This is a genomic window from Roseovarius pelagicus (genome assembly GCF_025639885.1).
GTDB classification, from domain to species: domain Bacteria; phylum Pseudomonadota; class Alphaproteobacteria; order Rhodobacterales; family Rhodobacteraceae; genus Roseovarius; species Roseovarius pelagicus.
In genome coordinates, this window is record NZ_CP106738.1 from 1,767,356 (window position 1) to 1,824,411 (window position 57,056).

53 protein-coding genes, 1 tRNA gene and 1 pseudogene (1 of these 55 cut by a window edge) are annotated in these 57,056 nt (G+C 59.4%); 16 read left to right on the top strand and 39 right to left on the bottom strand.

Annotation, left to right across the window (positions count from 1 at the left end; translation table 11 throughout):
- From N7U68_RS09895 to N7U68_RS09930, 8 genes are all read right to left on the bottom strand, one after another.
- Positions 1-233, bottom strand: partial view of a dimethyl sulfoxide reductase anchor subunit family protein gene (locus N7U68_RS09895; RefSeq protein ID WP_263049000.1) — the start only. Its footprint begins 649 nt before the window's first position; 233 of the gene's 882 nt are visible here — the first part of the coding sequence; it begins with the start codon at positions 231-233; its stop codon lies beyond the left edge, outside the window.
- Complete coding sequence (locus N7U68_RS09900; protein WP_263049001.1) at positions 233-997, bottom strand: 4Fe-4S dicluster domain-containing protein; 765 nt, start codon at positions 995-997, stop codon at positions 233-235. The genes N7U68_RS09895 and N7U68_RS09900 overlap by 1 nt, the downstream gene beginning before the upstream one ends.
- Before the next feature lie 106 nt (positions 998-1,103).
- Positions 1,104-3,932 (bottom strand): molybdopterin oxidoreductase family protein, encoded by a 2,829-nt coding sequence (locus tag N7U68_RS09905; protein ID WP_263049002.1) that lies wholly within the window; start codon positions 3,930-3,932, stop codon positions 1,104-1,106.
- Positions 3,933-4,064: 132 nt separating this feature from the next.
- Entirely contained in the window at positions 4,065-5,189 is a 1,125-nt protein-coding gene (locus N7U68_RS09910) for an acetate/propionate family kinase (protein ID WP_263049003.1), read from the bottom strand.
- Positions 5,190-5,217: 28 nt separating this feature from the next.
- Entirely contained in the window at positions 5,218-6,993 is a 1,776-nt protein-coding gene (gene xsc, locus N7U68_RS09915; protein ID WP_165197934.1) for a sulfoacetaldehyde acetyltransferase, read from the bottom strand.
- Between the two features lie 155 nt (positions 6,994-7,148).
- The gene (gene pdxR, locus N7U68_RS09920) at positions 7,149-8,612 is read right to left on the bottom strand and encodes a MocR-like pyridoxine biosynthesis transcription factor PdxR (RefSeq protein WP_263049004.1); all 1,464 of its coding nucleotides are present in this window, start codon (positions 8,610-8,612) and stop codon (positions 7,149-7,151) included.
- A gap of 77 nt (positions 8,613-8,689) precedes the next feature.
- The gene (locus N7U68_RS09925) at positions 8,690-9,271 is read right to left on the bottom strand and encodes a DUF1523 family protein (protein ID WP_165195932.1); all 582 of its coding nucleotides are present in this window, start codon (positions 9,269-9,271) and stop codon (positions 8,690-8,692) included.
- 10 nt (positions 9,272-9,281) lie between these two features.
- Positions 9,282-9,548 (bottom strand): hypothetical protein, encoded by a 267-nt coding sequence (locus N7U68_RS09930; RefSeq protein WP_165195930.1) that lies wholly within the window; start codon positions 9,546-9,548, stop codon positions 9,282-9,284.
- Positions 9,549-9,743: 195 nt separating this feature from the next.
- Between N7U68_RS09930 and N7U68_RS09935 the strand changes: the two genes are divergently transcribed.
- A complete protein-coding gene (locus N7U68_RS09935) occupies positions 9,744-10,559 on the top strand; it encodes a cyclase family protein (protein WP_263049005.1) in 816 nt (271 codons plus the stop codon).
- An 84-nt stretch (positions 10,560-10,643) separates the two neighbouring features.
- On the opposite strand, the gene N7U68_RS09940 is transcribed toward N7U68_RS09935, so the two are convergent.
- Positions 10,644-11,852, bottom strand: coding sequence for an aminopeptidase P family protein (locus N7U68_RS09940; protein WP_263049006.1), 1,209 nt, complete (start codon positions 11,850-11,852; stop codon positions 10,644-10,646).
- 165 nt (positions 11,853-12,017) lie between these two features.
- Here N7U68_RS09940 and N7U68_RS09945 point away from each other — a divergent pair, with 165 nt between their 5' ends.
- Entirely contained in the window at positions 12,018-13,013 is a 996-nt protein-coding gene (locus N7U68_RS09945) for a P1 family peptidase (protein WP_263049007.1), read from the top strand.
- A gap of 15 nt (positions 13,014-13,028) precedes the next feature.
- On the opposite strand, the gene N7U68_RS09950 is transcribed toward N7U68_RS09945, so the two are convergent.
- On the bottom strand, positions 13,029-13,829 hold the full coding sequence (locus N7U68_RS09950) for a hormone-sensitive lipase (RefSeq protein WP_263049008.1): 801 nt from the start codon (positions 13,827-13,829) through the stop codon (positions 13,029-13,031).
- A gap of 106 nt (positions 13,830-13,935) precedes the next feature.
- Between N7U68_RS09950 and N7U68_RS09955 the strand changes: the two genes are divergently transcribed.
- The gene (locus tag N7U68_RS09955) at positions 13,936-15,405 is read left to right on the top strand and encodes an NAD-dependent succinate-semialdehyde dehydrogenase (protein WP_263049009.1); all 1,470 of its coding nucleotides are present in this window, start codon (positions 13,936-13,938) and stop codon (positions 15,403-15,405) included.
- A gap of 90 nt (positions 15,406-15,495) precedes the next feature.
- On the opposite strand, the gene N7U68_RS09960 is transcribed toward N7U68_RS09955, so the two are convergent.
- The 7 genes from N7U68_RS09960 to N7U68_RS09990 form a co-directional block, all read right to left on the bottom strand.
- The gene (locus tag N7U68_RS09960; RefSeq protein ID WP_165195918.1) at positions 15,496-15,939 is read right to left on the bottom strand and encodes a PRC-barrel domain-containing protein; all 444 of its coding nucleotides are present in this window, start codon (positions 15,937-15,939) and stop codon (positions 15,496-15,498) included.
- Positions 15,940-16,107: 168 nt separating this feature from the next.
- Complete coding sequence (locus tag N7U68_RS09965; protein ID WP_165195916.1) at positions 16,108-16,578, bottom strand: Hsp20 family protein; 471 nt, start codon at positions 16,576-16,578, stop codon at positions 16,108-16,110.
- A 161-nt stretch (positions 16,579-16,739) separates the two neighbouring features.
- Positions 16,740-17,537, bottom strand: coding sequence for a trypsin-like serine peptidase (locus tag N7U68_RS09970; protein ID WP_263049010.1), 798 nt, complete (start codon positions 17,535-17,537; stop codon positions 16,740-16,742).
- Positions 17,534-18,340, bottom strand: coding sequence for a trypsin-like serine peptidase (locus N7U68_RS09975; RefSeq protein WP_165195912.1), 807 nt, complete (start codon positions 18,338-18,340; stop codon positions 17,534-17,536). Before N7U68_RS09975 ends, N7U68_RS09970 begins: the two co-directional genes overlap by 4 nt.
- A gap of 87 nt (positions 18,341-18,427) precedes the next feature.
- A complete protein-coding gene (glcF, locus tag N7U68_RS09980; RefSeq protein WP_263049011.1) occupies positions 18,428-19,750 on the bottom strand; it encodes a glycolate oxidase subunit GlcF in 1,323 nt (440 codons plus the stop codon).
- Positions 19,751-19,774: 24 nt separating this feature from the next.
- Positions 19,775-20,905, bottom strand: a complete 1,131-nt coding sequence (glcE, locus tag N7U68_RS09985) for a glycolate oxidase subunit GlcE (protein ID WP_263049139.1) — start codon at positions 20,903-20,905, stop codon at positions 19,775-19,777.
- 77 nt (positions 20,906-20,982) lie between these two features.
- Positions 20,983-22,422 (bottom strand): FAD-linked oxidase C-terminal domain-containing protein, encoded by a 1,440-nt coding sequence (locus N7U68_RS09990; protein WP_263049012.1) that lies wholly within the window; start codon positions 22,420-22,422, stop codon positions 20,983-20,985.
- 167 nt (positions 22,423-22,589) lie between these two features.
- On the opposite strand from N7U68_RS09990, the gene N7U68_RS09995 reads away from it, so the two are divergent.
- Positions 22,590-23,321: a DUF599 domain-containing protein gene (locus N7U68_RS09995; RefSeq protein ID WP_165197930.1), complete on the top strand. Its 732-nt coding sequence runs from the start codon at positions 22,590-22,592 to the stop codon at positions 23,319-23,321.
- Between the two features lie 36 nt (positions 23,322-23,357).
- Entirely contained in the window at positions 23,358-23,732 is a 375-nt protein-coding gene (locus N7U68_RS10000; RefSeq protein ID WP_241188106.1) for a hypothetical protein, read from the top strand.
- Between the two features lie 11 nt (positions 23,733-23,743).
- Here the strand turns inward: N7U68_RS10000 and N7U68_RS10005 are convergent, their stop codons facing one another.
- From N7U68_RS10005 to N7U68_RS10020, 4 genes are read right to left on the bottom strand one after another with little or no spacing between them, the layout of a single operon-like run.
- A complete protein-coding gene (locus tag N7U68_RS10005) occupies positions 23,744-25,792 on the bottom strand; it encodes a hypothetical protein (RefSeq protein ID WP_263049013.1) in 2,049 nt (682 codons plus the stop codon).
- Positions 25,789-28,533 (bottom strand): DUF4159 domain-containing protein, encoded by a 2,745-nt coding sequence (locus N7U68_RS10010; protein WP_263049014.1) that lies wholly within the window; start codon positions 28,531-28,533, stop codon positions 25,789-25,791. The genes N7U68_RS10005 and N7U68_RS10010 overlap by 4 nt, the downstream gene beginning before the upstream one ends.
- A complete protein-coding gene (locus tag N7U68_RS10015; protein ID WP_263049015.1) occupies positions 28,530-29,417 on the bottom strand; it encodes a DUF58 domain-containing protein in 888 nt (295 codons plus the stop codon). Before N7U68_RS10015 ends, N7U68_RS10010 begins: the two co-directional genes overlap by 4 nt.
- Positions 29,414-30,421: an AAA family ATPase gene (locus N7U68_RS10020; protein ID WP_263049016.1), complete on the bottom strand. Its 1,008-nt coding sequence runs from the start codon at positions 30,419-30,421 to the stop codon at positions 29,414-29,416. The genes N7U68_RS10015 and N7U68_RS10020 overlap by 4 nt, the downstream gene beginning before the upstream one ends.
- Positions 30,422-30,492: 71 nt before the next feature.
- Here N7U68_RS10020 and N7U68_RS10025 point away from each other — a divergent pair, with 71 nt between their 5' ends.
- Positions 30,493-31,083, top strand: a complete 591-nt coding sequence (locus tag N7U68_RS10025; protein WP_263049017.1) for a DUF1285 domain-containing protein — start codon at positions 30,493-30,495, stop codon at positions 31,081-31,083.
- Positions 31,084-31,163: 80 nt separating this feature from the next.
- Here the strand turns inward: N7U68_RS10025 and N7U68_RS10030 are convergent, their stop codons facing one another.
- Positions 31,164-31,868 carry an SDR family oxidoreductase gene (locus tag N7U68_RS10030; RefSeq protein ID WP_165195896.1) on the bottom strand — a complete coding sequence of 235 codons (705 nt, stop codon included), beginning with the start codon at positions 31,866-31,868 and terminating at the stop codon, positions 31,164-31,166.
- A gap of 314 nt (positions 31,869-32,182) precedes the next feature.
- On the opposite strand from N7U68_RS10030, the gene N7U68_RS10035 reads away from it, so the two are divergent.
- Positions 32,183-32,908, top strand: coding sequence for a sterol desaturase family protein (locus N7U68_RS10035; protein ID WP_263049018.1), 726 nt, complete (start codon positions 32,183-32,185; stop codon positions 32,906-32,908).
- A 188-nt stretch (positions 32,909-33,096) separates the two neighbouring features.
- Here N7U68_RS10035 and N7U68_RS10040 read toward each other — a convergent pair whose 3' ends face one another.
- From N7U68_RS10040 to N7U68_RS10090, 11 genes are all read right to left on the bottom strand, one after another.
- On the bottom strand, positions 33,097-33,813 hold the full coding sequence (locus N7U68_RS10040; protein WP_263049019.1) for an energy-coupling factor ABC transporter ATP-binding protein: 717 nt from the start codon (positions 33,811-33,813) through the stop codon (positions 33,097-33,099).
- Entirely contained in the window at positions 33,807-34,511 is a 705-nt protein-coding gene (locus N7U68_RS10045) for an ABC transporter permease (RefSeq protein ID WP_165195890.1), read from the bottom strand. Before N7U68_RS10045 ends, N7U68_RS10040 begins: the two co-directional genes overlap by 7 nt.
- 30 nt (positions 34,512-34,541) lie before the next feature.
- Positions 34,542-34,670, bottom strand: coding sequence for a hypothetical protein (locus N7U68_RS10050; RefSeq protein WP_263049020.1), 129 nt, complete (start codon positions 34,668-34,670; stop codon positions 34,542-34,544).
- 1 nt (position 34,671) lies between these two features.
- Positions 34,672-35,997, bottom strand: coding sequence for a c-type cytochrome (locus tag N7U68_RS10055; RefSeq protein WP_263049021.1), 1,326 nt, complete (start codon positions 35,995-35,997; stop codon positions 34,672-34,674).
- On the bottom strand, positions 35,998-37,200 hold the full coding sequence (locus N7U68_RS10060; protein WP_263049022.1) for a formate dehydrogenase subunit gamma: 1,203 nt from the start codon (positions 37,198-37,200) through the stop codon (positions 35,998-36,000). It abuts the gene before it with no gap.
- A gap of 85 nt (positions 37,201-37,285) precedes the next feature.
- Positions 37,286-37,879 carry a formate dehydrogenase FDH3 subunit beta gene (gene fdh3B, locus N7U68_RS10065; RefSeq protein ID WP_040778004.1) on the bottom strand — a complete coding sequence of 198 codons (594 nt, stop codon included), beginning with the start codon at positions 37,877-37,879 and terminating at the stop codon, positions 37,286-37,288.
- Between the two features lie 12 nt (positions 37,880-37,891).
- Positions 37,892-40,993 (bottom strand): formate dehydrogenase subunit alpha, encoded by a 3,102-nt coding sequence (locus N7U68_RS10070; RefSeq protein ID WP_165195884.1) that lies wholly within the window; start codon positions 40,991-40,993, stop codon positions 37,892-37,894.
- Positions 40,994-41,122: 129 nt separating this feature from the next.
- On the bottom strand, positions 41,123-41,311 hold the full coding sequence (locus tag N7U68_RS10075) for a twin-arginine translocation signal domain-containing protein (RefSeq protein ID WP_165195882.1): 189 nt from the start codon (positions 41,309-41,311) through the stop codon (positions 41,123-41,125).
- A 57-nt stretch (positions 41,312-41,368) separates the two neighbouring features.
- A complete protein-coding gene (locus tag N7U68_RS10080; protein WP_165195880.1) occupies positions 41,369-41,974 on the bottom strand; it encodes a TorD/DmsD family molecular chaperone in 606 nt (201 codons plus the stop codon).
- Positions 41,971-42,609 (bottom strand): DUF3306 domain-containing protein, encoded by a 639-nt coding sequence (locus N7U68_RS10085; protein WP_263049023.1) that lies wholly within the window; start codon positions 42,607-42,609, stop codon positions 41,971-41,973. Before N7U68_RS10085 ends, N7U68_RS10080 begins: the two co-directional genes overlap by 4 nt.
- Positions 42,606-43,136: a DUF3305 domain-containing protein gene (locus N7U68_RS10090; RefSeq protein ID WP_165197926.1), complete on the bottom strand. Its 531-nt coding sequence runs from the start codon at positions 43,134-43,136 to the stop codon at positions 42,606-42,608. Before N7U68_RS10090 ends, N7U68_RS10085 begins: the two co-directional genes overlap by 4 nt.
- A gap of 351 nt (positions 43,137-43,487) precedes the next feature.
- Between N7U68_RS10090 and N7U68_RS10095 the strand changes: the two genes are divergently transcribed.
- Positions 43,488-45,434 carry a 4Fe-4S binding protein gene (locus tag N7U68_RS10095; protein WP_263049024.1) on the top strand — a complete coding sequence of 649 codons (1,947 nt, stop codon included), beginning with the start codon at positions 43,488-43,490 and terminating at the stop codon, positions 45,432-45,434.
- On the opposite strand, the gene N7U68_RS10100 is transcribed toward N7U68_RS10095, so the two are convergent.
- Positions 45,428-46,156 (bottom strand): hypothetical protein, encoded by a 729-nt coding sequence (locus N7U68_RS10100; protein ID WP_263049025.1) that lies wholly within the window; start codon positions 46,154-46,156, stop codon positions 45,428-45,430. The genes N7U68_RS10095 and N7U68_RS10100 overlap by 7 nt on opposite strands.
- Positions 46,157-46,250: 94 nt before the next feature.
- Here N7U68_RS10100 and N7U68_RS10105 point away from each other — a divergent pair, with 94 nt between their 5' ends.
- The 4 genes and pseudogenes from N7U68_RS10105 (at position 46,251) to N7U68_RS10120 (ending at position 48,691) form a co-directional block, all read left to right on the top strand.
- The gene (locus N7U68_RS10105; RefSeq protein ID WP_165195872.1) at positions 46,251-46,442 is read left to right on the top strand and encodes a DUF6494 family protein; all 192 of its coding nucleotides are present in this window, start codon (positions 46,251-46,253) and stop codon (positions 46,440-46,442) included.
- Positions 46,443-47,497: pseudogene (locus N7U68_RS10110) on the top strand (Mrp/NBP35 family ATP-binding protein).
- Positions 47,494-48,198: a biotin/lipoate--protein ligase family protein gene (locus N7U68_RS10115; protein ID WP_263049026.1), complete on the top strand. Its 705-nt coding sequence runs from the start codon at positions 47,494-47,496 to the stop codon at positions 48,196-48,198. Before N7U68_RS10110 ends, N7U68_RS10115 begins: the two are co-directional and overlap by 4 nt.
- A gap of 1 nt (position 48,199) precedes the next feature.
- Positions 48,200-48,691, top strand: coding sequence for a DUF6505 family protein (locus N7U68_RS10120; protein WP_263049027.1), 492 nt, complete (start codon positions 48,200-48,202; stop codon positions 48,689-48,691).
- Between the two features lie 130 nt (positions 48,692-48,821).
- On the opposite strand, the gene N7U68_RS10125 is transcribed toward N7U68_RS10120, so the two are convergent.
- A tRNA-Pro gene (locus N7U68_RS10125) sits at positions 48,822-48,898 on the bottom strand.
- A gap of 119 nt (positions 48,899-49,017) precedes the next feature.
- On the opposite strand from N7U68_RS10125, the gene N7U68_RS10130 reads away from it, so the two are divergent.
- The gene (locus N7U68_RS10130; RefSeq protein WP_263049028.1) at positions 49,018-50,379 is read left to right on the top strand and encodes a glutamine synthetase family protein; all 1,362 of its coding nucleotides are present in this window, start codon (positions 49,018-49,020) and stop codon (positions 50,377-50,379) included.
- A gap of 382 nt (positions 50,380-50,761) precedes the next feature.
- Here N7U68_RS10130 and leuB read toward each other — a convergent pair whose 3' ends face one another.
- The 3 genes from leuB to N7U68_RS10145 form a co-directional block, all read right to left on the bottom strand.
- Positions 50,762-51,865, bottom strand: coding sequence for a 3-isopropylmalate dehydrogenase (gene leuB, locus N7U68_RS10135; protein ID WP_165195860.1), 1,104 nt, complete (start codon positions 51,863-51,865; stop codon positions 50,762-50,764).
- Between the two features lie 219 nt (positions 51,866-52,084).
- Positions 52,085-52,891, bottom strand: coding sequence for a MauE/DoxX family redox-associated membrane protein (locus N7U68_RS10140; protein WP_263049029.1), 807 nt, complete (start codon positions 52,889-52,891; stop codon positions 52,085-52,087).
- Between the two features lie 158 nt (positions 52,892-53,049).
- Positions 53,050-53,718 (bottom strand): YiaD family glycine zipper/OmpA-like lipoprotein, encoded by a 669-nt coding sequence (locus N7U68_RS10145; protein WP_165195856.1) that lies wholly within the window; start codon positions 53,716-53,718, stop codon positions 53,050-53,052.
- Positions 53,719-53,975: 257 nt separating this feature from the next.
- Between N7U68_RS10145 and N7U68_RS10150 the strand changes: the two genes are divergently transcribed.
- Positions 53,976-54,452, top strand: a complete 477-nt coding sequence (locus N7U68_RS10150) for a hypothetical protein (protein ID WP_165195854.1) — start codon at positions 53,976-53,978, stop codon at positions 54,450-54,452.
- 3 nt (positions 54,453-54,455) lie between these two features.
- Here the strand turns inward: N7U68_RS10150 and N7U68_RS10155 are convergent, their stop codons facing one another.
- The gene (locus tag N7U68_RS10155) at positions 54,456-55,298 is read right to left on the bottom strand and encodes a methylated-DNA--[protein]-cysteine S-methyltransferase (protein WP_165195852.1); all 843 of its coding nucleotides are present in this window, start codon (positions 55,296-55,298) and stop codon (positions 54,456-54,458) included.
- A gap of 102 nt (positions 55,299-55,400) precedes the next feature.
- On the opposite strand from N7U68_RS10155, the gene nth reads away from it, so the two are divergent.
- Together nth and N7U68_RS10165 are read left to right on the top strand one after the other, a co-directional pair.
- Positions 55,401-56,045, top strand: a complete 645-nt coding sequence (nth, locus tag N7U68_RS10160; protein WP_263049030.1) for an endonuclease III — start codon at positions 55,401-55,403, stop codon at positions 56,043-56,045.
- The gene (locus N7U68_RS10165; RefSeq protein WP_263049031.1) at positions 56,042-57,028 is read left to right on the top strand and encodes an adenosine kinase; all 987 of its coding nucleotides are present in this window, start codon (positions 56,042-56,044) and stop codon (positions 57,026-57,028) included. The genes nth and N7U68_RS10165 overlap by 4 nt, the downstream gene beginning before the upstream one ends.
- Positions 57,029-57,056 lie beyond the last annotated feature (28 nt).

Here is a 57,056-nt window from a genome sequence, read left to right on the forward strand (position 1 = left end):
CGGCTCAGCCAGGACGAGCGCCATTGCGTAAATGCTTTCAATGCCCGCTCCGGGTGGCCCAGGTGAAAGGTCGATGAAATCAGTCCGCCAACGGCCAACAGATAGGCAATCACGAAAAATGCAAACGCTGTCCAGCCACGTACATCGGGCAATCCGATCCCCAACCAGAACAGCAGACCGAAACCCAGCCCCGACAGGGTGGTAAAGACGATAACAGACGGTGCCGGATACATTAGAGTTTCTCCAGTGTACGATCAAGCCAGCCAAGAAAGCCCGTCGGTTCGTCCATTACCGTTTCCAGAAACGGGGCCAGCACATCAATTTGATCCATCTGGTCCTTCGGGCGGGGCGGCAGGTATTGATTGACAGGTTTCGTGCCCTGTTCGGGCATCAGGTCCATGCCACCACGTTCGGCCGTCAGTCGGCTCACGTTGCTGTCCGGATCGGCAAAATCGCCGAAATACCGCGCGCCCGCAGGACAGGTGCGCACACAGGCTGGCTCGCGATCCACCTCCGGCAGGTTTTCATTGTAAATCCGGTCAACGCAAAGCGTGCATTTCTTCATCACACCTTCCTCGGCATCCATCTCGCGCGCGCCGTAGGGGCATGCCCACGCGCATAACCCGCATCCGATGCAATCGCTTTCATTGACCAGAACAATCCCATCCTCGACCCGTTTATAGCTGGCTCCGGTCGGGCAGACGGTCACACAAGGCGCATCCTCGCAATGCAGGCAGGATTTCGGAAAATGGACCAGCTGCGCTGCCGGGTGCGGCATTGCAGAGGTCGCCAGCGGCTGCACTTCATAGCTGTGTACGCGGTTCAGGAACGTGCCCGATGGCGCGGCGCCGTACGGGTCCTGATCACTCAACGGTGCGCCATAATTCTCGGTATTCCAGCCTTTGCAACTGATCACACACGCATGGCATCCCACACAGGTGTCGAGGTCGATCACCAGCCCGAGCTTCTTTTTCGTTGTTTGAGGAAGCGTGGTCATGTTGGCGCTCCATGCTTTGTCAGGGCGTGCACGGGGGCCAGCCCCCAGCGTTGAACGACAGGAGATTTCTCAACGTCCCCCGGTATATTTTCGGTCAGAAGATGCTTCATTTCCCCACCTTCCAGACCAGCGTATCCGGCCCCGTTCCGACGGGTGATTTGAGTGGGCTGAATGCTGGCTTGGCTTCTTGCGGGGCCTGCACCTTTTCGATCTTGACGCGCAGATCGAACCACGCCGCCTGCCCCGTCACCGGATCCGAATTGGACCAACGCATGCCATCGCCGCGTTCGGGCAGCAGTTCGTGGATGAGGTGGTTCAACAAGAACCCCTCGTTCGCCTCGGGCGCATCTTCGTCCAGCGCCCAGGCGCCCTTGCGCTTGCCAATCGCATTCCACGTCCAGACTGTGTTTTCGTTCAGCGCCGCCATATGCGCAACCGGCACCGTGATGTCGCCGTGATGCGAGCTGACGCGCGCCCAGTCACCTTCGACAAATCCGTTGGCCTGCCAGATTTTGGTCGGCACATAGAGCGGATTGCGCCCATGGATCTGGCGTAGCCATGCATTCTGCGTGCCCCAGCTGTGATACATGGCCATCGGGCGTTGGGTCAGGGCATGAATGGGGTATTCGCCTGTGTCAACATGCGCGTCCTCCAGCGCCGGATACCAGCGCGGCAGTGGGTCAAGCGTCTGCTTGATCCGATCACGCAGGTGATCGGGTGGTTGCCGGTCGCCATGTCCTTCTGCAGCCAGCTGAAATTTACGCATCGGCTCAACATATAGATCAAAGATGTAGGGCTGCGGGCTGTCAAACAGCCCCATCCCCACAGCCCAATCCTGATAGGCGGTGTTCCACGGTTTGTAGTAGTTCGCGCCCTCCGGAATGTGCTCGGCAAAGAATCCGCCATTCTTGATATAGGCATCAAGTTGTGCCGCGTTCGGACTGCCGCGCCCATGCTGCAACCCATTTTCACCCATCCGCCAGCCCGCCAGCGGGCCGATGCCGGGGCGTCGTTCGTGATTGGTGATGTAATCAGCGTAATCTTCGTATTTCTGGCTGCCATCCGCATCGGTAAAAGCCGGCAGGCCCAGACGCGCGCCCAATTCGCACAGGACCGATTGAAACCCGCGCACATCTCTATCCGGCTCGATCACCGGCCAGCGGATCGCGTCAGCGGCAGCATCCGCCTCGCAGATTGGCCGGTCCAGTAGCGAAATGCAGTCATGGCGCTCCAGATATGTGGCATCAGGCAGGATCAGATCAGCATAGGCGACCATCTCCGAGCTGTAGGCATCTGAATAGATGACGCGCGGGATCACATAATCGCCATTCTCATCCGTGTCCGTCAGCATCTCCATCGTGCCAGCCGTGTTCATCGAGGAATTCCATGACATATTCGCCATGTAGAGAAAGAGGGTGTCGATCTTGTACGGATCGCCTGCATGGGCGTTCGAGATGACCATATGCATCATCCCGTGGCTCGACATCGGGTTTTCCCATGTGAACGCCTTGTCGATACGTGCGGCCGTACCGTCATCCTTCAGGGCTAAATCTTCTGGCCCTTGCACAAAGCCCAGATGGGGCCCGTTTAGCGGTGCGCCGGCATTCACGCCGACATGCGGCTTGGGGTGGGCGCTGACCGGCTTTGGATATGGCGGTTTGAACCGGAAACCGCCGGGCACTTCGACGGTGCCAAGGATGATCTGCAATACATGCAGCGCGCGGCAGGTCTGGAACCCGTTGGAATGTGCCGAAATCCCCCGCATCGCATGAAAGCTGACCGGGCGGCCTTGCATCGTCTTATGCGTCTCGCCACGAAAATCTGTCCACTCAATATCCAGATCGAACGCCTCGTCAAAGGCAACGCGGGCGATCTCGGCTGCGATTGCCTTGATCTTCTCCGGCTTGATGCCACACCGCTCAGCCACCGCTTCCGGAGCGTATTGTTTATCCAGATAGCGTTCGGCCATCAGATGCATCACCGGGCGGTGCGTGACGCCAGCGGCGCGGTGCGTAGCACCCAGATCGGGGCGTATGCCGGGCTGATCAAACGCCGCCAGCTTGCCCGTTCTACGGTCGATCACCAGCGGCTTGCCGTTATCGTCGCGCAGGAACAGGCCGAATTCAGGTGATTTCGGATCGCCATTTAACAGCACCGGCGCGTTGGTGTAGCGCGCGAGGTAATCAAGATCGATCTTGCCCGCCTTCATCAGCTCGTGGATCAATGACAGGATAAACAGTCCATCGGTGCCCGGCGTGATCCCGACCCAGTCGTCAGCAATCGCGTTATAACCAGAGCGGATCGGGTTGACCCCGATCACCCGCGCACCGCGCGCCTTGATCTTGCCCAATCCCATCTTGATCGGGTTGCTGTCATGATCCTCGGCCACACCAAACAGCATGAACAGCTTCGTATGATCCCAATCGGGCTGGCCAAATTCCCAGAATGCGCCGCCCATCGTATAAATGCCAGCCGCCGCCATGTTGACCGAACAGAATCCGCCATGCGCAGCATAGTTGGGTGTACCAAAACTCTGCGCCCACAGGCTGGTAAAACTCTGGCTCTGATCGCGCCCGGTGAAAAACGCCAGTTTCTCGGGGTTCTTCTGTCGAATGGGCGCGAGCCAGTCGGTCGCGAGGTCCAGTGCTTCGTCCCAGCTGATTTCCTCGAATTCGCCCGACCCGCGCGGGCCGACCCGTTTCAGCGGCGCGCGCAGGCGCGAGGGTGCATTGACCTGCATGATGCCAGCACTGCCCTTGGCACATAGAACGCCTTTGTTGACCGGATGATCTCGATTGCCCTCGATATAGGCGACCTTGCCATCCTTCATATGCACATTGATGCCGCAACGGCAGGCGCACATGTAACAGGTGGTGCGGCGCACTTCGTCCGAAACCGGTGGCGAGGTGTCGAGTTTCGGAGGATTTTGCGTCATGTAGGCTTCCTGTCTCTTCCGGCTGTTACGTTAGGCCACGCCGCACGCGCAGACGACCCCTTTTCCTAAACTCTTATGCAGCCCCTCAGGTGGGCTTAGCTCACACACCCGGCACACTGACGCGGCTATGCCTCAGGCCGCCAATACCTCACTGACGTGGCGCGCGATCTGGCGTTCTTCATCCGCCGGTATGATCCAGACCGGGATCGCAGCATCGCAGAGGCTGATCACTGTAGCATGCAACGCATTGGCATCGACGTCCAAGGTGGCGCCCGCCCAATCCAACGCCGCCAAAATACGCTGGCGTATGTCCGAGCCGTTTTCTCCGATCCCGCCGGTAAAGGCGATGGCATCCACCCCTCCCATGGCAGCCATCATCGACCCCGCCTGCCGTGCGACCCAATAGCAGAAATGCGCGACGGCAAAACGGGCCGCTTCGGTGTCCTCCGCGAGCAGCGCACGCATGTCTGACACCCCGCCAGACAGACCCCTTAACCCGCTTTCGTGGTTCAACAACCCACTCGTTGCATCAATGCCGTCCTCCTCGACCAGCCGCAGAACCGCATTGGCATCAATCTCGCCCACGCGCGTCCCCATGGTAAGACCACTCACCGGCGAATACCCCATGGTGCAGGCAACTGACTTTCCCTCGTGAATCGCACAGAGCGAAACCCCGTTGCCCAGATGCAGCGCCAATAACCGGGTTGGCAACGGCGTGCCGGTCGCATGTCGCACGGACGCAACCAGCCCTGCATAGGACAGCCCGTGAAACCCATAACGCCGTATACCACGCGCGGTGACGTCCGGCGGCACCGCGTATTGTACAGCGACAGATGGATTAGTCGCGTGAAACGCTGTATCAAAGCAGGCCACCTGCGGCACTTCTGGGACGAGGGCAGTCAGTCGATCAATGGCTGCAAGGTTATGCGGATTGTGCAATGGCGCCAGCGCCGAATTTGCCTTGATCCGGTCCCGGACTGCGGGGGTCACACGACACGGTGCCGTCAGGTCGCTACCGCCATGCACAACACGATGCCCCACCGCAGACAGATCCCCCACCTGCACTGGTAGATTATCGAGGATGACAGACAGTGCTGCCGCATGATCCGGTAGCCCGATTAACTTGCGGTCTGACCCGACACAGAGCGAGGACGCGCCGCCGATCTCGTCCGCAATCCCCGACAGAACCCGTTCCAAACTCTGATCATAAAGGGCGAATTTGATCGAGGACGATCCCGCGTTCAAAACGAGGATCATCCCTGAATTCGCAGCAGCCGACATCACATCAGACCTGCTGCGGGCGCATGTCGTCCTTGCTGATGCCTGCCACCGCCACCGGCGCTTTCATCGCGTCACGGCGGAATGGCTCTCCCAGTTCCTGATTGATCATCGCCTCGATCAGCGTGGTCACGCCGTTTTCCATCTGGTCTTTGATCGCCTGTGCGAGGGCATCGGTCAGTTCGTCCTGAGTACGCGCGACCACACCTTTTAGCCCGCAAGCCGTTGCGATCCCGGCATAGCTGACCTGTTCGTCCAGCTCGGTCCCGACAAAATTATCGTCATACCACAGGGTAGAGTTGCGCTTCTCCGCACCCCACTGATAGTTGCGGAATACGATCTGGGTAATCGCGGGCCATTCCTCGCGACCAATGGCGGTGAGTTCCGTCACCGCGATGCCGAACGCGCCGTCACCCGAGAAACCGACGACCGGCACATCCGGGCAGCCTATCTTGGCACCGACAACCGATGGCAGGCCATAGCCACAGGGTCCAAAGAGACCGGGTGCCAGATATTTGCGCCCCGCCTCAAAGCTGGGATAGGCATTGCCGATGGCACAGTTATTGCCGATGTCCGAACTGATGATCGCTTCCTTGGGCAACGCGGACTGAATCGCGCGCCATGCCTTGCGCGGGCTCAGCCAGTCAGGCTTGGCACCGCGCGCGCGCTCGTTCCATGTGGTGCCCGGATCGTCCTGCTCGTGATCCATCGAGGTCAGTTCCTGCGCCCATGCCGATTTGGTCTTGGCGATGAGTGCTTTGCGCTCTTCACGGCCTGCGTCACCCGCATCATCCGTCAGTTTGGCCATGATCGAAGTGGCCACCTTCTTGGCGTCGCCGATGATGCCCACGCTGACCTTCTTGGTCAGCCCGATGCGATCGGGGTTAATATCGACCTGAATGATCTTGGCGTCCTTGGGCCAGTAGTCGATTCCATATCCTGGCAGAGTCGAAAACGGGTTCAGCCGTGTGCCCAGCGCCAGAACCACATCCGCCTTGCTGATCAACTCCATACCCGCCTTGGACCCGTTATAGCCCAGCGGCCCGGCAAACAGGGGATGCGAGCCGGGAAAGGCATCATTGTGCTGGTAGCCGACACAGACTGGCGCATCCAAACGCTCGGCCAGTGCTATTGACGTGTCGATGGCCCCACCCAGAACCACACCAGCCCCGTTCAGAATGACCGGGAACTTGGCGTTCGACAGCATTTCAGCCGCCTCGTTCAGTGCCGTCTCACCTCCACCGGGGCGCTCGAATTCGACAATCTGCGGCAGGTCGATGTCGATCACCTGCGTCCAGAAATCGCGCGGCATGTTGATCTGCGCGGGCGCACTGGCGCGCTTGGCGTTCAGGATCACCCGGTTCAGCACTTCGGCCACACGGGATGCATCGCGCACCTCTTCCTGATAGGCAACGCAATCCGCGAACATGTTCATCTGTTCGATTTCCTGAAATCCACCCTGTCCCAGCGTCTTGTTTGCGGCCTGTGGCGTGACCAGCAAGAGCGGAGAATGGTTCCAGTATGCCGTTTTTACTGCGGTCACGAAGTTGGCAATGCCCGGCCCGTTCTGCGCGATCATCATCGACATTTTTCCAGTCGCCCGAGTGTACCCGTCGGCCATCATCCCGCCCGAGCCCTCGTGCGCGCAGTCCCAGAACGTGATGCCCGCATCTGGGAAAATATCCGAAATCGGCATAAAAGCAGAGCCGATGATGCCAAACGCATGTTCGATCCCGTGCATTTGTAGTGTTTTGACAAAAGCTTCTTCGGTGGTCATTTTCATCGGGCTGTCCTCGGGCTGGAGCGCGTCGCGCGTATTCATCAGAATTCTGGCTGCAAACTACTGCCAGATCAGCCCCCATTCTAGGGCCAGTTGCATATGTCGGGTATATCCAAGCTGCTTATTTTTGAGCGATTCAGTCTCACTTTTGGATCCTATCAAGCCCGCCCGGCCAATTCTCTGGCAATCAGTTCTACACCGACCGTGATGCGATCCGCAGGAATCGATGAATAGGCCAATCGGTAAAAGTTGCGCGCCGGATCATCACCGTGAAAGAACGGCGCGCCCGGCTCAATCAGGACGCCGTGGGACCGCAACCTGTCGTTCACCTCGGTCATATCGACGCCACCCGGTGCCCTCATCCAGATCGACGACCCGCCAAAGACGCCACGCCCGGCAATACTCAGACCGTGCTGTGCCAGTGCACGCTCCATCACCTCGCGACGGCCAGCGTAGACTTGGCTCATCTTGCGGATCAGGCTATCATAATGTCCGAGGCTCAGAAAATAGGCCGCCGTGCGCTGCATATGCCCCGGCGGATGGCGCAGTACGCTGGCCCGCAGCGCCCGCGCCTCTCGGATAAAGGGCCGAGGGCCGACCAGATAACCCAGCCGCAACCCGGGAAAGATCGACTTGGAGAAGCTTCCGACATAGATCACCCGCCCATCCCGGTCGAGCGACTTCAGCGATGGGGAAGGCGACGCGAGAAACGCCATTTCGAACTCGTAGTCGTCCTCGACGATCAGAGCATCCATATCTCGCGCCTTTTTCAGCAGCGCCTTGCGCCGGGTCATCGGCATGGTCGCATTGGTCGGGCACTGGTGACTCGGCGTGGTAAAGATCACGTCGGCCTGTTCGGGCAGCGCACTCGGCGGCAACCCGTCCTGATCCACCGGCACCGCCGTCAGATGGCACCGCGACTGGGTCAGGATATCGCGCAGCGCATGATAACATGGGTCTTCGACCACGGCGGTCCGCCGCTGCGTCAACAATACCTGCGCTGTCAGCCACAGGGCGTTCTGCGCGCCCATGGTGATCAGAATCTCGTCTGGTTCTGCCAGAATCCCCCGACGAGGTAGTGTGTGGCGCGCAACGAACTCGATCAGTTTTGGATCGTCCTGATCATAGTAATCCGTGGTCAACGCCAGAAAATCCTTCTGTCCCAGCGCCCGCAAGGCGCAATGCCGCCAATTGGCGTGATCGAACAGCTTGGGATCGGCCTGCCCGTAAATAAATGGATAGCGATAGCTCGACCAGTCCTGCGGTTTTACTGGTGTCGCCCCACCGGTAAAGCGTCGGCCTAACGCACGCCCCCAATCAATACGATCCTGCCGCGGGTGACGCGGCACAAAGCGCGGCGGTTCTGGTGCGTTGTCGGATACAAAAAACCCGGACCGGTCCCGCGCGGTCAGATAGTCATTCGCCTGCAACTCGGTATAGGCCAGCGTCACAGTGATCCGGCTCACGCCCAGATGCGCGGCCAGCCTGCGCGATGACGGCAGCTTTTCACCCTTGGTAAACCGACCAGACAGAATGCCTTCGGCAATCATCTGCTGGATCTGCGCCTGCAACGTGCCCTGCGCATCCGAATTCAGGAAAAATGTCTCGACCGAGATTGTCATGACACGACGTTAGACTGGACTTATCCAGCACGCAATCTGGCCTGAACAGGACAATGCGAATTCTGCGGCTGATCTGCCTAACCCCAGCCGTCAGTGTAATCGTCCACCAACGGATCAACCTTATTCCGCCGGAACCGTTTCCAGCGCACACGGATACCCCAGCAAAACGCAGCAAACACGGTCAGGATAAATATGTTCAGCCAAGGGATAATCCGCACATCTGGGCTATCTACTGCGCGGACGCTGATCGCGTTGGGAAAGATCGACATGAATTCGTTGCGCCAGCCGTAGTGCTTGATCACGACCCATTGCGCATTCGCAGCGTTCTTTTTGGAAATCAGGTCTGCTGCTTCGGCTTGCAGGTTGCTGGTGTCGAATTTGAAATAGGGTGGCCACCCCCAACCGGTATCTTCGTTGCGATAGATCATTGGCTTATCGTTGGTCCGGAACGCCTGAATGAAAAAGACATCGCGGTTGATCGTATCGGTGGCACTGCCCACATCCGGACTGGACCAAAATATCGAATTCTCGCCAAAATCCACGCGTTTTTCATAGGTGTCCGTGATCCGGGCAATGTCATGCTGTGGCAGCGTATAATGGAAAAATGCCGCTATCAGCACCCAAAACGTGCCCCAGAACACCAACTTCACATAGACCATCGCGGCCCCCTTAATTGAAATTCGTCAGGTAGATGATTGTACTCATCACCGTGATCGGCACGATATAGACCAGCAGGATCAGTTTGCGCCGAACCGATCCGTCATACTCCTTTAGCCCGGCATCCACAAACACGTCGCGCTCTCCGGGCTGGCCCTCTTCTTCCCACTGCTTGCGCAGCTTGCCCGTCCGCACGGACCGCGAATAGAACGACAACGCGACATAAATCACGCTCAGAAAAAGAAAGCCAAAGACCATCAATCTCAGCAATGCCAACATGTCTGCGCTTCCCCCGGTATTTCGCACCCCTGCCTTTTCTGTCTACTGCTTGGCGCGCATTTGTCCACTCTTGGTACGCGCTCACCCTGTCTAGATGGGCGCATACAGGCCAAAAATCCAGTCATCTGCGGATTCTCATCGCAAGGCAGAGTTTCGGTGTTACGCTCATCCCATGACAACAGAGGAGACCCGAAAATGTGTAATGCCTGTGTGATGAACGCGGTCAAGGACCGCATGCTGTCCCGTCGCAACTTCTTCCAACTGTCCGCCGCTGCCGGGGCCGGCGTCGCGCTGGCCAGTGCCTCTGCACCGCCCGCGCTGGCCGCCGGGCACAGCAGTGTAGAGGACATGACCCATACACTCAGCGCCGAATTCCCGACCTTTTTCGGCGAGCCGGGGTTTGCCGCCGATCAGGCGTTCAACTTCGCCGAACATGGGTTCAACCTATTCAACCTGTCGATCAACGAACACACCGGCACGCATATTGACGCGCCGATGCATTTCTCGGCCGATGGTGCGTCTGTGGATGAGATCCCGGTCAGCAGTCTCGTTGCCCCGCTCTGCGTAGTCGACATCGCCGCCCGCGCCGCAGACGACGCGGATACCCAAGTCACGCCGGATGATCTGCGCGCATGGATAGAGGCAAACGGCGACATCCCCGATGGCGCATGTGTTGCGCTCCACTCGGGCTGGGGGCCAAAGGTCGGCGGCGATGGTTTTCGCAATTTCGACGGCGAAGCGATGCATTTTCCCGGCTTTCACGTCGAGGCCGCACAGATGCTGTTGGAGGAGACCGGCGCAGGATCCATTGCCGTCGACACGCTCTCACTGGATCATGGAATCTCGGCCGATTTCGCGACTCATTACGCGTGGCTTTCCTCGGGACGTTTTGGGATCGAATGCCTTGCCAATCTGGACAAGATGCCTGCCAGCGGGGCAACGCTGGTTATCGGCGCGCCCAAACACAAGGGCGGATCGGGCGGGCCCGCGCGAATATTTGCAATGGTTTGAGCAGCGCAAACCGCAAGTGAAGGATTTGAAAAGGGCGGCCCGGTATCCGGACCGCCCTTTAGGTTTTAGGTTTGGATAGTACGGCTATCCAACAACGTTGAAATCGGGCCCGTATGGATAGCCCGTGATGTTCTCGTTGCCGTCCTCGGTGATCACCAGAACGTCATGTTCACGGTAGCCACCTGCACCCGGCTGACCCTCTGGCAGAGTCAGCATCGGCTCCATCGAGATGACCATTCCCGGCTCCAGTACCGTGTCGATATCCTCGCGCAGTTCCAGACCGGCCTCGCGTCCATAGTAATGGCTGAGGATACCGAACGAATGACCATAGCCAAATGTACGGTATTGCAGCAACTGGCGCTCTTCGAAGAAGTCGTTGATCTTATGCGTGACTTCCGCACAGCTGACGCCGGGCTTCAGCAGGCTCATGCCGTATTCATGGGCGGCCACGTTGGCCTCCCAGATTTTTCGGCTGGCTGCGTCCACTTCGCCGACAAACATTGTGCGTTCCAGCGCAACGTAATAGGCCGAGATCATCGGGAACGTGTTGAGGCTCAGGATATCGCCATATTCCAGCTTGCGGGCCGTGACGGGATTGTGCGCGCCGTCGGTGTTGACACCGGACTGGAACCAGACCCACGTATCGCGATATTCTGCATCGGGGAAAACGCGGGCAATCTCCAGTTCCATCGCATCACGGCCGACAATGGCCACGTCGATCTCTCGCGCGCCGATTTTCACCGCATCCTTGATCGCATAACCCCCAACATCCGCGATGGCAGTACATTTGCGGATCAATGCAATTTCGGCAGGTGACTTATGCATACGCTGGCGCATGGTCGCGTCGGCCAGATCGATCGCCTTCGACGGCTTCAGAAACGCATTCATCTTGCTTTGCTGCACCAGCGTCAGGTGATCGCCTTCATAACCGACCACTTTGCCTTCGCCCGAAACAGAGCAGATCGCGCGCCAGTAATTGTCACGCTGCCAGTCAGTATAGGTGATGTTGTCGCAGAACGACCGCCGCCAAGGTTGACCCGCGTCAATGCCTGCCGAAATCGTCACGCATTCGGATGCGGTAACAACCAACCCGTAAGGACGACCAAACGAACAGTAGAGGAAACCACTATAGTAGGCGATGTTGTGCATCGACGTGAACACGGCAGCATCGACACCCTGTGCTGCCATGATTTTGCGCAGGCCCGCCACCCGCGCCTCGTATTCCGAGACTTCAAAGGCCAGCGGAGCCTTCTCACCATTGTGCAAACGGTACATTTCAGGACGTGCAGTCATTTCGACCCTCCTAATCAAAGAAAGGTCCCGGCGTTCAGGACTGTGGGATATAAGGGATCTTGGCCCGACAGGGCGGGCGACGCCATCGCCCCGATCCTGTCCTTCTCCTTGCCGATTTCGCACGTTCTGGCAAGATAAATCTGACAATTTCAAAGGATACTGCACATGACGGCACACCCCGGCCCACTGAACCTGATCACCGATGTCATCGGTTTGCGTGTCGGTAACGCGCAGGATGACACGCTGAAATCCGGAGCGACCGTACTGGTCGCTGATGCGCCGTTTACGGCCGGTGTGCATGTCATGGGCGGCGCCCCCGGCACCCGTGAAACCGATCTGCTCGGCCCTGACAAGACGGTTGAGCAGGTCGATGCGCTGACACTGTCTGGCGGGTCGGCCTTCGGCCTCGACGCGGCCTCTGGCGCGGCAGATGCATTGCGCCGCATGGGACGCGGTTTTGCCGTGGGCGGCGTGCGCGTTCCCATTGTGCCCGGTGCGATCCTCTTTGATTTGCTCAACGGTGGCGACAAGACGTGGACCGAAAATCCGTACAAGGCCCTCGGTGCCGCTGCCTTGCAGGATGCTGAACCGCAGTTTGCTCTCGGCACTTGTGGCGCTGGTACAGGCGCAACAACCGCCACCCTAAAGGGTGGGCTTGGCTCTGCCTCACTGGTCTTGCCCGGCGGCCACACGGTCGGTGCACTTGTGGCGGTGAATGCGTTGGGGTCTGCCACCGTCGGGGACGGGCATGCCTTTTGGGCAGCGCCGTTCGAGATTGATGCAGAATTCGGCGGGCACGGCGTTCCGACGGCCTATACCGGTGTCCAGATCCCGGTAACCAAACTCGGCCAACACGCGAATACTACGATCGGGATCGTGGCCACCGACGCCGCCCTTAGTCAAGCACAATGCACGCGCATGGCGACGGCAGCACATGACGGTTTCGCCCGTGCGTTGGTGCCGTCACACACACCGATGGATGGCGATCTGATCTTTGCGGCCAGTACCGGCACACGCCCGATGGCCGACCCGCTTTTCGATACTCTGATGCTGGGCCACGCCGCCGCGACCTGTATGGCACGCGCCATCGCGCGGGCGGTCTATCTGGCAACGTCCGCGCAGGGCGATACCCTACCGACATGGCAGCAAAAGTTCGGTTGACGGCGTGCGTCGGCGTCAACGCGCGTGTGGATTGAGCAGCCTTTCAACGAGCAGGCTTTGCGGATCGCGCAACGGTTCGATAACATCGAAATGGTGCTGCCCCGGCACCACCACATGCGCGGCATTCCATGCCTCTGCCAGCCATCGCGCCTGATCCAGAAAAACCGGACGTTCGTCACCGCCGACCCAGACTGTGACCGGCATATTCGGCGCGGGGTACAGTGCCGGGCTTTCTGCTGCGGCCTCGTCGTCGGTCAGTCGAAAATCGGTATTCATCGCAGTTCCCATCAGTGGACGCAGGTCCGAGACAGGCGAAATCGGCAGGATATGACCAATCCGGCCCGCAACCGGCGCAGGTAGCATCCCCGCCAGCCCCATGCGCGCGACCAGATGTCCGCCAGCCGAATGCCCGGTTAGCATTATGGGGCCAGCCACTCGCTCTGCCGCCACACAGACCGCTTGTGCGATCTGGCGTGTAATCTCGCTGATCCGCACATCGGGGCAGAGATCATAAGATGGCATCGCCACTGCCCATCCCCTTGCCACGGGTCCCGCGGCAAAATGGGACCAGAAGATTCGATGGAATTTTAGCCAATATCCGCCATGCACAAAAACACACAGACCCTGTGGCTTACCTTTCGGCAAAAAGAGGTCGAATGCTGTGCGTTTGGTATCGCCATAGGGTATGTCCAGCCGGGCATGCCCCGCATCGACCAGTTTATCGCGATAGTCGGCGGCCGATGCCGCCCACCGGGGCGGATACCCATTGGCGTCCGGAATATAGGGCATATTGGCGTAGGCGTCGTCTAGGTCCATAGTTGCATTATCTCCAACGTGGTACTGGACAACACTAGTCCAAGATGCTTTGCCGTTCCGAGACGAAGTTCTGACACAAGACGCTCGAAACGAAAAGGACACAACAATGAGTGATACCGATCTGAAATCTCTGTTGAAAGATCCCTCCCTGCTGGCCGAGAACGCCTACGTTAACGGTGAATGGGTCGCCGGTGATGGCACATTCGACGTCACCAACCCCGCCCGAGGCGACGTTATCGCAAAGGTTGCGGACCTCAGCCGCGCACAGGTCGCCGAGGCGATCGCTGCCGCAGAAGCCGCGCAAAAGGAATGGGCCAAATGGACCGGCAAGGAGCGCGCCGCAGTTCTGCGCAAATTGTTCGACCTGATGATGGAAAACCAGGACGATCTGGCAACAATCCTGACCGCCGAACAAGGTAAACCTCTGGCAGAAGCCAAGGGTGAAGTCGCTTACGGCGCATCCTTCTTCGAGTTCTTTGGTGAAGAAGCCAAGCGTATCTATGGCGAAACGATCCCCGGCCACCAGCGCGACAAGCGGATTACTGTGATCAAGCAGCCCATCGGTGTTGCAGCGTCTATCACACCGTGGAACTTCCCCAACGCGATGATCACCCGCAAGGCGGCACCGGCACTGGCCGCCGGGTGTGCCTTTGTGGGCCGTCCTGCTGCCGAAACACCGCTGTCTGCGACTGCGATGGGTGTGCTGGCCGAACGCGCGGGCATTCCCAAAGGTGTGTTTAACATCGTCACCTCCTCGCGCAGTTCCGAAGTTGGCAAGGAATTCTGCGAAAACCCCGCAGTGCGCAAACTTACCTTTACCGGCAGCACCGAAGTGGGCCGTATCCTGATGCGTCAGGCCGCGGATCAAGTTATGAAGTGCTCGATGGAGCTGGGCGGCAACGCGCCGTTCATCGTGTTCGACGACGCCGATCTGGATGCCGCTGTTGAGGGCGCGATCCTGTGTAAATTCCGCAACAACGGTCAGACCTGCGTTTGTGCCAACCGCATTTACGTTCAGGCAGGCGTCTACGATGCATTCGCCGAAAAGCTGAACGATGCAGTCTCCAAGCTGAAAATCGGTGACGGCATGGAAGAGGGCGTCGCTCTCGGGCCGCTGATCAACGCGGATGCTATAGAAAAGGTGCAGGAGCACGTCGCTGATGCAAAATCCAAGGGCGCGAACGTCCTCATGGGTGGCGGTGAGCCGATGCAAGGCGAAGGATACTTTCTGCCGCCAACAATCCTGACCGACGTGACGCAGGATATGCAGGTCAGCAAGGACGAGACGTTTGGCCCGCTCGCGCCGCTCTTCAAATTCGAGAACGAAGACGACGTGATCGCCATGGCGAATGACACAATCTTCGGGTTGGCCAGCTACTTTTATGCCAAGGATCTCAGCCGGGTATACAAGGTGGCCGAGGCGCTGGAATATGGGATCGTCGGAGTGAACACTGGCATCATCTCGACCGAAGTGGCGCCGTTCGGCGGCGTAAAGCAATCCGGCCTTGGCCGCGAAGGCAGCCATCACGGCATCGACGATTATCTGGAAATGAAGTATATTTGCATGTCGGTATAACGTCGGTATCGCGTCGGTTTCACATCGGCGCGTTCACGTACTAAAAAGGGGCCAAATTGGCCCCTTTTTTTTGTGCTTATCTGCCGTGGATCAATTCCAGAATCCCTCATCGACATCCTTCATGGTCTTCAGTTGGTCTTCGCTCAAGCGGGTGACATAGGCGTATGTATTGTCCTGTGTCGGCACCAGCTTCACGTCGTCAGTGGCAATCACCACATGCTTGTCGCCGATGTCGAGAAAGCCGCCGATCTCAGCCACGATTCCGACCATCTGGCCTTCGGGCGTCAGAATGATATCTTCGATCTGGCCGATCTTGTTCCAGTCGGGCCCAACAGCAGTGTCCACCGACATATTGGTCCATTTGTCATCTGCGGCATTGGTCGAAAACACCGAACCGCCGGTGATGTCGCGGGTGCGGATCAAGTCACCTTGCAGGGCCATCAGTTTGGCGCTGGCGTCTTGGGCCGGTGCGACTGTTGCAAAGGTGGACAATGCCAATGTGCTGGCGGCGAGGGTGGTTATGACGTTTTTCATGTCTGATTTCCTCCTGTATCAGGGTTTCATCAGGTCAACGCAGCCCTCGTCCCGCATGTTCCAAACAGATCGCTTGCCGTGGCGGCAGGCTCGGTTGGGCATTGGTCTGCCATGACGAAAAAGGCCCGGCAATTTGCCGGGCCTTCAGCGCAATCAGAGAGCTGTGGATCAGTTGACAGCCTTGGCGTCGACCACGTCCTTGTCGGTGTTGGTCGATCCGCTTTCGATTGCGATGCGGCGCGGTTTCAGTGCCTCGGGCACTTCTCGCACCAGATCAATATGCAGCATGCCGTCTGCATGGGCCGCTCCGGTGATCCGCACGTGATCCGCCAATTGGAAGCGTCGTTCGAACGCGCGGGTGGCAATGCCCCGGTGCAGATAGTTGCGGTTGGCGTCATCATCCGCCTTGCGTGCCGCGACGATCAGCGCGCCCTCTTTCACTTCGACTGACAGGTCGGCATCGGCAAAGCCTGCAACCGCAATCGAGATACGGTAGGCATCATCGGCTGTCTTTTCGATATTGTAAGGTGGATAGGTCGGCTGGGCGACATCACTGGACAGAACGCGGTCCATCATGTCTGCAATTTGGTCAAAGCCGACGGTGGCCCGGTAAAGTGGAGCCAGATCAAAGTTTCGCATGGGTCATCCTCCATTGAGCGATAACAATATGGTGTGACCTTCCCATCTGGGACAGGCCGGGTTCCGTCCGGCCCGCGACGCGGCACCGAACATGCCATATGTGGGGAATGACAACGCTGTTTCAAGTACCGCAGATACTGCGAAACCGCCCGCCCCCGAAATCAGGGTTTTGCAAATTTCGCGCCGGAAGCGCCACCGCCCTGTCCCACCTTTATCCGCTTGATCCGCGCGGGCCCGGTTTGGACAGATGCGCGCAAGTCGCGCTTTAGCCGGTCGACGACGTCTGGCAGGTCCATTCCATAGGCAACCGTAGCGCCATCCTGTTTTCCACCTGCGCTGATCAGGGACACAATACGCGCGCGACCTGCCTCGCGCGTAAAGACGGGCGCACCGGACGAACCAAACGTCACATTGCAGTCAAACGCCATCAGCCCCTGCCCCGCGGCCGTCACACCGCAATCGCGTTGCCATGACAGCGCCGCATCGCGCCCTTTGCCGTAGCTGACCACGCTCACCCGCTGCCCCGGACGCCGGGGCGCTGCCAGAACGAACGGGCTGGCAACCGCGCTGGGGATGGCTTTCTTTAACACCAGAAGGGCCGCGTCGTGACGCAAGTTGTTGGCATCAAGCCCACCCAGAGGCGCGTAATCGGTATGCGCGGCGATCTGGGCGACACGGCTTTGCGAGATGAAAACGCCATCCCGCAATCCTGCGCGAAATATCAGATCGTCCGGTTCGATCATCGCGCCTTGTTCATCATACACGCAATGCGCAGCCGTCAGCACGGTGTCCGGGGCGATCAGCGCACCCGTGCAATATCCGTCGCCGCCGATCTCGATCCTGCCGACCGCCTCCCATCCAAAGAGGTCATCCCGGTCTGTCAGGCGCACCAGCCCGCTGGCCGCAACAACCTGCGGCAACAGCGCGAACGCCAGCATATAAATGACGCGCAGTTTCATGGCTTGGCAAATTTCGCACCCGTCGTCCGGCGCACTCCCACGATATTCATCTGCGGCGCATCGGATTGCTGGACACCTTCGCCAGCATCCAATGCCGCACGCAGCACCGCCAACGGCTCTTCCAGTTGTGTGCCCAGTGACACCTTGCGGCCATTGACCTCTGCCATGGCCGACACGACTGATACGACACGGGGCGTGCCGCTTTCAAAGCTGAAGATCGGCGCACCGGATGCCCCATAGGTCACATCGCACGACATCACCAAGACACCCTGCTGGCGGGCAATGACATCACACACCTCCTGTAGCGAAGGCGCCTCTGACCGACCACGCGCATAGCTGACGACACCGATACGCTGGCCCTTGATCGGGCGTCGATCCGTCTCGAACGGTTCTACCCGCCCATTGCGGATCGGGTGGTGCAGTTCCAGCAGCGCCACATCATTGCGCACCCGGTCTGCCGCGATCTGCTGATCAAAGATATAGCTGGGGTGGACCACGGCGCGACGTATCCAACGATAGGCTGATGCGCGACCATTGCGCCAGCCCGCTAAAAATTCGATCTTGTTCTGGTCGATCCGCTTTCCGGTCGCCTTGTCAAAGAGGCAATGGGCCGCTGTCAGCACCAGATCAGGCGCGATCAATGTGCCTGTGCAAAATCCCCGCCCCGCCAGATCAAGCCGCCCGACAGCCTCCCATGCGCGACCATCATCGCCGGTGTCGAGCCTCTGCAACTGTGTCTGCTGTGCCGATACAGGCGATATGATCACAGCAACCGCAAAGGCCACCAGCAAGCTGCGCAGCATGAAACACTCCCAAATCCAGTTCTGTTGCACCGCTACCAAGGATTTGAGGCATTTGTTTGGCACGATCGCCAAACCAGCAAATCAATTTCAGCGGTTCAGGTTCGGGATGGGCAGTTTCCCGTCGAGCGCGGGCGGTTTCGGACCACCAGTGGCCCAGTCCAGCAACTCAACCGTATGCACAATGGGTATCTCGGTTCCGCTGCCAATCTGCATCATGCAGCCGATGTTTCCGGCTGCGATGGCATCCGGCGATTTCGCTTCCAGCGTGCGCACCTTGCGCGTCTTTAGTTGCCCAGAAATTTCGGGCTGCATCAGGTTGTAGGTGCCAGCCGAACCACAGCACAGGTGGCTGTCGGCGGGCTCCACCACTGTGAACCCGGCGCGCTTCAGCAGGTCTTTGGGAAAGGTCTTTATCTGTTGTCCGTGCTGCAACGAACAGGCCGCATGATAGGCAATCGTCAGGTCCTTGGCCGACCCGTCCGGCATATCGAGCGTCATCAGCAACTCCGAGATATCCATCGCGATCCCCGAGATCCGCGCCGCATCCTGCGCCAACGGGTCGTGCCGGAACATATGCCCGTAATCCTTGACCGTGGTGCCGCATCCGGATGTGTTGATGACAATGGCATCCAGGCCGTCACCGTCCATTTCGGCCGCCCAAGCATGGATATTCTTTGCGGCGGTGGCATGGCTCTTGGTCGCCTTGCCCATATGGTGCGTCAGCGCGCCGCAACAGCCTGCGCCCTTGGCCACCACCACTTCGCAGCCCAGCCGCGTTAACAGCCGGATCGTGGCATCGTTGATATCGGTATTCAGCGCCTTTTGGGCGCAGCCCGTCATCAGTGCCACACGTTTTCCGGCGCGCACGGCACCAGTAGCCGGCAAAAATGTCTGTGGGTCATCATTGCGGCTGACCGGCGGCACCTGCTTCGGTGCCATCTCCAACATCGCGCGCAACCGCGCATCTGGCATCAATCGGGCGAAGGGCCGCCCAAGCTTGGCCCCCAGCAGCGCGATGCGAAATCGCATTGGGTGGGGCAAAATACGCGCCAGCACCCAACGCAGCATCCGTTCACCCGGTGGGCGTTTGTAGTTGGCCTCGATATAGGCGCGCGCATGATCCACCAGATGCATGTAATGCACCCCCGACGGGCAGGTGGTCATGCAGGCCAGACAACTCAGGCATTTGTCGATATGTCCCACCGTCTTGGCATCGGGCACACGTTCGTTTTCCAACATATCCTTGATCAGGTAGATGCGCCCGCGCGGGCTATCCAATTCGTCGCCCAAGACCTGATAGGTGGGGCAAGTCGCTGTGCAAAATCCACAATGCACGCAGGATCGCAGGATTTCATTCGCGCGGCGAATGCCCGGATCTTTCAACTGATTCTCGGTAAACTCAGTGCGCATCGAAACCGCCCTTTTTCAATAAAGTCACGCGACCGACCCCATCAATCCGGGGTTCAGAATACCGCTCGGATCGAACCGCGCGCGCAACCCCGCCTCCAGTGCGGCCAATGACGACGGCAAGGGGTGAAACGCATCCGGACCAGTCCCACGGACACGCGTCGCATGCCCCCCGACAGCCGCCACAGCGTCCCGGATCGCGCTTGCATGACTGTCCCCATTAACCCTGAGCCAGATCAGCCCGCCACCCCAATCATAAATTGCGTCCGCCCCGGAAACCTGCGCCACGACGGTCGGCGCATCGGTGGGTTTGACAGAGACACGCCAGACATCACCGGCGTGTCCCTTGAACGGCACCACATCCCGGATTGAACACCAGCAAGCGTCAACACACTCGGGATCTGTCTCAAGCTGAAACACACCAAACTCCCCGAGCAATTTTTGCAGGGCGTTCGCCCGGTAACGCACGGATTTCTCAAAGCCCTCCAGACGGATCATCGTCACCGGCACCCCGTCCGACCCCTTTTGCATGTGGGCTGCACCACTAACCTCATAGGGTGATCCCAACGCGCGACAGAGGGCCGCAACGGCACGAACATCATCTAACCCCTCAAGGCTCAGCACTCCGCAAAAATCCGACTTCGGCAAAACCTTGAACGATAGTTCTGTCAACACGCCCAACGTCCCGCGACTGCCCGCCATCAGCTTGACCAGATCATAGCCGGTGACATTCTTCATCACCCGCCCGCCGTTCGATACGACCCGCCCCGCGCCATCAACAAACCGCACCCCCAGCAGAAAATCGCGCGCCGCCCCCACCTGAATACGGCGCGGACCAGAGATATTGGCCGCGAATACGCCCCCGATCGTCGGTATGCCGTCAGTGCCCAACAAGGGGCGATGGTCCATTGGTTCAAAGGGCAATCGCTGGCCTTCTTTGGCCAGCGCCGCCTCTACCTCTTCCAGCGGCGTGCCAGCCTTGGCCACCATCGTCAGTGCACCGGGTTCATAGAGGTCGATGCCGCGCATCGCCGACATGCTCAGTGTCTCACCCGTGCGCGCGCGCTCAACAGATCGCGTGCCGCCACCCTCTATCCGCAACGGACCAGTGGCGGCTTTGATTATCTCCGCCAGCGCGGTCTCTGTCTCTGGGCGCAACATGATGTTTCTTCTTGCTCCAAATATCCTGGGGTGAGCTTTGAAACCGGCAGGTTACAAAGCGAGGGGCAAAGCCCCTATTCCGCCGCGATCCGTCGTGACGCGCTGTCTGCCAGCGGAAAAACCTTGGCAGGGTTCAACAGCCACTTTGGGTCGAACACATCCTTGACCGCCATCTGCATTTCCAGATCGACGGCTGCATACTGATGCCCCATCAGGTCGCGCTTTTCGATTCCCACACCGTGTTCGCCCGTCAGGCAGCCCCCTACCTCAACGCACAGTTTGAGGATATCCGCGCCGAAAGCCTCGCACAGCTCCAGATCGCCGGGTTTGTTCGCATCATAGAGGATCAGCGGATGCATATTACCATCGCCCGCGTGGAACACGTTGCCCACATCCAGCCCGTAGTCCCGACTCATCTCACTGATACGACGCAACACGAACGGCAGCTGGCTGACCGGGATTGTGCCATCAAGGCACATGTAGTCATTGATCTGCCCCATCGCGCCAAAGGCGGATTTGCGACCCAGCCAGATTCTTGCGCTTTCGTCGGCGGACGTGCTCTGACGTAGTTCCACCGGGTCATGCCTACGCGCAATTTCCAGTATGATCGCCAGTTGCTCGTCAATCTCGGCCTCTGAACCCTCGACCTCGACGATCAGCAGCGCCTCGCAATCAGGATAGCCCGCGCCAGCGAATGCCTCGGTCGCGCGGATGCATGGACGATCCATAAATTCGATCGCGACAGGCAGAACGCCTGCCTTGATGATGTCGGACACGCAGGCACCCGCCACCTCGTTGCTGTCATATCCGATCAGCACAGGTCGCGCGCCTTCGGGTTTGTGCAGAATACGCAAGGTCGCCTCAGTCACGACACCCAATTGTCCCTCGGACCCACAGATAACACCCAGCAGATCATAACCCGCCGCGTCCAGATACGCGCCGCCGATTTCGGTCACGGTGCCGTCCATCAACACCATCGTCACGCCCAGCAGGTTGTTGGTTGTCACACCGTATTTCAGGCAATGCGCACCGCCCGAATTCATCGCTATGTTGCCCGCAATGGCACAGGCCAACTGGCTGGATGGGTCCGGCGCGTAGAAAAATCCATTTTCTTCCACTGCGCCCGTCACGCTGAGGTTGGTCCGGCCCGATTGTACCCGGATGAACCGGTTCTCGTAATCGGTTTCCAACACATCATTCAGGCGCGCCACCCCAAGGATGACGCAATCACCCGTCGGCAGCGCCCCACCGGCCAGCGACGTGCCCGACCCACGCGGCACGACCGGCACACCCAATTCAAAGCAGACCCGAAGCACCTCGGACACTTCGTGCGTGCTGCTCGGCAGCACAGCGGCGAGAGGTGGGCACTTGTACGCTGTCAGCGCGTCGCATTCATAAGCCCGCGTTTCTGCCTCATCCGAGATCACTGCGCCTGCGGGCAGCACCTCGCTCAGACGCCGTACGATCTCGGGCTTGCGGGCCAGAATCGTCGCATTCGGTTGCGGCATTTCCATCGGCTGCGCCTCCACGCGCCGCGCGCCACGACATAATGACGTGAATTGCGGCATGTCAGTTTGCGCGCACGATCCCAAGGACAGCAACGCAAAAGTAATAATTGGTCATAAAATATAACCAATTTACCCATCTGGCAAGTCTCCTCGTCACTCCCTACAGTTGCATGATGCACTGGGTGGATCGTTTGGCGCTTTTCGGGTTTCTGGATATCATGGCTTTGGCCACGATACTGGTCGGCTCTTTTGCCATTGGCCTGATCATTGAGCATTCGGGCAGAGCGTGGCCTTCGGTCTCGCGGCTGATGGCGGATTATCGACGCCATTGGATGACCCAGATGATCCACCGCGACCCGCGTATCTTTGATGCGCAGACGCTGACGAATCTGCGTCAGGGCGCGACGTTCTTTGCCTCTGCCACGATGATCGCGCTTGGCGGCGGGCTTGCTCTGCTGGGGAACACCGACACGTTGATCGGCATCGCCAGCGATCTGACCATTGATCAGGACCCGGCCATCGTGTGGGAAATCAAGCTGTTCGTAATGCTGGGTTTTCTGGTGAATGCCTTCTTTAAATTCGTCTGGGCAAACCGCCTGTTTGGATATTGCGCCGTCGTGATGGCGGCGGTGCCCAACGATCCCGATGATCCACTGACGTCGCCTCGGGCACACAAGGCCGCCGAACTCAACATCACCGGTGCGCGCAGCTTTAACCGCGGCTTGCGCTCGATTTACTTCGCGCTGGCCTCGACCGCATGGCTGCTTGGTCCCGAAGCACTGATCGTGGCCGCCGCACTTACCTGCCTGATCCTCTTTCGGCGCGAATTCGCGTCGCAATCAAGGCGGATCCTGATGCAGCCGGAGGCGACCGGCAAACATGACACTGCAAACACACAGACGTGAAAGCATGACACATGGTCATGCCCTATATCTGGTTCCATGAAACGTTTCATTCTGACCCTTGGCGCTGCGTTGGTGGCGGCCCCCTTCCTGACTGGTTCCGGCTTGGCCGATGCACCGGACATCACCGATGTGCATGTCGAGAAGGACGGCATGGGCTGGCGATTTCACGTCTCCATCCTGCATCCCGACAGTGGCTGGGACCATTATGCCGACGGCTGGGAAGTGCTGGATGCAGACGGCAATGTGTTGGCCACACGTAAGCTGCATCATCCGCATGTGGACGAACAGCCCTTTACCCGCAGTCTGGGCAACGTGATGTTGCCTGATGGCACTCGCGAGGTTTTCGTGCGTGCCAGTTGCTCGGTCGAGAACTGGTCGGGTGAGCCGACTGCAGTGCGCGTTCCTTACTAAGGTAGGCGCGATCAGCGCCGCCCTTCGCGCAGCCAGCCACCAATGACCAGCATCGACGCCAGCAATAGCACCAGCCACGCGGGCAGCAACGCCGTCTGCGTCACACTTTGCGTCCGGTAGGCACCACGCGGCGTAATCCCCAGCCAGGTGCGTCCTGCGGCCGGACGACCGGGGCTGACCGCGCGGATACCGGGCACGCCGTCCTCTAGCGCGCGCACGCCGCCATTCGACGCAGCGATCACTTCTGCCATAGGTGCGCCGCTGGCAATCGTTTCCTCGAATTCCACCGGGGCGGCAGGGCCGAGGCCGATTACCGCCGACTGATCGCCGTTTTCCAACCGATAGAGGCCAATCACCGGCCCATCATAGATCGCCTCGAACCGTCCCGGCGACACTTCGGCCAAAGGCAGGTCGAGCGTATCGCCAAGCGGCGTGGTGATCGTGACCGGACCTACAGAAGCGGCCAAAGAACGGCGGATGATGCGCATTTGCTGGCCTGTTGCCTCGGCCCACAGCGCCTCTTCTTCCAGTTCCGGCTCTTTCATCATCCAATGGGCGAGACGCCGCAAGAGTTCCAATTGCGGACCGCCGCCCTCGTAGCCACGGTTCCATAGCCACGCATGATCGGAGGCGAGCAGCGCCACGCGCCCCTCGCCCACCCGATCAAGGATCAGCAGCGGTGCATCCTCGGCACCGGACATGACCACATCACCAACCGGATCACCGACCTCGATCTGGCGCAGCCAACGACCCCAATCGCCCTCGTGCAGCTCTGACAGGCCCGCCGTCACCGGATGACGCTGTCCCAGATCCGTTACGGCCGGGCGATAGCCCCGGTCGATCACCCGCGCTGTCGGGCGGGCTGGCACGATCGCTTCCAGCGGCGAACGGTAAAGGCTGTCGGCACTGGCAAAATCCGGGCCCGCAGCAATCAGAACCGCGCCACCGCCCTCGACATAGCTGCGCACATTGTCGAGGTAGAGCGACGGCAGGATGCCGCGCCGCTTGTAACGGTCAAAGATGATCAGATCGAAATCGTCGATCTTTTCCAGAAACAGCTCTCGCGTTGGGAACGCGATCAGGCTCAGCTCTCGCACCGGAACGCCGTCCTGTTTTTCGGGAGGGCGCAAGATCGTGAAATGCACAAGATCAACAGAACTGTCCGATTTCAGTAGATTACGCCATGTGCGGCCGCCGGGGTGGGGCTCTCCTGAGACCAGCAGCACGCTGAGCCGATCGCGCACACCGTTGATCTGTACCAGTGCAGAGTTGTTGCGATCCGTCAGCTCGCCTTCTGCCTCGGGGATAGTGAACTGTAGCACGTTGCGCCCGCCATGTGGCAACACCAACGGCAGGTCTATGTCGCGTCCGATTGGCACCTCGAACCGCTGCGGCGCGTCGCCATCGATCGAGATATCAAGCTGCGCACTCTCGACGTTCTCGGGCACGGCACCGCTATCCTCGACACGGATGGTCAGGGTGATCTCTTCGTCCAGAATGGCAAAAGCGGGCGCACCTGCGATGATCAGCCGCCGATCCCAGTCATCACTGCGCCCGGTATGCAGCAGATGCATCGGCGCAGGCAGGTTCGGGGCGCGGTCCAGATCGTGCAACCTCCCGTCACTGAGCACGAAGACCCCGGCGATGCGCCCTTGGGGTTCTTCGGCCATTGCGTCGGCGAGCGTGCTCATCAGTTGCGTACCGCTGTTGTCGGCACCGTCGGGGACAGTGACCCGGCGCACTTCGGTATTTTCACGTGCTTGCAGGCGGGTGGCCAGCGCCTCGGCGGCCTGCGTCGTCATCTCGGCACGGTCACCCAGCCGATGGCTGGCACTGGAATCTTCAACGACCATGACAATATCGCTGAGCGGCGCGCGGTCCTCTTGCTGATAAACAGGACCCGCCAGCGCCGCCAGAACGACCACGGCCCCCAGCGCCCGCAACGCCCATCCCGACAAGCCGCGCCACAGCGCCAATGCCGTGCCGCAGATCACCATGCCCGCCAGCACCGCGATCAGCCACACAGGCAGCAATGGATCAAAGACCAGCAGCCCCGTCATTGGCCCAACCTGTCCAGCAATGCAGGCACATGCACCTGATCGGATTTATAGTTACCCGTCAGGACGTGCATCACCAGATTAACCCCGAACCGGTAGGCCAGTTCGCGTTGCCGTTCTCCGGCATAGCCCCGTCCGACGGGAAACATCACGTTGCCGCGCCCATCGACTGCCCATGCGGCAGCCCAGTCATTGCCACCAATAACCACCGGCGTAACCCCATCATTCAGGTTGCGGAATGGCATACCCTCGATCTGCTCGGCGTCTGGCGGCGAGGCCTCTACCCAGACAGGACGCCCTGCATGGCGGCCCGGAAAATCCTGAAGCAGATAGAATGTGCGCGTCAACACGTGATCCTTGGGCACCTGCTCCAACGGCGGAATATCCAGCGGCGCTGCGAGGCGTTGCAGTTTGACCCCGTTGGGGGATGCCGCACCGAAGCTGGCGATATCCGCATCCCGTGTGTCGAACACGATCATCCCACCTGTGCGCAGATAGTGGTTCAGTTTGGTGTAGGCTTCGGTCGAGGGCTGCGGCTGATCCGGCGTGATCGGCCAGTAAAGAAGCGGAAAGAACGCCAGTTCATCTGTTTCCAGATTAACCCCCACCGGGTCCGTAGGCTCGACCGATGTCCGAAAGAAAAGCGTTTCGCTGAGACCGAGCAGCCCAGCGCGAGCGGTATCATCCAATCGCGCGTCGCCGGTGATGACATGAGCAAGTGCCAGCTCTGATGTCAGTGCCTCGTGCGTTTGCTGGGCCTCGCCCGTGTCCGGCAACATCAATGCGGCTGCCAGCACCAATGCCGCGCGGGCGGGCAACAGGCGACCCGACAGCGCGAGTGACGCCAGAATGTCGGCGCTCAGCAGCACCAGTGCCAGCGCAAGAAGCCAGCCGCCCAACGGTGTCTCGGCCCCGCGTTGAAAACCGCGGACATTGACGCGCGCAGGCCATAAGGCCGGGGTCAGAGTATCCCCCTCGGCGAGCACATTGCGCGCGATCCGGCGGTCAGCCCCATCATACAGACCCGGCTGCATGTCGCGGCCCAGCGGCGCGTCCACCAGCGCCTCGCCGGTAACACCCGGCAGGTTGCCCGCGTCGCTGAGCACGCCAAACCCGTCCAGAACCTGAACAGGATGCCATGTGGTGCCTGTCAGTTCTTCGGCAGCGGGCATCTCGGCGGCGGAGGAGATCGCCAGCCGCTCCAGCATCCGCACAAACAGACCGGACAGGGGCAGCGTGGACCATTCGGCATTGGCCGTGACGTGAAAGAGCACCACCTGTCCCGCGCCGACTTTCTTGCGCGTGACCAGAGGGGTGCCATCACTCAACTGCGCGATGACGCGCGCGGCCAGTGTCGGGTCGGGCTGCGCCATGACTTGTGCGCTGACGGTCACATCCTCCGGCACGTCGAGGCCGTAAAAGGGGCTGTCCTCGGGAAAGGGCGCAAGTGATTTGGGCGATCCCCAGCTCATCGCGCCGCCAACCGTACGACCACCGGCCCGCAACCGTACGGGCATCAGAGGCGCCTCTTCATTGCGCGATACCTCGCTGCCCGCAAGGCGCGGCCCGGCAAAGCGCAACAGCATTCCGCCCGTATCAACCCAGTCCAGCAGGGCAGACTGTTCAGCCTCGGACAGAGTCGCCACATCCGCAAGAACGATGACATTTGGGTTGGCAGGCAGTATGTCCATCAACGCGCCATCCAGCAGATCGGCAGAAGGCTGCAACGCGCGCTCGAGATAATGCAGCGGCGACAGCAGCTCCAGCCCCTCGCGGTCATCACGACCCGCAATCAATGCGACCTCGCGTCGTTTCAGCCCGTCATCGGTCAGGCTAATCGCACCCGCATGATCCTGCCCGGCAATCTCAAACCGGGTGAGCCGCGCACGCAACTCGGCTGGCAAGCTGAGTGTGCCTGTCGCGGTGCCTTCGCCCTCCTCAAATTGCAGTGGCAATGTGGCCATCACCCGAGGGGTTCCCGACGGGTCACGACCATGTGCCAGAATAGCAATCTCGCGCTTCAGCGCCGTTTGAGCGCGCTGAGCGGTCAATACCAGCGCACCATCCTCTATCCGCGCCGGGCCAAGGGCGAGCGTCGCATGCGCGCCCTCGAATACGGTCACAGTTCCGCGATCCTCCAATGCGTCGAGCAGCGCCTCGCGGCCCTCGCGCGCCAGCCCGTCGGACAGCCAGCGGGTCTCGAACGGGGTATCGCCCAGCAGCATCGCCGCCTGTGTCATATCATCCGACCCGGCGGCCCATGCCGCGGGCACCAGCCCCGGTAGACGGCTGCGCCACGTATCGGCAGACTGGAACACAGGCGCGGCAGGATCGGTCAGGCGCATAATGGCCACAGGCCGGGCCTCGCGCCCCGCCTCAGCCAGCATCGTGGTCAGGAACGCGCGTTGTTCAGGCCAGTCGCGGGCGCTGGCCCAACTGGCATCCATCACGATCAACAATGGGCCTGTTTCTGATCTGGTCGCGTCGTCTTTGGGGTTCAGAACGGGGCCGGCCAGCCCGATAATCACCGCCGCCACGGCCAGCATCCGCAATAGCAGCAACCACCACGGTGTCCGGTCGGTCACACTGTCATCGTCCTTGAGACCCAGCAGCAACGCGACACCGGGGAACCGACGGCGCACCGGCGCGGGCGGCACGGCACGCAGCAGCACCCACAGCACTGGCAACAGGGCCAGCGCGACCAGAAGCCACGGCGCAGCGAAACCGATGGGCCCGATCATCATCGCCGCGCCCCTCCGCTCTCAATCGCGCGGTAGAGCCATAACAGTGCCGATTGCGCGCTGTGCGAGGTGTGATGACAGCCGTAGCGCCAGCCCGTTGCGGCACAAAGCTGCTCCAGCTCGGCCTTGCGGGCTGCCAGACGCTCCAGATACCGATTCTTGAGGTCATTTGCCTTCAGCGTTTCGTGCGCCAGCGTGCCGCCGATGGATTCGAAAATCGCGCGGCCGCGATAGGGAAACGCCTCTTCGGCGGGGTCGAGCACCTGAAACAGAACACCGCGCACGCCGCGATCTGCCGCCTTGGTCAGCGCGGCGCGCACGGGTGCCACATCGCCCATGAAATCAGAGATAAAGAGGGCCCGAGAATGGGGCAGCATGCCGCGTGCTTCGGGGGCGCCGTAATCTTCGGCACTGTCTTCGCTGGCCAGATAGGTCGCCAACCGCAATATCTGTGTCTCTCCGCGGCGCGGCGGCAGCGCGCTGCCGGTCATGCCCACGCGTTCGCCACTGCGCAACAGCATGATCGCCCCGGCCAGCGCGATCAGTCGCGCGCGGTCCGCCTTTTCGGGCAGGTCCGGGGTCGAGGCAAACCGCATCGAGGCAGCCCCGTCGACCCATAGCATCACACTCTGTGCGATCTGCCATTCGCGTTCGCGCACGAACTGCACGTCACTGCGCGCGGACCGGCGCCAGTCAATCATCCGCCGCGAATCGCCCTGTTGTACGGGGCGGTATTGCCAGAAATCATCGCCCAGCCCTGCCCTGCGGCGGCCATGTTCGCCCAGCAGGACAGACCCTGCCAGCCGTTCGGCCCGCGCCAGCAGAGGTGGAAAGCGCGCGGCCTCGGCCTCGGCCCGACCACGCAGAGAGGCGGGAGACGTTGTCACGCTGCGGCCATGGTCCGGCTCAGACCGGCGGTGGTCTCGGCAATCAGATCAGACAGACTGTCGCCGCGCGCCCGCGCCGAGAAGTTGAGCGCCATGCGGTGGATCAGCACCGGCTGCGCCATTTCGATCACGTCGTCGGCATTCGGTGCCAGCCGTCCCTGTAGCAACGCGCGGGCGCGTACGGTCAGCATCAATGCCTGCGCCGCGCGCGGACCCGGCCCCCAAGCAACCATCGTCTTAACCCGTTCGGACGCGTTTGCATCCTCGGGCCGGAAAGCGCGCACCAAATCGAGAATCATTTCCATCACGCCATCCCCCACCGGCATCCGGCGCAATAGATGCTGCGCCGCCAGCAATTCGGTCGCGGTGAATACGCCATGCGCCGCGTCCTCGGTCGCACCGGTCGTGGCCACCAAAATATCACGTTCGGTATCGCGGTCAGGATACGGCACGTCGATCTGCACCAGAAAGCGGTCCAACTGCGCCTCGGGCAGCGGATATGTGCCCTCTTGTTCAATCGGGTTCTGCGTTGCCAGCACATGAAATGGCGGCTCTAGCGCGCGATCCTCGCCCGCAACGGTAACTTGGCGTTCCTGCATCGCCTGCAACAGGGCAGACTGCGTGCGCGGGCTGGCGCGGTTAATCTCGTCCGCCATCAGAAGCTGGCAAAAAACCGGGCCGGGAATGAACTTGAACGCGCGGGTGCCATCTGCGCCGGTTTCCAGCACTTCACTGCCCAGAATATCGGCTGGCATCAGATCGGGAGTGAACTGGATTCGATTGCCCGCAAGCCCCATCACCGTGGCCAGCGTTTCGACCAGCCGCGTTTTGCCCAGTCCGGGCAGACCTACCAGCAGGCCATGCCCGCCACACAACAACGCCGACAACGTCAGGTCCACAACGCGGGTCTGGCCTATGAAGCGCCGGGTGATGGATGCCCGTGCCTGCGCCAGCTTTTCCTCCAGCATTTCGATCTCGGCCACCAGATCGGTCGGATCAGTCATGGCAATGCTCCCTGCTCATTCTATATCTGTTACCTAAGAGTGTATCGCGCAGAACGGAAATGGCAAAAGCAATGAGCGGAGAAAAGATCACGACACCGTCATCGGATGGGATCGAGGCGGCGGCACGGGCTACCGCAAAACAGGGTGGCAAACGCGGTTTGCCGCCGATTCACCTGTGGAATCCGGATTTCAGCGGCGACATCGACATGCGCATTGCGCGCGACGGGACATGGTTTCACGAGGGTACCCCAATCAACCGGCCTGAACTGGTTCGGCTGTTTTCGACGATCATGCGCAAGGAAGGTGACAAGTATGTGCTGGTCACGCCTGTCGAAAAGGTCGGGATCACCGTCGACGATGCGCCATTTGTCGCCGTGGATTTCGACGTCAGCGGCAGTGGCGCGGATCAGGTTCTGACATTTCGGACCAATGTCGGCGACAGCGTCGACGCCGGGCCGGATACCCCGATCCGCGTCGAGCGCGACGCCGAGACAGGCGAGCCATCGCCCTATGTGCTGGTACGCGGTGCGTTAGAGGCGCTGATCGACCGCAAAAGCTTTTACCGGTTGGTCGAGATCGGGGAACATCATGCTGGATGGTTCGGGCTTTGGTCGGACGGCACGTTCTTTCGGGTGATTCCGTCGACGGAAATGCAAGTCTAACGCATCGAAACCACCAGCAGGACCGCAGCGCGTGGTCGGAGGACCTAACGCTGCGGCCTTGGATCGTGGCGCACCCCGCGTCAGACCGACGCTGTCAGCCCGCCATCCACCCGCCAGTTCTGACCAGTGACATATCCGCCGCCTTCGGACGCCAGATACGAAATCAGTGCAGAGACTTCGTTCGCATGCCCGTAGCGCCCCATCGGGATGCGGGCGCGCCGATCCTCGGTCTCTGGCAGGCTGTCGATGAAACCGGGCAGCACGTTGTTCATGCGGATGTTATCGGCGGCGTATTTGTCGGCATAAAGCTTGGTAAACGCGGCGAGGCCTGCGCGAAAAACACCTGAAGTGGGAAACAGCGGATCAGGTTCGAACGCGGCAAAAGTCGAGATGTTGATGATCGTGCCACCACCCTGCGCCTGCATGATCGGCGTGACCATGCGAGTCGGGCGGATCACGTTCATCAGGTAGAAATCCATGCCGGTGTGCCAATCCTCATCGCTGATTTCCAGAATTGGCCCCTTAGGGCCGTGCCCGGCGGAATTGACCAGCACATCAACGCGACCCCAGCGATCCTGCGCGCCCTTGACCAGACGCTCCAGATCATCGGTGTTCTGGTTCGATCCGGTCACACCCAGCCCGCCCAGTTCCTTGGCCAGCGCCTCGCCCTTGCCGGACGATGACAGGATACCGACGTGAAACCCGTCCTGCGCCAACTGCTGTGCCGCGCCTGCACCCAAACCGCTACCACCCGCAGTAATGAGGGCTACCTTTTGATCGGACATAGTCGTTTCCTTTCGCGTTTCTCGATTGAAATCATGGCCTAGTCTACTGATCTGCCCGCTACAATTCGCGGAAAAATCTCTGCGTGGTGATTGTAGAAAATCTACTGCCATTGCCACCCGTTTACAGGCAGCGGGCGGCTGAGTTCAGTGACAAATGCCGCGTGCGCTGTCGTTACAATCGGGTGGCGATCACGACGCCAGCAGGAGGGCAGTGGCTTTCAACAGTAATTCCGGGGTTAGTGTATGTCGCAGCGTCAGGTTTGACGACTGTCCTGCGGCCCATATAGACAACCAGAATACATATGAGGTCTATGATGACGCGACTAAAGCTCATGTTTTCTCATATCAGCATCGTCGGCATGTGCCTTGCTGCACTGACTGGCATTGCGATCATGGTGTTCCATGCCCCGTGGTGGGCGTGGCTGTTGATACCGTTCGGGTTTGGTGCCCAGATGCTGAACGAGTACAGTCTTCACAGGTTTGTATTTCACTTGCCCCCGCCAAAGCGTCAATGGGCATTTGATCTGCTGTATCAGGCACATTACGGGCATCACGATTTTCCGACCAATCACGGGTTGTTCTTTGTGCCACCTTGGGTCGCCCTGCCGGTGCTCGGCCTCAATTTCTGTCTGGTTTGGGGAATTGCCGCGCTGATCGGACTACCGGCGTCTTTTGACATTGCTGTGGCAATCGTTCTGGTGGGCGGTGTTCTGATGTTCATGGGCTATGAATGGTTCCACATGACATCGCACCTGAACATTCCAAAATCCAAAATCGCACGCCATGTCACAACATTGCACAATCAGCACCATTTTCGTGATTTTTCAAAATGGTTCCACGTCTCGCCCGGTGGGGAAGTGATTGACCGTGTTATGAATACTGCGATTGACCGCGAGGCACTAAGGACGAAACAACGGATCGAGTTTATCCGCACTCTGGGTTTGCGCCCCGACGATCCGCGCCTCGTGGCGGCGCGTACGCGATTTGCCGAGAAATACGGGCTGTCGCAAAACGAAATCGCCCGCGCAGCCGCTTCCTGAATGTGATCTGCTGCCAAGCTTTCATCCAGCCGTGACCGGAGCCCATGAGGCAAGCAACGCTTTGTGGCGAGATCATTACTGGGGCGATGAGCCTGAAATTACCCGCACGCCCGAACCGCTGACCTTGCACCGCGCGTCCGAGATCGGCGACACGCAGTCTGCGCCCGCCGTGATCGAAAGCACGGTTATCAATCGACGATGTCTCCTTGCAAAAATGCCTGAAATTCTGCTGTGCCGGGGTTACTGAAAATCTGTGGTGCAGACCCCTGATCATGCAGTTTTCCATGCAAGAGGAACAGCACATCGCTGGCAAGTCGGCGCGCCTGCCCCAAGTCATGCGTCGTCATCACGATGCGGGTTCCTGTCGTGTTTGCATGGCGCAAAACGGTTTCAATCTCGCGTGTGGACCGACCGTCGAGATTGGCGCACGGCTCGTCCAGAAACAGCACTTTGGGGGTGCGGACCAGAGCACGTCCAAGAGCCAGTTTCTGTTTCTCGCCGCCCGACAGGCGCGGTGCCGGATGGTCAAGCATCTCGTGCAACCCGACCCGTCCAGCCCAATCGGTAACCTTTTGTGCGATCTCGGATTTGGGTACACCAAGCAATTTCAACGGATACGCAAGGTTCTGCCTGACGGTTCGCCGCAGCATGATCGGACGTTGGAAAACATAGGCCTGCGCCTGCCGTGCCTCAGCATCGGCGACAGACCACTGCACCGTCCCGGCCGAGATACGCTCAATCCCGTGCAGGACCTTCAACAGTGTCGTTTTCCCCGCACCGTTCGGGCCGATCAGGATTGTAAAGCCGGACCCAGCCAGTGTCAGATTAACAGGGCCAAGGATCGTTCTGCCGCGCCGTTTGACACGTACATCCTTCAGGCTGACGGACAGTGGGTTATCTACCATGTGCCCTCTCGTTCTGTCCGAGACAGGGTGTGGATGGCGAAATTTACCAGCAGCGCCATTGCAATCAGAACGAAGCCCAATCCCAGCGCGAGAGAGAAGTCGCCCTTGCCGGTTTCCAGAGCAATTGCCGTCGTCAAAACCCGCGTGGCATGGTCGATGTTGCCACCGACGATCATAATCGCACCGACTTCGCCAATCGCGCGCCCGAATCCGGCCAACGCCCCGGTCAAAAGCGCGCGCCGACCGTCCCAGATCAGCGTCGCGATGCGTTGCCGACCGCTGGTGTTGAGGGAAATCAACAGATCATGGTAATCCGCCCATAGTTCGCGCATGGTCTGATGGGTGATCGACGCGATCAATGGCGTGATGATGATAACCTGCGCGATAATCATTGCCGTGGGTGTGAACAAAAGCCCAAGAACGCCAAACGGGCCAGAACGCGACAACAGCAGGTAGACGATCAGCCCGACGACCACGGGTGGCAACCCCATAAAGGCATTCAGGGTCGCAATCGTGGCACGGCGAAACCGAAAGCGGCGAATGGCCAGCCAAGTGCCGAACGGGAGTGCAATGGCAGACGCGATCACGAGTGCTGACAGGCTGACCCGAAGGGACCGCAGCGTGATTTCAACCAGATCCGCGTCAAGCGTGATAATCAGCCGGAACGCCGCAAGAATACCGGCCCAGATCTCGTTCATTACGGGGGGTGTCCTAACCAGTTGCCTGTGTCAGTTGCCGAGGCGCACCGCAGGGCCTGATGCGCGTTCCTGACTGGAGAAACCGGCCTTGGTCAGAATCATGTTCGATCCGACTGCGATAACGGCAATCGCCACAATGGCTGCGAGCATGGCTTTCATATCAGTCCTCTCCCTGCACCGTTTGGGTACGCAAGTAGTCGATCAGATCATCGCGGTCCGCCTGTTTGACAATCCGCTGCATTGGCATTTTCGTTCCCGGAATGAAGTGATCCGGCCCAAGATCGAACAAAGCATTGATCGTCTCTGCTGACCAGATAATTTCCGAGCGGTCAAGGGTGTCCGAATAGACGTAATCTGACACGGTTCCGGCCTTGCGACCAAAAAGGGCATGCAGGCTTGGCCCCGCCTTGCGCGCACTCCCTGCCTCCAGCGTGTGGCAGATAGAGCATTTCCGTTTAAACTGTCGCTCTCCGTTCGACAGCGTTTCCGGGTCTGCGAGGAAACTGCGCTGCTTGCCAGTCATCGGGCCGTGTTCGGTCATCGTGGCCACCGGCCAAGAATAAACGATATCCTCTATGCCGCCTGCATGAATATTCTGACCGTCTGGAGAAAAGGCCAACGCCCAGATCGGTCCTTGACGTGCTGCGCGAAAATCGTGGGTAATCTCCATCCTCTCGGTGTTGACGAGCATGATGAACCCTTCGCCATCACCCACCGCGAGCTGTTTGCCAACCGGATCGAAGGCCATCGCCAGAATGGGACGGCGCTCGAGCGTGAAATCAGCGATCTCTTCACCGGTTGTGAGGTCGATGATCCGTGTGCCGCCATCAACCGCGCCATAGGCAAGCCAACCTGCCGCCTGATTTACAATCAATTCGTTGACGCCAAATCCATGTTTGACAATCACGTTCGAGGTCGGTTGGGAGCCGAAGCTCTGCCACGACCGGATGGTGCCGTCCATGGATGCCGAATAGAGCGTTTCGCCGTCCTGCGAGAAAGCGACCGCATTCACCCCTGATCTGTGCCCGGTCAGTTTTCTGCCAACGATCTGCCAGTTGCTAAGCGCGACGTCATTCCGCGTGTCGATGGTGGTCAGGCCAATCGTGCTGTCCCATGATGCGGTCGCGATGGTCATGCCGTCTGGTGCCAAGGCCACGTCCATGACCTTGGCGGTATGTGAGACGATCTGGCGACCTTCTCTGGCGCGGGCAGACCACAGCCACGCCTGAAAGTCATCACCCGCAGAGACCACGAAATCTTCTGCCCGAAACGCCACCGCGTTGACCGCCGCGGCGTGGCCTTCCAGCCAGATGGGATCATGCTGGTCCCACAGGCCCACGGAATTGTCGAAACTCGCCGTTGCGATCTGGCCCGCAGGGGACACCGCTATGTCCATGATCGGGCCGCCGTGGCCTTTGAGTGTAAAGAAATCCTGCGCGGCCAATGGGGTCGCGAAAAGGATCGCTATGGCCAATGCACGCGCCATCTATTCAGCGGGCGTGGCGTTTTCTGTATTCGGCTTCTCCTTGGCCTTCACTTCATCGACCCAAAGCGAATGATGCTCGCGCGCCCATTGTTCCTCGACTTCGCCGGAGCCCATGGCGTCGTAAGCACCTTCCATTCCCAGCGTGCCAATGTAGATGTGCGCAAAGATGATCGCCATCAACACAAAGCTGACGATCGCGTGCCATAGCTGTGCATATTGCATCTCTTCATGTGGCGCGAGATCGGTGCGCAGCTCGCCCAGCCCCAGAAGTTCGGAAATACCAAACGCGTTCAGCTTCGCGAATGTCGCTGCGAAAATATTGATCTCGAACGGGAAGAGTAATGACAATCCGGAGACCGATATTGATGCCCCGAGCAGGATCACGGACCAGAATATCAGTTTTTGACCAGCGTTGAATTTCTTTGCAGGTGGGTGCCCCTTGGAGAAGATGCCCCCGCCCTTGAGCAGCCAGTTGATATCTGTACGGTCGGGCAGATTGTGGATGACCCACATCACGAAAATCATCACCAGCGCGATCATGAACGCCCATGACACATTGTTGTGGACCCATTTCGATGCCACGGCGAGCGTCGAAAATGCCTCGTGCCCGAATGTCGGGATCAGAAATTTGCGACCAAAAAGTGAGATCAACCCAGTCAGTCCCAACAGGATGAACGAACCCGCCAACAGCCAATGGCCAAAGCGTTCAATCGCCTTGAAGCGTTCTATCTTGTGTCCGGTCTTGACACCGTCGATGCGGATCCGACCCCGCACGAGATAAAACAATGCAAGCAGCAGCAACGTGCCGCCCAACAGATAGCTGCCATAGGTCAGCAGTGGGCCTTGGCGAAACCGAAGCCAGCGCATGCCCCCATCCTGCACAAGGGTGGTGGCGGCAGGGCCGTTATTCGATGCGGTGATATCGGCAGAACCGAACCGCAAGGCGCGCCACAGCTCTGGATCAGACGCGCCACCCAGCGTCCCAAGCTGGTTCGACGGGGCCGCTGCGTTATTCGGATCACCCGTCGCGTCCGATCTGAAACCGTTGTCCACCTTTTCGCCGCGCTGCCGGGCGAGGATATCCTCAAGTGTCTGTGCACCACCTGTCGCAGAGCGGTCAGGTACGGTGGCGGGCGCATCCTGCGCGTGACCCATCGTAACGAACGACATGGTCAAGAGCAGAGCGATCAGCGTGCGGAACATGGTCGGTCCTCTTGTTTCATTTAGGCAAAAAAGGGCGATCCATTTAGGATCGCCCTGATCGGTTCAAAGGTCCAGACAGGGTGTGTCAGCCATCTCTTTGACCATAGGCCGATCCCCACCCCCAAGCGCCGGAACCGAAACCACGGGCAACCACACGTTCACGGTAGATGCCCGAGACAACGTCGCCGTCGCCTGCCAAAAGCGCCTTGGTGGCACACATCTCGGCACAGATCGGCAGCTTGCCTTCCGCGATCCGGTTGCGGCCATATTTGGCAAATTCGGCTGTCGAGTGATTTTCTTCCGGACCACCGGCGCAGAAGGTACATTTATCCATCTTGCCACGTGACCCAAAGTTGCCCGCTTGCGGGAATTGCGGTGCGCCAAAGGGACACGCATAGAAGCAATAACCGCACCCGATACAGAGGTCCTTGGAGTGGAGAACCACCCCTTCCTCGTTCTGGTAGAAGCAATCTACCGGGCAGACCGCCATGCAGGGCGCATCGGAACAATGCATGCAGGCGACGGAAATAGACCGCTCTCCCGGTGAACCATCATTGATAGTCACCACCTTGCGACGGTTGATGCCCCAGGGGACCTCATGCTCGTTCTTACAGGCCGTGACGCAGGCGTTGCATTCAATGCAGCGTTCGGCATCGACGAGAAACTTTGCTCTTGCCATTGGTTGCTCTCCTTATGCTGCTGAGATTTTGCAGAGAGTACATTTCGTCTCCTGCATTTGCGTGACTGAATCGTAGCCGTAGGTTTGGGCCGTGTTCGAACTTTCGCCGAGCACATAGGGGTCTGCGCCGTCAGGGTACTTGTCCCTCAGATCAACGCCTTCTAAGTGTCCGCCGAAGTGGAACGGCATGAAGGCGACACCTTCGCCGACCCGCTCTGTGACCATGGCCATCACCTTGACCTTGGCACCTTCAGCGCCTTCAACCCAGACTTGTTCACCATCCCGCACCCCAAGATTGTTGGCGTCACGGGGATTGATTTCTACGAACATGTCCTGCTGAAGTTCTGCCAGCCATGGGTTGGACCGGGTTTCTTCACCGCCACCTTCATACTCGACCAGACGACCCGATGTCAGGATCATCGGATACTCCTTGGAGAAGTCGTTTTTCTGGATCGATGCATACATGGTCGGCAAGCGATAGAACTTGCGGTCTTCATAGGTGGGATAATCCTCGACCAGATCGCGCCGCGGCGTGTATAGCGGCTCGCGGTGCAACGGCACCGGATCGGGGAAGGTCCACACCACAGTGCGTGCCTTGGCATTGCCGAACGGTGCGCAGCCATGGGCAATCGCGACCCGCTGGATGCCGCCACTGAGGTCGGTCTTCCAGTTTATCTTGCTGACTTTCTCATTGTAGTCCGACGGGAAGGGCGACATCGACTGTTCGCCGACCTCCTCATTGGCCCCCTGCTCGCCTTCCGGCTGGGTCAGGTTCTGCGCCTCGGCGGTCTGCTGGACCTCGCCTGTCTGGCCGCCTTCGGCCTGAGCATTCGCTGCCTCTTCGCCGTCATCCTGATTGCCGACAGACGCTTCGTCGAGGCCCTCGATTCCCGCGATCCGCCCCATGACGCGTTTCTCGCTATCGGTCAGATCGCCGTCCCAGCCCAAATCAACCAGCATCTGATAGGTGAATTCGGGATATCCATCCTGAATCTCTGATCCGACGCTATAGACCCCTTCGGCCAGCAGGTTATCGCCGTCCCGTTCAACGCCGAAACGTGCGCGGAAAGTCAGGCCACCCTCGCCCACCGGTTTGGACATGTCATATAGTCGATGGGTACCGGGGTGGCCCATTTCGGGTGTACCCCAACACGGCCACGGCAGACCGTAGGTTTCGCCGTCGGCGGGTCCGCCAACAGCCGTCAACGTCGTGCGGTCAAAGGTGTGCTGGTTGTCCATATGCAGCTTGATCCGCTCCGGGCTTTGCCCGGTATACCCTACCGTCCACATACCCCGGTTAAATTCGCGGGTAACGTCTTCGACATTCGGTTCCGTTTCGGTATCCATCGAAATATTGCGGAACATGCGATCAGCAAAGCCGAACTTCTGAGCAAAGAGATAGAGGATCTCGTGGTCAGAGCGGGATTCGAACAAGGGATCGACCACCTTGTCGCGCCATTGCAGAGACCGGTTCGATGCGGTGACTGATCCCCGTGTTTCGAACTGGGTACAGGCCGGCAACAGATAAACCCCATCGGTACGGTCATGCAGCACGGCAGAAACGGTGGGATACGGATCGACCACGACCAGCATATCCAGCTTTTCCATCGCCGTTTTCATTTCCTTGCCACGGGTCTGGCTGTTCGGGGCATGCCCCCACAGGACCATGGCCCGAACCTTGGCGTCCTGATCCATGTTTTCCGGGTCTTCCAGAACACCGTCAATCCAACGACTGACCGGGATGCCCGTCAGGTTTTGCAGTGACTTGTCCTTGCCTTCGGCATCTTTGATGCTGTCAAACTGACCCGCCAACCATTCCGGGTCTTCTTCCCAGACCCGCGCCCAGTGTGCCCAGGCACCCTTGGACAAGCCGTAATACCCCGGCAGTGTGTGGCTGAGAACGCCAAGGTCCGTTGCGCCTTGTACGTTGTCATGGCCGCGGAAAATGTTGGCTCCACCACCGGCGACGCCGATGTTACCCAGCGCGAGCTGAAGCACGCAGTATGCCCGGGTGTTGTTGTTGCCGTTGGTGTGCTGGGTTCCGCCCATGCACCAGATCAGGGTGCCCGGCCGGTTGTTGGCCAGTGTACGTGCGACCCGCTTGAGTTGCGATCCGGGTGTACCGGTGACACGCTCGACCTCGTCCGGCGTCCATTTGGCCACCTCGTCGCGGATCTGGTCCATACCCCAAACGCGGGTGCGGATGTATTCCTTATCCTCCCAGCCGTTTTCGAAAATGTGCCACAGGATACCCCATATCAGCGCCACATCGGTGCCGGGGCGGAAGCGTACATATTCATCGGCATGGGCCGCAGTGCGGGTGAACCGCGGATCGCAGACGATCAGCGGCGCGTTGTTCTGCTCTTTGGCCTTGAGCAAGTGCAACAGCGACACCGGATGCGCCTCGGCCGGGTTTGACCCGATCAGGAACATCGCCTGAGAATTGTGGATGTCGTTGTAGCTGTTGGTCATCGCACCGTAGCCCCAGGTGTTCGCAACACCGGCCACAGTCGTTGAGTGGCAGATACGCGCCTGATGATCCACGTTGTTGGTGCCCCAATAGGCAGCAAATTTGCGGAACAGATACGATTGTTCGTTGTTATGCTTGGCAGAGCCCAGCCAGTAGACGGAATCCGGCCCGCTTTCCTCGCGGATCGTCTTCATGCCATCGCCGATCTCGTTGATCGCCTGCTCCCAGCTGATGCGCTTCCATTCCCCGCCTTCTTTCTTCATCGGGTACTTCAGGCGGCGTTCGCCATGGGCGTGCTCGCGGACCGAGGCCCCTTTTGCGCAATGCGCACCAAGGTTGAAAGGGCTGTCCCAGCCGGGTTCCTGTCCTGTCCAGACGCCATTGCTGACCTCGGCAATGACTGTACAGCCAACCGAGCAGTGCGTGCAGATGGATTTAATTGTCTCGACCGCGCCGTTGACGGCCGATGCCGCCGTGGCCTGAGTGACGGCGCCACCCGTGGCCGAGATTGCAGCCAAGCCACCGATGGCAAGGCCAGAGCCACGCAAGAAAGCACGGCGATCGACGGATTTTTCCGCAATGTCAGATAGTAGCCCAGTCCGCTGGGGGCGTCGCGCAACCCCGTTGGTTTTTTTCCTAAGCATTTTCTAGTTCCTCCCTAGCGTGCTGGGGCTATGCCCTTGCTTGCTTGGTTAAGTGGGACCATGGACAGTCGGGCGTCACGCAACCAGTCGTCTATGGGTCGTCAGTGTCAGCCTCCTAAAATCTGGCTCCTAAAATCTGGCGCTGTCGAGATAGGCACGCGTGTGCACGGTGTCCTGCATCTTTTCAGATGTGGGATCGACCGGCTTGGCCGCGGCCTGATCTGTACCGCTGGCAACTGCCACAGCGGCCAGAGGAACGGTCGTTCCAGCCAGTTTCAGAAAATCGCGGCGATTTGTGCCGTCTGTTTTCTTGGTCATGGGGATGTCTCCCTCCCTTGTTGTGGCGGGCATCCCCGCCGGTGAAATAGCAGGGTGCTACCCTACAGCCATTCGGTATGCTTCGCGTTCGATGTCCATAAAGACCCGTCCGACGCTGCCGACGGAGGCGTAGAGGACAGAGTTCTTGGCAGCCTCAAGATCGGAATAGAAATGGCCCGCCCATGGCGCGATATGCTTGTTGAAGAACAGCTTTTGCTCGTCCAGTGTCGCAGATCGCCCAAAACGACCGACGATCATGCCCGCCATCATTTCCATCAACGAGGCAATGTTGTCTTCGGGCTCGAACGCATTCGGCGCGCGTGTAATGCGATGTTCGGCCATGTCGGTGCGCAGCAACGCCAGCGGCTTTTCATTCAGGAAACCGGTCAGGTAATAGCTGGCGTAAGGCAGCAATTCGCCGCGTCCAAGGCCCACGAACAGGGCGTTGAATTCGCTCTCCACCTTGCGCGGGCTGGTTGCCCTTGCCACCCGTGCCAGACCGGCGATGGCATTGCCGATTTCACTGTCATCACCGGTAAGACCGGCACATTGATCCAGCAACATCTGGTCCGGTGGTCCAGACAGGATCAAGCCGAGAAAGTTGTACAAATCGGCACGAAGGCGATCCTCGGATGCGATGTTGATATCTTCGGCAGTGTTCACTCGCTTTCCTCGATACTGAATTTCATTCGGCGTGGCGTCGGGATCGTATACGTGTCGTCCTCTTCTGACATTTGCCAGTTGGTGTCGTCGGGGGCGGGCTGCGTATCGCTCTTCACCTCTGGCTCTGCTACGGCGGCCAGCACCACGTCCCCGTCGTCAGGCCCATCATCGAAATCGTGCTGCAAGTCCTGATCGGTCTCTTCCGTGTCGGATGGATTTTCCAGTTCTTCGGCCTGACGCGCCATTTCCTGAACATGCTTGAGCATGCCTTTGCCGACCTGATAGGCCGTCTGCATATTCTCGACCACCGTCGCGCTGTCGGTGAAATCCTCTCCGTAATCCACCAGCATATCAACATTCGCCAGCACCGGATTGGACCGCCATAGCGCGCGCAACGCACGACGCCGGATGCGGTCAGGCACCGCCTTGGCCATGAAGGCGGCAAAGTTGTCACCCAGTTGAAGCGTATCAGGGTCCGGAAGATCCAGTTCGGTCAAAATCTCTGCGTCAGACTTCTCTTCTAGGGCTGCGCGCTCTTGTGCCAACGCACGCTCTTGCATCTCGACCTGATCGTTTAGGCTTTCAGCGGCGACACCTGCCCGCCGACGCGCCCAAAAAGTCTGTGCGCCGCTCAATGTACCGTCTCCTTGTTCGACGGCGCACGGTACACATCTGCCACCTGCCGGATACGTGCATCGCCAATACCGTCTTCTTTGCGGTCAACGCGGGTTTTGTCGCGGCGGCGCTTGATGAACACCTCGTCCTCGTGATGAAGTTCGATAAAGTCCCTAATCCATGCGACCAACCCTTGGGGCATTGGGACCTTTTCGACCAACTCTTCACCGGTGTCGGCATAGTCTTGGGCCTCGTAGGGGGACGCCGTCGCCAGAACCACATCCAATGGATGCGTGCCTTCTGATTGCCGCATCACGACATAAATTGCTGGAACCTTGGCCGAGAGCCCATGCAGGTAGCTTTCTGTATCGGTTCTAAACAGTTCCAGCTGCAATGTGGCCGCGTGGAATTCGACGGCATCGCCGTCACGGCGAAGCTCTTTCCACTCTGCCTTGTCCGCGCCCGGCAAAACCGCAACGGCCTGCCAAGTGTGCAATGCCCAGCGCGTCACACCGGGCACTCTGCGGATCACAATCCCCAAAGGTATTGACGCGGATTTAGGGTGGCAAGCGTTCACTGTTCCCCTCGGCGGTATGTACGGATGACCCGAAGCTTGGATGATCCCGGCTATTTTTCAAAGCAATTTTTGATCCGCCGGAAACTTCGGCATCCGCTTTGCTACGCTGCAGCATGCGATTGTATTCGATAAACATCAGGCAGCATTGGACGGTCGGCATCTTTGCATTTTTTCTCAGGCCGAAATCGGAAATTCGTTTCGCACTCGCAGCATCGCCAGGCAGACCGGCGCAACTGCACAAATCTGGTTTACCGCAAGGGGGAATCACGGCTAGCGTACCGAGGGTGCCACTCTTTAGGTTGGGGCCGATGGGAACAAAACATGGCGAAAAAGCTGATTTTATGCGACTGCTACGGTAGCCAGAATGTGGATGCGCACGCGATCTCAAACGGCAGTGGGCTGGTGTGTTCAAAAGTTTATTCAGGCCTTTGTACGACCCAGATCAACCGCGCGGCCAAGGAACTGGGCGACGGCAATGCGATCGTCGCGTGCCAGCAGGAACGTCAGATTTTCGAAGAACTCGCCGAAGAACTGGAGATCGACGCGCCGGGGTTTGTCGACCTGAGAGATCGTGCAGGCTGGGGCGAAGGCGACACTGCACCTAAAATGGCCGCCCTCGCGGCAGAGGCCGCGTTGTCACTGCCGATGGGAAAAAGCGTCGATGTGATGTCAAACGGCACATGCCTGATCATCGGTGGCGACGCCGCGATCACGGCGGCAACCGACTTGTGCGACATACTGGCCGTGACCGTACTGTTGCCGAACGCCGATATTGTGCCAACTGATCGGAGGTTTGATTGCATCGTTGGAAACCTGCGCAGCCTCAATGGCGCACTGGGCGACTTCAACGTTAAGATCGATGCGTTGCAACAGGTCGTTCCCGGTGGCCGTGGCGCATTTGATTTAACCGCGCCTCAGGATGGTGCCGCTTCGAACTGTGATATCGTACTGGATTTGAGTGGTGACGCCGCAATGGTGCCGGCACCAGACAAGCGTGAAGGTTACCTGCGCGCCGATCCCTCTTATGCGCCGTCGGTTGCCAGAGCCGTCTTTGAGGCGTCCCAGATGATCGGGACCTTCGAAAAACCGCTATACGTGCGGCTTGAGCCCGGCCTGTGCGCCCACAGCCGTGCCGAGCAAACAGCCTGCACGAACTGTCTGAACGTCTGCCCGACGGGGGCGATCACCTCGGCGGGGGAACATGTGGCAATCGATCCAATGATTTGCGCAGGATGCGGGTCCTGCTCTGCAGTGTGCCCATCTGGTGCGGTCAGCTATGATGCACCGCCGGTAGATGCGCTGTTTCGCCGATTAAGCACGTTGGCATCGACCTATCGTCAGGCAGGGGGGCAGAACGCACGTTTACTGGTGCACGACGCGACATTCGGGCGGGACCTGATTTCACTCGCCGCGCGTTTCGGCCGCGGACTGCCCGCGCATGTCATACCGGTCGAGGTCGCGGCCTTGTCCGGGTTCGGACATGCGGAAATGCTGGCGGCTCTGGCGTGTGGGTTTGGGCATGTTGATATCCTTATATCGCCCAAGACGGAACTGGACGTAATAGAAAGTCAGCAAGCACTGGCGCGTGCGATGGTGGGGGCGGAGGCAATCCGCCTCTTGCACTCTCGTGATCCCGACGCGTTATGTGATGTGCTCTACGAGGGGGGTGCGACCGCTGTCGAGTGCACGCCAGTATTGCCAATGGGCACCCGGCGTCAGGTCGCAAGACTGGCCGCAAAGGCGTTGCGCCCCGAAGCTGAGGTTCTCGATCTACCGGACAACGCCCCCTACGGTGCGGTGGTAGTAGACACAGATGCCTGCACCCTTTGTCTGTCATGCGTGTCGCTGTGCCCATCCGGCGCATTGGGAGATAATTCCGATTTGCCGCAGCTACGGTTTCAGGAAGATGCCTGTCTGCAATGCGGGCTGTGCCGCAATATCTGCCCGGAGAGCGCGATCACGTTGAAACCACAGCTGGATTTGACCGATGCGGCATTCACGCAACGTATCCTGCATGAAGAAGAGCCATTTGCCTGCATAGAATGTGGCAGCCTCTTTGGATCGAAATCGACGATCGCAAAGATCACGGAAAAGCTGGCTGGCAAACACGCCATGTTCGCCACGTCGGAAGCAGCGAAAATGATACAGATGTGCGACAATTGCCGCATACAGGCGCAGTATCACTCTACCGACAATCCCTTTCAGGGTGGCGAACGCCCTCGGGTGCGCACAACCCAAGATTATCTTTCAACGCGCAAGGATCACTGAGATTGGATCGGCGCTCCGAGATCGGCAGGCGGTATCGATCCGACATACGCGGTAATCGCGTCGATCTGCTCCAGCGTGACTTCAATCGGCGCGATCGGCGACGGCAAGTTTTCGGGGAAAGGTGCTGTTACCTCAGCAACCTGAGTGAAGGCGGCATGCGGCTTCAATATAAAAAACGTCTCAAAACGCTGCTGCCAGTCCGGGAATGTGCGCATCAGCGCAAAAGAAGGGGTAGACCCGATCGCCTTCATGCGGTTGGCATCATTGACAACATGACAGCGCCCGCATTTTTCAAGGCTGGTCACCTCGCCCAAGATCGCGTCGCCAGACAGCGCCGCTATTGGCTGATCCCCCGCTTGCGCGCTGACATCCGCGCTGAACAGTTCAACACCATCGGGCGCAAATGCCTCGATCGTGCGCTTGCCGATGTCGGACAACAACCAGTCATGAAAGGCGTTCGTATCGGGGTCGTCGGTTTTCGCCAGATACCACAGCACGTCTTCACGTCGGAAAACAGGGACACCTTGCGGGCCAAATGTCGCATCCGCCTGTTCGGTCGTCAGCGTTATGCGAACTCCGGTCTTCAACGAAAACCGGGGCAACAAATAGTTCATCAGACCCGTTTCCACCAGCGTTTTGGGGACTTGCAAGGAAAACGATTTGTCCTGAGCCACTGCCGGGCTGGCCACTATGGCGGCAATGCATGCCAATCTCTTGAGCATTTCACCTGCTCCCGTCCGACGCGTCAGGTTGCATGCCAGCCTAGAGGCGCTACGGTAGATCCGTCAATCTTTCCCAATTTCAAAGGACATCACCATGAGCGACGAATTCAACATGTCGATGCGCAAGTTTCTCAAGCAGGTGGGAGTTACATCGCAACAGGCGATTGAGGAAGCGATGCGCAACTCGGCGGACACTTCGGGCAAAAGCTTTGAAGCGAAAATGGTGCTGACGATCGACGGTATCGACCTTGAACACGTCGTCACAGGCAAGATCGAAGGTGCGTAGGTGACTCTGACGCGCGAAGCAGTTCTGGCCTGCCTGAAAGAGATCAAAGCCCCGTCGGGCGTCGATCTCGTCGAAGCCGGATTGGTCCGCGCTCTGAATGTGGACGGCAGCACCGTGCGGTTCGTGATGGAGGTGGATCAACCCGAGCCGTTCCTGCCGGTCAAGGCCGACGCAGAACGAAAGCTGAGAGAACTGGGTGCCACGACCATCACAGTCGTGATGACAGCACATAGCCATAAGCCACCCCCGCCTGATCTGGGCACCGGCCGCAAGGCAGAACCGGCAGGTCCGCAAAAGATTCCCGGCGTTGATCGCATTATCGCAATCGCTTCGGGTAAGGGGGGGTCGGTAAATCCACTGTTGCGGCTAATCTGGCCTGCGCACTGGCCGCCGAAGGGCGTCGTGTTGGTATGCTGGATGCTGATGTTTACGGGCCCTCGCAGCCACGCATGCTGGGCGTGTCCGGCCGACCGCAAAGCCCGGATGGCAAGATCATTCTGCCGCTGCGCAACTTTGGCGTCACGATGATGTCGATCGGCCTGATGACCAACGAGGATCAGGCTGTGGTCTGGCGCGGTCCCATGCTTATGGGGGCGTTGCAACAGATGCTGACCCAAGTGCAATGGGGGGCACTCGATGTCCTGATCGTCGACTTGCCGCCGGGCACGGGGGACGTGCAGATGACGCTGGCACAAAAGGCGCATCTGGATGGTGCCGTCATCGTGTCGACACCGCAGGACGTTGCGCTGCTGGACGCGCGCAAGGGGATTGATATGTTCAAGCAGATGAAAACACCCGTCATCGGCATGATCGAGAACATGAGCACCCATATCTGTTCGCAATGCGGGCATGAAGAACATGTGTTCGGGCACGGTGGCGTCAGGGCCGAGGCGGCAAAACTGGGCGTTCCGCTGCTCGCAGAAATCCCGCTGCATCTGGATATTCGGGTGGCCGCAGATGGCGGCGCGCCGATTGTGGTGTCCAAACCGGAATCTGCACAAGCACAAGCGTTTCGCACCGTGGCAAAGACACTTATTGAGGTCGGACTGGCATGACTGCGCCCAAGTTTCCTCCGCTCTTCAGCGGCCTAGCTGTCGAAGGGCAGATAGAGCCGTTTGAAAAGGCATGTGCCGAGGCGGCGCGCGGGTGTGATGCCGGACTGGTAGTCTACAAGATCGGTGCAAATGCATTGCAGGCTGCGTTAGTGTTTGCGCCCGATGTCCCATTGGCAGATGCGATGGCAATACTACCGCTTTGCGGTGTCGGTTTCCAAAATGCATTGGGCGCATTGGCACCACCCGAGGTCGCGGTGCATCTGGAATGGGGCGGTGGCGTGCGGATCAACGGTGCCACCTGCGGTCGCCTGCGAGCCGCCGCTTCAACAGATGACCCTACGGCCGAGCCCGATTGGCTGATCGTCGGGCTGGAACTGCCTCTCTGGCCGGACTCCGACGATCCGGGTAACACACCTGACCAAACCGCGCTCTATGCGGAAGGCTGTGCCGATGTGAACCCTGCCAACCTGCTTGAATCGTGGGTAAAGCACACCTTGGTCGGGATAAACGGCTGGCTTGATGATGGGCCAGCCCCACTTCATCAGGAATGGCGCAGGCTGGCACACGGCATTGGGGAAAACATTGCCATGAACAACATTGTGGGCACCTATCTAGGAATAGATGAACGGTTCGGCATGCTACTACGTGATGCCAAAACGACCCACCTCATCCCCCTTACCCAAGTTCTGGAAGGTGCATGACATGATGCTGGCACGCGCCATTCATTTTGATGAAAGCGACACGAATATTTTCCACTCGCCGGCGCGGACCGGGGAATGGTGCATCTCTGGCGGATTTGAGTTCTCGAACTGGGGCACGGCGGACCTGACAGGCAAGGCGCGTCAGGCGTTCTCTAACGGCTGGTTGGGCATTGAAACCTTTGGCCGCGTCTCGGTTGTTGCCGCCACTCAGATAGAGCCCGCAGAAATGGATGCGTTGGTCATCGCGTTGGCGCAGCATTTCGTGGACGTGTACGGTGCGCCGTCTATTGCCGATGCGCAGGGCGTGGCCCACGACGAGCTGCTGCAAATGGCGGATATCTGCGAGGGGCAGCCCGCCAATACCCTGCTGCTTGTGTCCCGCGAATTGACTGATGCCGGGGTCAAGGAAAGGTACCGTATTGTCGAGCCGCGCGACGCCGGGCTGGATCAGTTCGCCATCCATGGAACATTGGATGAAGGCGGGCATTCGTAAGAAATCGGAGGCTGCGACCCGAACACTTGTGGCAGGCCGACAATACGTTGGACTCTGGGGATTTAGATTCTACGAACCCAAGAAATTTGTCTGAAAAACAATGACGGCACCCTCGCACGTCTTGTTTTACTGGTCGGAGTGAGAGGATTCGAACCTCCGGCCCCTGCCTCCCGAAGACAGTGCTCTACCAGGCTGAGCTACACTCCGACACTGGCGCGGCGAATACCGAAACCGTGCGATCATTGCAAGTGTTCAGTGCCTGACGTTGACAGCAATACAGCCGCGTGCGTTGATCCTCGTGATGCTATCTGCAGGGAGGCGGCCCCATGTATTTGACCGAAGATGAACTGACTGCGTTCGTTCAGGCAAACCCGTCGGTGACGTATCTCGACGCAATAGTGATTGATCTGTGCGGCAACGCGATCGGCAAGCGTCTGCCAATATCTCAGGCCGCATCCATGATCGCGGGCGGCACCCCGATCTGTGCTGCGATGCAGCTGGTCGACGTGATGGGCAACACTGCCGATCCGGGTGGGCATGGATTCTCCGATGGGGATCCGGATGGCATGGCGCGGCCCCTGAGCGGTACGTTGGCACCTGTTCCGTGGTCAGATGGGCAGCGTGCGCAGGTATTGTGCCAGATGACAGACGCCACCAGCGCAACGCCCGTCTGGTACGAGCCGCGGCGCATCCTCGCGACGGTTGTTGAACGGTTTGCCGAACTAAAGCTGCGCCCGGTTCTGGCGTTGGAGCTGGAATTCTACCTTATTGACCGCGACAGAAATGGCGACGACAGCCCCCGGCCCTGTGCAAGCCCGGCAACCGGGCGACGCGAACGGCAGGGGCAAGTGCTGTCACTGGCCAAGCTGGATGAATTCGACAGTGTCATTCGCGCCATGCAGGACGCCGCCCACGCGCAGGGCCTGCCTGTGACCACGGTGATCAGCGAATACGGCGCAGGCCAATTCGAGATCAATCTGGAACATCAGACCGATCCAGTATCCGCCGCCGACCATGCGGCCCTGCTGCGCCGTTGTGTGCAGGCGACGGCCCGCGCGATGGGGTATGACGCCACTTTCATGTCCAAGCCCTTTGCCGGGCAGTCGGGCAACGGGCTGCACCTGCATCTCAGCCTTTTGGATGAGGGCGGACAAAACATATTCGATCCCGTCCATTCCGACGCAGAGGCCAAGCTGGGTCATGCCGTTGCAGGGTTGCAGGCAACCTTGCACGAGGCGATGGCGATTTTTGCGCCGAGCCTGAACGTCTATCGCCGGTTTCGCCCGGACGAGTTCACACCCGTGACGCGCGACTGGGGTGAGAACAACCGTTCTGTCGCGGTGCGCCTACCGCCTGTCACCAACGGCGCGGCGCGGCGGCTGGAACACCGCGTATCGGGTGCCGAGGCAAACCCGTACCTTGTCACTGCTGCTGTGTTGGCTGGGGTACATCACGGCTTAACCTTGGGACTTGATCCCGGTGAAAAGCATACCGGCAACGCTGGCAGCGAGGTGGACGCGGGCCTGCCACTGACCCTATGGGATGCGCTGACGGCACTGGCGGAGGCGCAGGTATTGCCCGATTATCTGGGTGCGGAATATCTGCAAATTTACCGCGATGTGAAGCACGCAGAATTCACCGAATTCATGGAAGAAATTTCGGGGCGTGAATACCGCTGGTATCTATAAAACTAGGGCAAATGAGCGAGAAACGGGACTTTGGCGCCCGGATAGTGTTGCTGACAGCTGCGGTATTCACCGGCCTGCCGAACCGTTAGCACTGCCTGCGCGATTTTGCAGACATGGGCATAATCCGTACCGCAAGCCCCGCCGAATACATTCATTTGCGGAAGAGTGTCCTTAAACTCTCGACACTGCTCTGCCAGTTCATCGAGGTTTCCTTCCTCCAGATGGCCAAACTTGCACAGCGTTCCCTGATCCAGCGACGGCCCCTTGGCACGCAAGCGACGGACACGGCTGGTCCCGTTGACCCAACGCTAATGGCTATGGCTTGGAGCAGGCGATGGGCCTGAAAGGGAAGCTATCAGACCCGTCGCAACAACGTCCGGTATCAGAGGCTGGCATCCAGCGCAGCCAGAACCGCATCGCCCATCTCTGTCGTGGACAGGGGTGTGCCACCTTCGGGGCCCATCAGATCGCCCGTGCGTGCGCCACTGGCCAGCACGGCCTCAATCGCGCGCTCCAGACGCGCGGCCTCGTCGCCTTGATCAAACGAATAGCGCAGTGCCATGGCAAAGCTGAGGATACAGGCGATCGGGTTCGCCTTGCCCTGCCCTGCAATATCAGGGGCCGAGCCGTGGACCGGCTCATAGAGCGCCTTGGGACGGCCATTGGCCATCGGCGCGCCAAGCGAGGCAGAGGGCAACATACCCAGACTACCGGTCAGCATGGCGGCGCAGTCGGACAGGATGTCACCAAAGAGGTTATCGGTCAGGATCACGTCGAACTGCTTGGGCGCGCGGACCAGCTGCATCGCGCCGTTATCGGCGTACATATGGCTTAGCTCCACCTCGGGGTAATCCTGACCCACACGGGTGGCGACCTCGCGCCAGAGGATACCGCTCTCCATGACGTTGGCCTTTTCCATCGAACAGACCTTCTTGCCCCGACGCATGGCCAGTTCAAACGCCGCACGGGCGGCGCGTTCGATCTCGCTTTCGGTGTAACGCTGGGTGTTGATCCCGACGCGCTCGTTGCCTTCGTTAAAGATGCCGCGCGGCTCGCCGAAATAGACGCCTGACGTCAGTTCGCGCACGATCATGATATCGAGACCCGCAACGATGTCCTTTTTCAAAGACGAGAAATCAGCAAGCGCATCAAAGCATTGCGCCGGGCGCAGGTTGGCAAACAGGTCCATTTCCTTGCGCAGACGCAAGAGACCGCGCTCGGGTTTTACCGAAAAATCCAGATCGTCGTACTTCGGCCCGCCAACTGCGCCGAGCAGAACTGCGTCCACTTCCTGAGCGTGCGCCATGGTGTCGTCGTGCAGTGGTGTGCCGTGTTTGTCATAGGCAGCACCACCGACCAGATCCTCGCTCACGTCAAAGGGCAAGTCGCGCTTCGCACCGAACCAGTCGATGATCTTGCGCACTTCGGCCATCACTTCGGGGCCGATCCCGTCACCGGGCAGAATAAGAAGCGATGGCGTGGTCATGGTCTTGTTTCCTCGGGGTTGCCGTTGTCGCAAACCGGGTAGCGCGAAGCAGGCGAATGGTCAAGGAACGCCGGGCGCAAGCCGCTGACACGCTAAGACAAATGCAGATAACGCACTGCGTTCATTGAATAGGACGAAACACACGCTGGAAAATAGAATGCGCCGCCGACGCCAAAAATGAAGGGCACACGTGGGGTGCAGGGAGGTCAGTCGCTCATCTTATCCGGCGACGAAAGCGCCAAGCATCCCAAACCCCATACCAAGCATGGCGAGATTTTCACTAAGTGAAATGAAGCCCAGAGGCACTGTCGATCCGCCGCCGACACAGGCACAGGTCAATTCACGTTTGTCAAAATAGACCGCCTTGATAACACTCGCTGCGCCGACCGCGCCGATCGCTATACCGACAGGCGCCACCATCCATATGGCCCAGCTCTGGCTTCCGATCAGTGCCATCATGCCCACGCCGGTATAAAGCTCGGCAAAAGGATAGGCGTAGCCATACGGCACATAGCGCCGGGCCAAGAGGTCATACCCCAAGAAGCCGTTCACGAAACCTTCGACATCCTGAAGTTTCTGAATCGCCAGAACGACCATCGAGATGGCCAGAAACCATTTGGCCCAGGTGACGACCGAAAACCCGTCATACAGACTGAAAACAAGCGCCAAAGCCATCAGCGCCGTGGCCGAGAATATCGCAATGACAGGGGTATAACTGGTGTCGCCCTCTTCGCGCACTTTGTACCCAAAGTATTTCTTGAGGTCCGAATAACCACCGATACGTTCGCCCTGTATGTAGGTTTGCGGTGTCGTTTCGACGTGGTGTTCGCGTTTGTAATCGTCTGTCTGCGCACGCGTTTCCAGCAGGTGGTCCTCCACTTCATATCCTTCGCGTTTAAGGAGTGACTTGGACTTCAGACCATATGGACAAAGATGATCGGGCATCGACATACGATAAAGAACAGCTGTCTTCGAGCTGCTCTTGGTGCGGGCCTGTTGGGGTGTATCGACATGGTTCGTGGCCATACCTCTCTCCGTTTTCCGCTGTCATATCCTGACTGGTCAACGGTTGGTGGGCCGGGAAGTTCCTGTACCACGCCACAAACAGAGGTCACCTCATCGTAACAATGGCCCCTGCCTTCGGGAGGCAGGGGCCATTGTGTGGCATCAAACTGATCAAACGATCACGACGTTGGCAGGATCACGATCTCGACCCGGCGGTTCTGTGCGCGACCCTCGGGCGTCAGGTTGGACCCGATGGGCTGATCCTCGCCACGGCCAAAGGTCTGGATGCGACTAAAGCCGACACCGCCATCCATCAACACGTCGGCGACCGCGTTGGCGCGACGCTCGGACAGGGATTGGTTATAGCCTGCCTCACCAGTGTTGTCGGTGTGGCCGACCACCTGAACCGTGCTGTCCGGGTAGGATTGCAGGCTGTTCGCGACCGTCAGAAGATCGCCACGCAGGCTGGAATTGACGGCGGAGCTGTCCACGGCAAAGAGAATGTCCTGCGGCAGCGTTACGATCAGCCGGTCACCGGTGTTGGTGATCTTGACGCGATCATTTTCCAGATCACGGCGCAATTCTGCCTCTTGCTTGTCCAATGCGTTGCCAATGGCAGCACCGCCCAGCGCGCCGATAGCCCCGCCAATGACGGCACCCTTGCCTTTTTTGTCGCTGGCCACCGCACCTGTCAGTGCGCCAAGGACGCCACCGATCAGCGCGCCGTTTTTGGCCTGTCGATTGGGGTCGGTGCCGCTGCCTTGCAGGTGGTCAGGTTCGGAACAGGCGCTGACCAGCGCGAGCGAGGAAGCGGCCAGGAAAAGAATGGGTTTGGTTGCTCGGATCATTGGGTTGTGCCTCTTGAATTGCACCCGTTGGATCGGGTTGCACTGACTATAGGCGGTGATCCGCAGTTGCCCAAGATGCAAAAGCGGGGAAATCGGCAGCATTTCGCGCAAATGCATCGCCTACGCGGCGCAGAGGACGAAGCCCGCCCACAGAGACGGCAGGCCAGCACATTCGGGGCATTTGTTGCCAAATTGACCTCTTACCCCTACGCTCGGGAGTTCAGACGGACGACGTATTTGAAATTTGGGGGACTGCAATGAAGATCACAATGACACTCGCGGCGCTGGCCGTTGCCGTTGCTGCGCAGGCGCAGGCCGAAGCATTCGACAGCGATGGCGTCGCCTCCGGAGTATCCAAGTCGGAATTGATCGAGTTCGGCCCGGATCACAAAGTGATAAATTCGAGGATCAGCTACAACAAGTTCGAGATGGAAAACAAAACCCATCCGATGAACCAGCTGTCCGGCCCTTGTTTCGGCACGGTCGAAGTGCGCGGCGGTGCCGTTGAGGGCAACGGCGTGTGTGTTCTGGACGGGCTGGAAGGTGATCGCGTTCTACTGGGCTGGGTCGCGCGCCGTATGAATCCCAAAGGAGAGTTGATCGGATATTGGACGGTCAATAACGGAACAGGTATGTGGTTACAGGCCTCTGGTGGCGGGACGTTCAGATCGAACGTCAATCAAGCCAACGGCACTGCAACCAACACGCTGAAAGGGGCCGTCACCTTACGCTAGGAACTATGCCTCGGCGCGCGCGCTTTCCCATGCCAGAATAGAGCGTTTAACCGGCAGCCCCCAATGATATCCACCCAAACCGCCGGATTTACGCAATGCCCGGTGGCAGGGGATCAGCAGGCTGATCGGGTTGCGCCCGACGGCTGTGCCGACGGCACGCACGGCGCGCGGACGACCTATCGCCTCGGCGATTTCGGAATAGGTGGTGACGTGCCCGGACGGGATCTGCATCAGCGCCTCCCAGACCTTGATCTGAAAGGGCGCGCCGATCATGTAGAGCGGCGCAGGTTGTGCCGCATCTGCGCCATAAGCCGCCAAAACCCACGGCCGCAGCATCATCGGATCTTCGATGAACTCGGCCTTGGGCCAGCGTCCCACGAGATCCTCCATCGCGGCCTCTTCGCCTGTTTCAGCGGCGAAACCGATGCCGCAAATGCCGCGCTCCGTTCCCATCACCAGACTGGGGCCGAAAGGACTGTCGAACCAGCCCCAATAGATCGTCAGTCCGTCACCCTTGCGGGCAAATTCCCCGGGGCTCATCGCCTCCCAGCGCAAGAAGAGATCATGCAAACGACCGGTTCCTGACAAGCCCGCCGAATCCGCAGCTTCCAGCGTGGTGAAACGATCCGCCAACAGCGCCTTGGCATGGCCCAGCGTCAGATATTGCTGATATCGCTTGGGCGACACGCCGGCCCATGCCGAAAACAGACGTTGAAAATGGGCCGGGCTCATATTCATCGCGCCCGAAAGCTGATCAAGCGTCATGTCAGTTCCACCGGCGTCGATCAGATCGATCGCCCGGCGCATGACGTGGAAATGATAGCCTTGGTCGGTCTGGTTGGTCATCTGCTGTCGCCTTCTGTTTCTAGGCACTCAAACTAACCGCCAGAAAACAACCATGCGACCCGAATATTGCGCATAGACGTTTTAGCGGGCATAGGATCATGCATGACCAAGCAACTCGACTATCACACCATCCGCGCCATTTTCGAACGTTTCCAGACGGCAGAGCCCGAGCCGAAAGGCGAGTTGGAGCATGTGAACGTCTATACGCTGGTGGTAGCTGTGGCGCTGAGTGCGCAAGCGACAGATGCCGGGGTGAACAAGGCAACACGCGCCTTGTTCCAAGTGGCGGACACGCCGCAGAAGATGCTTGATCTGGGCCTCGATGGTCTGACCGAGCATATCAAGACCATCGGATTGTTTCGCCAGAAGGCAAAGAATGTCATCAAGCTGAGCCAGATACTGGTAGACGAATGCGGCGGCGAAGTACCCAACAGCCGTGCCGCACTGCAATCCTTACCCGGCGTGGGTCGCAAGACTGCGAATGTCGTACTTAACATGTGGTGGGGCATGCCCGCTCAGGCAGTCGATACGCATATCTTCCGCGTCGGCAATCGCACCGGCATCTGCGTCGGCAAGGACGTAGTTGCAGTGGAACGCGCCGTCGAAGACCACATACCGGCGGATTTTCAACATCACGCGCATCACTGGCTGATCCTGCACGGGCGATACCATTGCAAGGCGCGCAAACCGATGTGCGGATCGTGCCTGATCCGCGATCTATGTGAATATGAGGACAAGAATCTATGAGCAAATATCAGGCTGTCGGGATCGGCAACGCAGTGGTCGATGTGATCTGCCAGAGCGACGACGCGTTCCTATCGCGGATGGGCATCGACAAGGGGATCATGCAACTGATCGAGCAGGATCGCGGCGAGGCGCTCTATGGTGCAATGGAAAATCGCCGCCAGATGGCGGGTGGATCGGTCGCCAATACCATCGCCGGACTGGGGGCGCTTGGGCTGGAAACCGGCTTTATCGGGCGGGTCTGCGACGATGAACTGGGTCGGTTCTATGCCAAAGGCATGGCCGATGTGGGCTGCGATTTCGTGAACACGCCCGTTGCGCGCGGCGAATTGCCAACCTCACGGTCGATGATCTTTGTCTCGCCTGACGGCGAACGATCAATGAACACCTATCTCGGCATCTCGACCGAGCTGAGCCCCGAGGATGTCCCCGGCGATGTGGCGGGCGGCGCCGGTTTGCTGTTTCTCGAGGGATATCTTTATGACAAACCGAAGGGCAAGGCCGCCTTTACCGAAGCGGCGCGAGCGTGTCGTGCGGGCGGTGGCATGGCCGGCATTTCGCTAAGCGATCCGTTTTGCGTCGACCGACATCGAAGTGATTTCCGCACTCTGGTGCGCGAACTGGACTATGTGATCGGCAATGAACATGAATGGCGATCCCTCTATGAAACTGACGATCTGGGTGCCGCATTGGAACAGGCCGCCACAGAAAGCGGACTCATCGTGTGTACACGATCTGGCGACGACGTCGTGATCGTTCGCGGGGCCGAAATGGTGCGCGTCGATGTGGATGCGGTCCAACCAGTGGATACAACCGGTGCCGGCGATCAATTCGCCGCCGGGTTTCTCTACGGTCTGGCCACGGGGCAGAGCCTGAAAGTGTCGGGACGCATGGGGTGCATCGCGGCGGCTGAGGTGATCGGCCATTATGGTGCCCGCCCCGAGACCGACGTGAAGGCGATGTTTGCCGCCGAGGGGCTGCTCTGAAGCCCGCTTGCTGACAATCATATGCTGT

Coding starts and splice junctions, on each gene's coding strand:
- N7U68_RS09900 (WP_263049001.1), bottom strand. CDS start 997: ATGACCACGCTTCCTCAAACAACGAAAAAGAAGCTCGGGCTGGTGATC.
- N7U68_RS09905 (WP_263049002.1), bottom strand. CDS start 3,932: ATGACGCAAAATCCTCCGAAACTCGACACCTCGCCACCGGTTTCGGAC.
- N7U68_RS09910 (WP_263049003.1), bottom strand. CDS start 5,189: ATGATCCTCGTTTTGAACGCGGGATCGTCCTCGATCAAATTCGCCCTT.
- xsc (WP_165197934.1), bottom strand. CDS start 6,993: ATGAAAATGACCACCGAAGAAGCTTTTGTCAAAACACTACAAATGCAC.
- pdxR (WP_263049004.1), bottom strand. CDS start 8,612: ATGACAATCTCGGTCGAGACATTTTTCCTGAATTCGGATGCGCAGGGC.
- N7U68_RS09925 (WP_165195932.1), bottom strand. CDS start 9,271: ATGGTCTATGTGAAGTTGGTGTTCTGGGGCACGTTTTGGGTGCTGATA.
- N7U68_RS09930 (WP_165195930.1), bottom strand. CDS start 9,548: ATGTTGGCATTGCTGAGATTGATGGTCTTTGGCTTTCTTTTTCTGAGC.
- N7U68_RS09935 (WP_263049005.1), top strand. CDS start 9,744: ATGTGTAATGCCTGTGTGATGAACGCGGTCAAGGACCGCATGCTGTCC.
- N7U68_RS09940 (WP_263049006.1), bottom strand. CDS start 11,852: ATGACTGCACGTCCTGAAATGTACCGTTTGCACAATGGTGAGAAGGCT.
- N7U68_RS09945 (WP_263049007.1), top strand. CDS start 12,018: ATGACGGCACACCCCGGCCCACTGAACCTGATCACCGATGTCATCGGT.
- N7U68_RS09950 (WP_263049008.1), bottom strand. CDS start 13,829: ATGGACCTAGACGACGCCTACGCCAATATGCCCTATATTCCGGACGCC.
- N7U68_RS09955 (WP_263049009.1), top strand. CDS start 13,936: ATGAGTGATACCGATCTGAAATCTCTGTTGAAAGATCCCTCCCTGCTG.
- N7U68_RS09960 (WP_165195918.1), bottom strand. CDS start 15,939: ATGAAAAACGTCATAACCACCCTCGCCGCCAGCACATTGGCATTGTCC.
- N7U68_RS09965 (WP_165195916.1), bottom strand. CDS start 16,578: ATGCGAAACTTTGATCTGGCTCCACTTTACCGGGCCACCGTCGGCTTT.
- N7U68_RS09970 (WP_263049010.1), bottom strand. CDS start 17,537: ATGAAACTGCGCGTCATTTATATGCTGGCGTTCGCGCTGTTGCCGCAG.
- N7U68_RS09975 (WP_165195912.1), bottom strand. CDS start 18,340: ATGCTGCGCAGCTTGCTGGTGGCCTTTGCGGTTGCTGTGATCATATCG.
- glcF (WP_263049011.1), bottom strand. CDS start 19,750: ATGCGCACTGAGTTTACCGAGAATCAGTTGAAAGATCCGGGCATTCGC.
- N7U68_RS09990 (WP_263049012.1), bottom strand. CDS start 22,422: ATGGAAATGCCGCAACCGAATGCGACGATTCTGGCCCGCAAGCCCGAG.
- N7U68_RS09995 (WP_165197930.1), top strand. CDS start 22,590: ATGCACTGGGTGGATCGTTTGGCGCTTTTCGGGTTTCTGGATATCATG.
- N7U68_RS10000 (WP_241188106.1), top strand. CDS start 23,358: ATGAAACGTTTCATTCTGACCCTTGGCGCTGCGTTGGTGGCGGCCCCC.
- N7U68_RS10005 (WP_263049013.1), bottom strand. CDS start 25,792: ATGACGGGGCTGCTGGTCTTTGATCCATTGCTGCCTGTGTGGCTGATC.
- N7U68_RS10010 (WP_263049014.1), bottom strand. CDS start 28,533: ATGATGATCGGGCCCATCGGTTTCGCTGCGCCGTGGCTTCTGGTCGCG.
- N7U68_RS10020 (WP_263049016.1), bottom strand. CDS start 30,421: ATGACTGATCCGACCGATCTGGTGGCCGAGATCGAAATGCTGGAGGAA.
- N7U68_RS10025 (WP_263049017.1), top strand. CDS start 30,493: ATGAGCGGAGAAAAGATCACGACACCGTCATCGGATGGGATCGAGGCG.
- N7U68_RS10030 (WP_165195896.1), bottom strand. CDS start 31,868: ATGTCCGATCAAAAGGTAGCCCTCATTACTGCGGGTGGTAGCGGTTTG.
- N7U68_RS10035 (WP_263049018.1), top strand. CDS start 32,183: ATGACGCGACTAAAGCTCATGTTTTCTCATATCAGCATCGTCGGCATG.
- N7U68_RS10040 (WP_263049019.1), bottom strand. CDS start 33,813: ATGGTAGATAACCCACTGTCCGTCAGCCTGAAGGATGTACGTGTCAAA.
- N7U68_RS10045 (WP_165195890.1), bottom strand. CDS start 34,511: ATGAACGAGATCTGGGCCGGTATTCTTGCGGCGTTCCGGCTGATTATC.
- N7U68_RS10050 (WP_263049020.1), bottom strand. CDS start 34,670: ATGAAAGCCATGCTCGCAGCCATTGTGGCGATTGCCGTTATCGCAGTC.
- N7U68_RS10055 (WP_263049021.1), bottom strand. CDS start 35,997: ATGGCGCGTGCATTGGCCATAGCGATCCTTTTCGCGACCCCATTGGCC.
- N7U68_RS10060 (WP_263049022.1), bottom strand. CDS start 37,200: ATGTTCCGCACGCTGATCGCTCTGCTCTTGACCATGTCGTTCGTTACG.
- fdh3B (WP_040778004.1), bottom strand. CDS start 37,879: ATGGCAAGAGCAAAGTTTCTCGTCGATGCCGAACGCTGCATTGAATGC.
- N7U68_RS10070 (WP_165195884.1), bottom strand. CDS start 40,993: ATGCTTAGGAAAAAAACCAACGGGGTTGCGCGACGCCCCCAGCGGACT.
- N7U68_RS10075 (WP_165195882.1), bottom strand. CDS start 41,311: ATGACCAAGAAAACAGACGGCACAAATCGCCGCGATTTTCTGAAACTG.
- N7U68_RS10095 (WP_263049024.1), top strand. CDS start 43,488: ATGGCGAAAAAGCTGATTTTATGCGACTGCTACGGTAGCCAGAATGTG.
- N7U68_RS10100 (WP_263049025.1), bottom strand. CDS start 46,156: ATGCTCAAGAGATTGGCATGCATTGCCGCCATAGTGGCCAGCCCGGCA.
- N7U68_RS10105 (WP_165195872.1), top strand. CDS start 46,251: ATGAGCGACGAATTCAACATGTCGATGCGCAAGTTTCTCAAGCAGGTG.
- N7U68_RS10115 (WP_263049026.1), top strand. CDS start 47,494: ATGACTGCGCCCAAGTTTCCTCCGCTCTTCAGCGGCCTAGCTGTCGAA.
- N7U68_RS10120 (WP_263049027.1), top strand. CDS start 48,200: ATGATGCTGGCACGCGCCATTCATTTTGATGAAAGCGACACGAATATT.
- N7U68_RS10130 (WP_263049028.1), top strand. CDS start 49,018: ATGTATTTGACCGAAGATGAACTGACTGCGTTCGTTCAGGCAAACCCG.
- leuB (WP_165195860.1), bottom strand. CDS start 51,865: ATGACCACGCCATCGCTTCTTATTCTGCCCGGTGACGGGATCGGCCCC.
- N7U68_RS10140 (WP_263049029.1), bottom strand. CDS start 52,891: ATGGCCACGAACCATGTCGATACACCCCAACAGGCCCGCACCAAGAGC.
- N7U68_RS10145 (WP_165195856.1), bottom strand. CDS start 53,718: ATGATCCGAGCAACCAAACCCATTCTTTTCCTGGCCGCTTCCTCGCTC.
- N7U68_RS10150 (WP_165195854.1), top strand. CDS start 53,976: ATGAAGATCACAATGACACTCGCGGCGCTGGCCGTTGCCGTTGCTGCG.
- N7U68_RS10155 (WP_165195852.1), bottom strand. CDS start 55,298: ATGACCAACCAGACCGACCAAGGCTATCATTTCCACGTCATGCGCCGG.
- nth (WP_263049030.1), top strand. CDS start 55,401: ATGACCAAGCAACTCGACTATCACACCATCCGCGCCATTTTCGAACGT.
- N7U68_RS10165 (WP_263049031.1), top strand. CDS start 56,042: ATGAGCAAATATCAGGCTGTCGGGATCGGCAACGCAGTGGTCGATGTG.